This window comes from Rhodospirillales bacterium (assembly GCA_023898805.1).
Taxonomy (GTDB): domain Bacteria; phylum Pseudomonadota; class Alphaproteobacteria; order Micavibrionales; family UBA1664; genus UBA6145.
Genome location: CP060260.1, coordinates 1,875,645 through 1,930,425, shown reverse-complemented (window position 1 = coordinate 1,930,425; position 54,781 = coordinate 1,875,645). Strand labels below are relative to the sequence as shown.

The 54,781-nt window shown below is 61.0% G+C and carries 63 protein-coding genes, 4 tRNA genes and 1 other RNA gene (2 of these 68 only partly in view); 33 read left to right on the top strand and 35 right to left on the bottom strand.

Annotated features, from left to right (window positions below; all coding sequences use genetic code 11):
- The 3 genes from H6866_09635 to H6866_09625 form a co-directional block, all read right to left on the bottom strand.
- Window positions 1-611 carry the 5' portion of an inositol monophosphatase gene (locus tag H6866_09635; GenBank protein ID USO07649.1) on the bottom strand. The gene continues 175 nt to the left of window position 1, outside the view, so the window shows 611 of its 786 coding nt (coding positions 1-611); its start codon is at window positions 609-611; its stop codon lies off the left edge, out of view.
- Window positions 612-615: 4 nt separating this feature from the next.
- Window positions 616-1,185: an elongation factor P gene (gene efp / locus H6866_09630; protein ID USO07648.1), complete on the bottom strand. Its 570-nt coding sequence runs from the start codon at window positions 1,183-1,185 to the stop codon at window positions 616-618.
- A gap of 65 nt (window positions 1,186-1,250) precedes the next feature.
- Window positions 1,251-1,757, bottom strand: a complete 507-nt coding sequence (locus tag H6866_09625; protein ID USO07647.1) for a DUF721 domain-containing protein — start codon at window positions 1,755-1,757, stop codon at window positions 1,251-1,253.
- A gap of 24 nt (window positions 1,758-1,781) precedes the next feature.
- On the opposite strand from H6866_09625, the gene mutY reads away from it, so the two are divergent.
- Window positions 1,782-2,807 carry an A/G-specific adenine glycosylase gene (gene mutY, locus H6866_09620; protein USO07646.1) on the top strand — a complete coding sequence of 342 codons (1,026 nt, stop codon included), beginning with the start codon at window positions 1,782-1,784 and terminating at the stop codon, window positions 2,805-2,807.
- Here mutY and H6866_09615 read toward each other — a convergent pair.
- Window positions 2,801-4,600, bottom strand: a complete 1,800-nt coding sequence (locus tag H6866_09615) for an ATP-binding cassette domain-containing protein (GenBank protein USO07645.1) — start codon at window positions 4,598-4,600, stop codon at window positions 2,801-2,803. The genes mutY and H6866_09615 overlap by 7 nt on opposite strands.
- A 162-nt stretch (window positions 4,601-4,762) precedes the next feature.
- On the opposite strand from H6866_09615, the gene H6866_09610 reads away from it, so the two are divergent.
- A complete protein-coding gene (locus H6866_09610; GenBank protein USO07644.1) occupies window positions 4,763-5,638 on the top strand; it encodes a DsbA family protein in 876 nt (291 codons plus the stop codon).
- Between the two features lie 48 nt (window positions 5,639-5,686).
- Complete coding sequence (locus H6866_09605) at window positions 5,687-9,166, top strand: AAA family ATPase (protein ID USO07643.1); 3,480 nt, start codon at window positions 5,687-5,689, stop codon at window positions 9,164-9,166.
- Between the two features lie 10 nt (window positions 9,167-9,176).
- On the opposite strand, the gene H6866_09600 is transcribed toward H6866_09605, so the two are convergent.
- Window positions 9,177-10,250, bottom strand: coding sequence for a hypothetical protein (locus tag H6866_09600; GenBank protein USO07642.1), 1,074 nt, complete (start codon window positions 10,248-10,250; stop codon window positions 9,177-9,179).
- Between the two features lie 240 nt (window positions 10,251-10,490).
- Here H6866_09600 and H6866_09595 point away from each other — a divergent pair, with 240 nt between their 5' ends.
- From H6866_09595 to H6866_09575, 5 genes are all read left to right on the top strand, one after another.
- Window positions 10,491-10,814, top strand: a complete 324-nt coding sequence (locus H6866_09595) for an AtpZ/AtpI family protein (protein ID USO07641.1) — start codon at window positions 10,491-10,493, stop codon at window positions 10,812-10,814.
- Window positions 10,815-10,893: 79 nt separating this feature from the next.
- Complete coding sequence (locus H6866_09590; GenBank protein USO07640.1) at window positions 10,894-11,628, top strand: F0F1 ATP synthase subunit A; 735 nt, start codon at window positions 10,894-10,896, stop codon at window positions 11,626-11,628.
- Between the two features lie 49 nt (window positions 11,629-11,677).
- Complete coding sequence (locus H6866_09585; GenBank protein USO07639.1) at window positions 11,678-11,902, top strand: F0F1 ATP synthase subunit C; 225 nt, start codon at window positions 11,678-11,680, stop codon at window positions 11,900-11,902.
- Window positions 11,903-11,904: 2 nt separating this feature from the next.
- Entirely contained in the window at window positions 11,905-12,672 is a 768-nt protein-coding gene (locus H6866_09580) for a hypothetical protein (GenBank protein USO07638.1), read from the top strand.
- A 17-nt stretch (window positions 12,673-12,689) separates the two neighbouring features.
- Entirely contained in the window at window positions 12,690-13,181 is a 492-nt protein-coding gene (locus H6866_09575) for a F0F1 ATP synthase subunit B (protein ID USO07637.1), read from the top strand.
- A 150-nt stretch (window positions 13,182-13,331) separates the two neighbouring features.
- On the opposite strand, the gene H6866_09570 is transcribed toward H6866_09575, so the two are convergent.
- A complete protein-coding gene (locus tag H6866_09570) occupies window positions 13,332-13,886 on the bottom strand; it encodes a hypothetical protein (protein ID USO07636.1) in 555 nt (184 codons plus the stop codon).
- A 117-nt stretch (window positions 13,887-14,003) separates the two neighbouring features.
- On the opposite strand from H6866_09570, the gene H6866_09565 reads away from it, so the two are divergent.
- The 7 genes from H6866_09565 (at window position 14,004) to H6866_09535 (ending at window position 19,747) form a co-directional block, all read left to right on the top strand.
- Window positions 14,004-14,666: a nicotinate-nicotinamide nucleotide adenylyltransferase gene (locus H6866_09565; protein ID USO07635.1), complete on the top strand. Its 663-nt coding sequence runs from the start codon at window positions 14,004-14,006 to the stop codon at window positions 14,664-14,666.
- A 226-nt stretch (window positions 14,667-14,892) separates the two neighbouring features.
- Window positions 14,893-15,219, top strand: coding sequence for a ribosome silencing factor (rsfS, locus tag H6866_09560; protein USO08653.1), 327 nt, complete (start codon window positions 14,893-14,895; stop codon window positions 15,217-15,219).
- A 52-nt stretch (window positions 15,220-15,271) separates the two neighbouring features.
- Window positions 15,272-15,694 (top strand): 23S rRNA (pseudouridine(1915)-N(3))-methyltransferase RlmH, encoded by a 423-nt coding sequence (locus H6866_09555; protein ID USO07634.1) that lies wholly within the window; start codon window positions 15,272-15,274, stop codon window positions 15,692-15,694.
- Entirely contained in the window at window positions 15,691-16,725 is a 1,035-nt protein-coding gene (locus H6866_09550; protein USO07633.1) for a peptidoglycan DD-metalloendopeptidase family protein, read from the top strand. The genes H6866_09555 and H6866_09550 overlap by 4 nt, the downstream gene beginning before the upstream one ends.
- 13 nt (window positions 16,726-16,738) lie before the next feature.
- Window positions 16,739-18,241 carry a S41 family peptidase gene (locus H6866_09545; GenBank protein ID USO07632.1) on the top strand — a complete coding sequence of 501 codons (1,503 nt, stop codon included), beginning with the start codon at window positions 16,739-16,741 and terminating at the stop codon, window positions 18,239-18,241.
- Window positions 18,242-18,247: 6 nt separating this feature from the next.
- Entirely contained in the window at window positions 18,248-19,222 is a 975-nt protein-coding gene (locus tag H6866_09540) for a divergent polysaccharide deacetylase family protein (GenBank protein USO07631.1), read from the top strand.
- A gap of 33 nt (window positions 19,223-19,255) precedes the next feature.
- A complete protein-coding gene (locus H6866_09535; protein ID USO07630.1) occupies window positions 19,256-19,747 on the top strand; it encodes an RNA pyrophosphohydrolase in 492 nt (163 codons plus the stop codon).
- Between the two features lie 126 nt (window positions 19,748-19,873).
- Here H6866_09535 and H6866_09530 read toward each other — a convergent pair whose 3' ends face one another.
- The 6 genes from H6866_09530 to ybgC form a co-directional block, all read right to left on the bottom strand.
- Window positions 19,874-20,467, bottom strand: coding sequence for a hypothetical protein (locus H6866_09530; protein ID USO07629.1), 594 nt, complete (start codon window positions 20,465-20,467; stop codon window positions 19,874-19,876).
- Between the two features lie 67 nt (window positions 20,468-20,534).
- On the bottom strand, window positions 20,535-21,875 hold the full coding sequence (gene tolB / locus H6866_09525; protein ID USO07628.1) for a Tol-Pal system protein TolB: 1,341 nt from the start codon (window positions 21,873-21,875) through the stop codon (window positions 20,535-20,537).
- Between the two features lie 267 nt (window positions 21,876-22,142).
- Window positions 22,143-23,102, bottom strand: a complete 960-nt coding sequence (locus tag H6866_09520; protein USO07627.1) for a hypothetical protein — start codon at window positions 23,100-23,102, stop codon at window positions 22,143-22,145.
- Window positions 23,103-23,163: 61 nt separating this feature from the next.
- Window positions 23,164-23,610: a biopolymer transporter ExbD gene (locus tag H6866_09515; GenBank protein USO07626.1), complete on the bottom strand. Its 447-nt coding sequence runs from the start codon at window positions 23,608-23,610 to the stop codon at window positions 23,164-23,166.
- Complete coding sequence (gene tolQ / locus H6866_09510) at window positions 23,611-24,363, bottom strand: protein TolQ (protein USO07625.1); 753 nt, start codon at window positions 24,361-24,363, stop codon at window positions 23,611-23,613.
- 6 nt (window positions 24,364-24,369) lie between these two features.
- Window positions 24,370-24,792 (bottom strand): tol-pal system-associated acyl-CoA thioesterase, encoded by a 423-nt coding sequence (gene ybgC / locus H6866_09505; GenBank protein USO07624.1) that lies wholly within the window; start codon window positions 24,790-24,792, stop codon window positions 24,370-24,372.
- 29 nt (window positions 24,793-24,821) lie between these two features.
- Between ybgC and H6866_09500 the strand changes: the two genes are divergently transcribed.
- Window positions 24,822-25,463, top strand: coding sequence for a hypothetical protein (locus H6866_09500; GenBank protein USO07623.1), 642 nt, complete (start codon window positions 24,822-24,824; stop codon window positions 25,461-25,463).
- Between the two features lie 106 nt (window positions 25,464-25,569).
- On the opposite strand, the gene H6866_09495 is transcribed toward H6866_09500, so the two are convergent.
- The 6 genes from H6866_09495 to H6866_09470 all read right to left on the bottom strand — a co-directional run bounded on the left by H6866_09495 (window position 25,570) and on the right by H6866_09470 (window position 30,031).
- Complete coding sequence (locus H6866_09495; GenBank protein ID USO07622.1) at window positions 25,570-26,265, bottom strand: hypothetical protein; 696 nt, start codon at window positions 26,263-26,265, stop codon at window positions 25,570-25,572.
- 37 nt (window positions 26,266-26,302) lie between these two features.
- Complete coding sequence (gene ruvB, locus H6866_09490; protein USO07621.1) at window positions 26,303-27,328, bottom strand: Holliday junction branch migration DNA helicase RuvB; 1,026 nt, start codon at window positions 27,326-27,328, stop codon at window positions 26,303-26,305.
- Window positions 27,325-27,951, bottom strand: coding sequence for a Holliday junction branch migration protein RuvA (ruvA, locus tag H6866_09485; GenBank protein USO07620.1), 627 nt, complete (start codon window positions 27,949-27,951; stop codon window positions 27,325-27,327). Before ruvA ends, ruvB begins: the two co-directional genes overlap by 4 nt.
- A 180-nt stretch (window positions 27,952-28,131) precedes the next feature.
- Complete coding sequence (locus tag H6866_09480) at window positions 28,132-28,575, bottom strand: hypothetical protein (protein ID USO07619.1); 444 nt, start codon at window positions 28,573-28,575, stop codon at window positions 28,132-28,134.
- Between the two features lie 27 nt (window positions 28,576-28,602).
- On the bottom strand, window positions 28,603-29,094 hold the full coding sequence (ruvC, locus tag H6866_09475) for a crossover junction endodeoxyribonuclease RuvC (GenBank protein USO07618.1): 492 nt from the start codon (window positions 29,092-29,094) through the stop codon (window positions 28,603-28,605).
- Between the two features lie 184 nt (window positions 29,095-29,278).
- Window positions 29,279-30,031, bottom strand: coding sequence for a YebC/PmpR family DNA-binding transcriptional regulator (locus tag H6866_09470; protein USO07617.1), 753 nt, complete (start codon window positions 30,029-30,031; stop codon window positions 29,279-29,281).
- A 65-nt stretch (window positions 30,032-30,096) separates the two neighbouring features.
- Here H6866_09470 and H6866_09465 point away from each other — a divergent pair, with 65 nt between their 5' ends.
- Together H6866_09465 and H6866_09460 are read left to right on the top strand one after the other, a co-directional pair.
- On the top strand, window positions 30,097-30,612 hold the full coding sequence (locus H6866_09465) for a response regulator (protein USO07616.1): 516 nt from the start codon (window positions 30,097-30,099) through the stop codon (window positions 30,610-30,612).
- 3 nt (window positions 30,613-30,615) lie between these two features.
- Window positions 30,616-31,137: a hypothetical protein gene (locus H6866_09460; protein USO07615.1), complete on the top strand. Its 522-nt coding sequence runs from the start codon at window positions 30,616-30,618 to the stop codon at window positions 31,135-31,137.
- Window positions 31,138-31,145: 8 nt separating this feature from the next.
- On the opposite strand, the gene H6866_09455 is transcribed toward H6866_09460, so the two are convergent.
- From H6866_09455 to H6866_09435, 5 genes are all read right to left on the bottom strand, one after another.
- Entirely contained in the window at window positions 31,146-32,363 is a 1,218-nt protein-coding gene (locus H6866_09455) for a hypothetical protein (protein ID USO07614.1), read from the bottom strand.
- A 71-nt stretch (window positions 32,364-32,434) separates the two neighbouring features.
- A complete protein-coding gene (locus H6866_09450; protein USO07613.1) occupies window positions 32,435-33,016 on the bottom strand; it encodes a 5-formyltetrahydrofolate cyclo-ligase in 582 nt (193 codons plus the stop codon).
- 36 nt (window positions 33,017-33,052) lie between these two features.
- Window positions 33,053-33,217: non-coding RNA, 6S RNA (ssrS, locus tag H6866_09445), on the bottom strand.
- Between the two features lie 91 nt (window positions 33,218-33,308).
- Window positions 33,309-33,833, bottom strand: coding sequence for a cell division protein ZapA (locus tag H6866_09440; GenBank protein USO07612.1), 525 nt, complete (start codon window positions 33,831-33,833; stop codon window positions 33,309-33,311).
- 3 nt (window positions 33,834-33,836) lie between these two features.
- Window positions 33,837-34,049: a hypothetical protein gene (locus tag H6866_09435; GenBank protein ID USO07611.1), complete on the bottom strand. Its 213-nt coding sequence runs from the start codon at window positions 34,047-34,049 to the stop codon at window positions 33,837-33,839.
- Window positions 34,050-34,267: 218 nt separating this feature from the next.
- Here H6866_09435 and tkt point away from each other — a divergent pair, with 218 nt between their 5' ends.
- Together tkt and gap are read left to right on the top strand one after the other, a co-directional pair.
- Window positions 34,268-36,328: a transketolase gene (gene tkt / locus H6866_09430; GenBank protein ID USO07610.1), complete on the top strand. Its 2,061-nt coding sequence runs from the start codon at window positions 34,268-34,270 to the stop codon at window positions 36,326-36,328.
- Between the two features lie 133 nt (window positions 36,329-36,461).
- Window positions 36,462-37,466: a type I glyceraldehyde-3-phosphate dehydrogenase gene (gene gap / locus H6866_09425; GenBank protein USO07609.1), complete on the top strand. Its 1,005-nt coding sequence runs from the start codon at window positions 36,462-36,464 to the stop codon at window positions 37,464-37,466.
- 167 nt (window positions 37,467-37,633) lie between these two features.
- On the opposite strand, the gene H6866_09420 is transcribed toward gap, so the two are convergent.
- On the bottom strand, window positions 37,634-37,867 hold the full coding sequence (locus H6866_09420) for a hypothetical protein (GenBank protein ID USO07608.1): 234 nt from the start codon (window positions 37,865-37,867) through the stop codon (window positions 37,634-37,636).
- Window positions 37,868-37,986: 119 nt separating this feature from the next.
- Between H6866_09420 and H6866_09415 the strand changes: the two genes are divergently transcribed.
- From H6866_09415 to H6866_09395, 5 genes are all read left to right on the top strand, one after another.
- Window positions 37,987-38,613, top strand: coding sequence for a MarR family transcriptional regulator (locus tag H6866_09415; GenBank protein USO07607.1), 627 nt, complete (start codon window positions 37,987-37,989; stop codon window positions 38,611-38,613).
- A gap of 233 nt (window positions 38,614-38,846) precedes the next feature.
- Window positions 38,847-39,908: a class II fructose-bisphosphate aldolase gene (gene fbaA / locus H6866_09410; GenBank protein USO07606.1), complete on the top strand. Its 1,062-nt coding sequence runs from the start codon at window positions 38,847-38,849 to the stop codon at window positions 39,906-39,908.
- Between the two features lie 105 nt (window positions 39,909-40,013).
- The gene (gene rpmE / locus H6866_09405; protein USO07605.1) at window positions 40,014-40,268 is read left to right on the top strand and encodes a 50S ribosomal protein L31; all 255 of its coding nucleotides are present in this window, start codon (window positions 40,014-40,016) and stop codon (window positions 40,266-40,268) included.
- 5 nt (window positions 40,269-40,273) lie between these two features.
- Window positions 40,274-40,531: a hypothetical protein gene (locus H6866_09400; GenBank protein USO07604.1), complete on the top strand. Its 258-nt coding sequence runs from the start codon at window positions 40,274-40,276 to the stop codon at window positions 40,529-40,531.
- 181 nt (window positions 40,532-40,712) lie between these two features.
- Window positions 40,713-41,207, top strand: coding sequence for an Hsp20 family protein (locus H6866_09395; protein ID USO07603.1), 495 nt, complete (start codon window positions 40,713-40,715; stop codon window positions 41,205-41,207).
- Between the two features lie 75 nt (window positions 41,208-41,282).
- Here the strand turns inward: H6866_09395 and H6866_09390 are convergent, their stop codons facing one another.
- From H6866_09390 to H6866_09370, 5 genes are all read right to left on the bottom strand, one after another.
- Window positions 41,283-43,928: a valine--tRNA ligase gene (locus H6866_09390; GenBank protein USO07602.1), complete on the bottom strand. Its 2,646-nt coding sequence runs from the start codon at window positions 43,926-43,928 to the stop codon at window positions 41,283-41,285.
- A gap of 31 nt (window positions 43,929-43,959) precedes the next feature.
- Entirely contained in the window at window positions 43,960-44,469 is a 510-nt protein-coding gene (locus tag H6866_09385; protein ID USO07601.1) for a hypothetical protein, read from the bottom strand.
- A gap of 117 nt (window positions 44,470-44,586) precedes the next feature.
- The gene (locus tag H6866_09380) at window positions 44,587-45,315 is read right to left on the bottom strand and encodes a DUF2497 domain-containing protein (protein ID USO07600.1); all 729 of its coding nucleotides are present in this window, start codon (window positions 45,313-45,315) and stop codon (window positions 44,587-44,589) included.
- Window positions 45,316-45,482: 167 nt separating this feature from the next.
- The gene (locus H6866_09375; protein ID USO07599.1) at window positions 45,483-47,087 is read right to left on the bottom strand and encodes a TolC family outer membrane protein; all 1,605 of its coding nucleotides are present in this window, start codon (window positions 47,085-47,087) and stop codon (window positions 45,483-45,485) included.
- Window positions 47,087-47,752 carry a hypothetical protein gene (locus H6866_09370; protein USO07598.1) on the bottom strand — a complete coding sequence of 222 codons (666 nt, stop codon included), beginning with the start codon at window positions 47,750-47,752 and terminating at the stop codon, window positions 47,087-47,089. Before H6866_09370 ends, H6866_09375 begins: the two co-directional genes overlap by 1 nt.
- A 139-nt stretch (window positions 47,753-47,891) precedes the next feature.
- Here H6866_09370 and H6866_09365 point away from each other — a divergent pair.
- From H6866_09365 to H6866_09345, 5 genes are all read left to right on the top strand, one after another.
- Window positions 47,892-47,965: transfer RNA gene (locus H6866_09365), tRNA-Cys, on the top strand.
- Window positions 47,966-48,163: 198 nt separating this feature from the next.
- Entirely contained in the window at window positions 48,164-48,700 is a 537-nt protein-coding gene (locus tag H6866_09360) for a hypothetical protein (protein USO07597.1), read from the top strand.
- On the top strand, window positions 48,654-49,568 hold the full coding sequence (locus H6866_09355; GenBank protein ID USO07596.1) for a homoserine O-succinyltransferase: 915 nt from the start codon (window positions 48,654-48,656) through the stop codon (window positions 49,566-49,568). The genes H6866_09360 and H6866_09355 overlap by 47 nt, the downstream gene beginning before the upstream one ends.
- A gap of 36 nt (window positions 49,569-49,604) precedes the next feature.
- Window positions 49,605-49,679 (top strand) — tRNA-Asn (locus H6866_09350).
- 217 nt (window positions 49,680-49,896) lie between these two features.
- Window positions 49,897-50,562 (top strand): IS1595 family transposase, encoded by a 666-nt coding sequence (locus tag H6866_09345; protein ID USO07595.1) that lies wholly within the window; start codon window positions 49,897-49,899, stop codon window positions 50,560-50,562.
- Window positions 50,563-50,580: 18 nt separating this feature from the next.
- On the opposite strand, the gene H6866_09340 is transcribed toward H6866_09345, so the two are convergent.
- Window positions 50,581-50,757, bottom strand: coding sequence for a hypothetical protein (locus H6866_09340; GenBank protein USO07594.1), 177 nt, complete (start codon window positions 50,755-50,757; stop codon window positions 50,581-50,583).
- 145 nt (window positions 50,758-50,902) lie between these two features.
- On the opposite strand from H6866_09340, the gene H6866_09335 reads away from it, so the two are divergent.
- From H6866_09335 to H6866_09325, 3 genes are all read left to right on the top strand, one after another.
- Window positions 50,903-51,379 (top strand): DUF4345 domain-containing protein, encoded by a 477-nt coding sequence (locus H6866_09335; protein USO07593.1) that lies wholly within the window; start codon window positions 50,903-50,905, stop codon window positions 51,377-51,379.
- Entirely contained in the window at window positions 51,360-52,193 is an 834-nt protein-coding gene (locus tag H6866_09330) for a sulfurtransferase (GenBank protein ID USO07592.1), read from the top strand. The genes H6866_09335 and H6866_09330 overlap by 20 nt, the downstream gene beginning before the upstream one ends.
- 464 nt (window positions 52,194-52,657) lie before the next feature.
- On the top strand, window positions 52,658-53,587 hold the full coding sequence (locus H6866_09325; protein ID USO07591.1) for a hypothetical protein: 930 nt from the start codon (window positions 52,658-52,660) through the stop codon (window positions 53,585-53,587).
- Between the two features lies 1 nt (window position 53,588).
- Here the strand turns inward: H6866_09325 and H6866_09320 are convergent.
- The 5 genes from H6866_09320 to H6866_09300 all read right to left on the bottom strand — a co-directional run.
- Window positions 53,589-53,665 (bottom strand) — tRNA-Arg (locus H6866_09320).
- A gap of 19 nt (window positions 53,666-53,684) precedes the next feature.
- Window positions 53,685-53,990, bottom strand: coding sequence for an ETC complex I subunit (locus H6866_09315; GenBank protein USO07590.1), 306 nt, complete (start codon window positions 53,988-53,990; stop codon window positions 53,685-53,687).
- An 83-nt stretch (window positions 53,991-54,073) separates the two neighbouring features.
- Window positions 54,074-54,150, bottom strand: a tRNA-Pro gene (locus H6866_09310).
- Between the two features lie 46 nt (window positions 54,151-54,196).
- Entirely contained in the window at window positions 54,197-54,661 is a 465-nt protein-coding gene (locus H6866_09305; protein USO07589.1) for a DUF192 domain-containing protein, read from the bottom strand.
- Between the two features lie 32 nt (window positions 54,662-54,693).
- Window positions 54,694-54,781: the final stretch of an ABC transporter ATP-binding protein gene (locus H6866_09300; protein ID USO07588.1), read on the bottom strand. It continues 1,679 nt past the right edge of the window; only the last 88 of its 1,767 coding nucleotides appear in the window; the start codon falls outside the window, past its right edge; its stop codon occupies window positions 54,694-54,696.

Below are 54,781 nucleotides of genomic sequence, written 5' to 3'. Positions count from 1 at the left end.
TCGGCCCTGCCGGCCGCGACATAGGCCAGATCGAGCGCCGAAGAACCGCTGATGCGCGTTGCCGAAACTTCGGCGGTTACACGCTCCATATCCTTCGCATAGCGTGTGAAATCGCCACGGCCCTTCGACGGCGCGTTGTGCAACACAAGCGCCATTTCCAGATTATCGCGGGAGGATACGCGCAGCCGCCGATTGCCCAGAAAAGCCCCAACGCCCTTGGCCGCCCAGAAGATTTCATGACGCACGACGTCATAGGTGACACCGGCCATCACCTCGCCGTTCTCCACCGCCGCGATATTGATCGCCCAGTGCGGCACGCCGTGCAGGAAATTATTGGTGCCGTCCAGCGGGTCGACGATGAACATCCGCGACGGGTCCTTGCCTTCGATCTTGCCGCTTTCCTCCATCAAAAAGGAATAATCCGGGCGCGCCTTGCCAAGGGCGTAGTGCAGCGTTTTTTCCGCCTTTTGATCGGCGGCGGTGACGAAGTCGCTTGGCCCCTTTTTGCTGACCTGAAGCTGCTCGGCCTCGCCGAAATCGCGGGCAAGCGATCTTGACGCGGCTTCGGCCGCCTTGATCATAACGGTGACAAGCGGCGGCATCAGAGCCATTGGATCAATCCTTCGCGCGTTCGACGTACGAGCCGTCTTCGGTTTTAACGACGATGCGGGTGCCCGTTTCGATATGCGGGGGCACCATCACGCGCACGCCGATATCCAGCATCGCGGGCTTGTACGAGCTGGCCGCGGTCTGGCCCTTCACCACCGGCTCGGTTTCCGAAATGGTGGCGGTGACGGTTTGCGGCAATTCAACGGAAAGCGGGTCGCCTTCGTAGGATTCAATCTGGACGGCCATGCCTTCTTGCAGGAAGGCGCCCTTGTCGCCCAGCAATTCCCTGCTGATCGGCGTCTGTTCATAGGTCTGGGTATCCATGAAGATGTAATTGTCGCCGTCCTCGAACAGATACGTCGCCTCGTTCTGGTCGAGGCGCAGGCGGTCCACCATCTCGCCGGTTTTGAAGCGGATCGAGTCCTTGTTGCCGGTGCGCACGTCGCGCAGGTCGAGCTGGATCGTGCCCGAACGCTGCTGCATTTGCATGATTTCGTGTTTGAGCACGACCATGATCTTGCCGTTGTATTCGATGACCATGCCGGCGCGCAGCGTGATCGAATTTACCTTTGCCATGAAACACCTGAAAATCTGTTGCTTACCGGCGGGATGGATAGCAGGTTCGCGCGCCTGCCGCAAGTTCAGCGCGGTTTTTCGCCCGCGGCGGCCCCAGCCATCGCGCGGGCCAGCTTTTCAAGCCGCGCGCGCAGGACCGGGTCGGCCACGCCATCAAGCGTGGCGCTGGTGGCGGCATCCACCACGCCGCCCGTACGCGGGGCGCGTTTAAAGGGCGCGGCGATGCGGTCATGCGCCAGTGAAATGCGGGCGATGCGGCAATGATCGGGCATACCGAACAGGCGGTTGACGCGGGCGACGATCACCGCCTGCTGATACGTCAGCCGGGCGGCAAGCGCCGAGGGCGCGGCGATATACAGCGTGCCTTCGGAACATTTTTTACCGTCCATTTCGGGCAGTTTGCGCCAACCCACGCGCACGGGACGGGCGACCAGCGGGTCCTCGGGCGCGATGATTTCCGGCCATTGGTCGATCAGCCGCGCCATAGACAGGCGCGCGCGGGATTTGTCGCGCCCGATAATGGATTTCGAGGCCTTGCCAAGCAGCGACGCGATCAGGGTTGGTCCGGACATCAAGTCACGGTACATGATTGAGGTATGAAACCCCAAAGCATTATTGCCCCCCTGCTGGCATGGTACGACCGGCATGGCCGCGACCTGCCGTGGCGGCACAAGGGTGCGAAGCATCCCGATCCTTATGCCGTGTGGCTTTCGGAAATCATGCTGCAACAGACGACTGTGCCTGCGGTCATGCCCTATTTCCTAAAATTCATGGAAAAATACCCGGATATCCGCGCGTTGGCCGAAGCGCCGGACGCGGACGTCATGCAGGCGTGGGCAGGGCTTGGGTATTATGCCCGTGCGCGTAACATGCTGGCCTGCGCCCGTGCGGTGGTGCGCGAACATGGCGGCGAATTCCCGCGTGATATTTCGGGGCTTACGGCCCTGCCCGGCATCGGAGCGTATACGGCCGGGGCCATCGCGGCCATCGCCTTCGGGCAGCGTGCGCCGGTCATCGACGGGAATATCGAGCGGGTGGCGGCGCGACTGTTCGCCATTGAAGCCCCCCTGCCACAGGGCAAGAAGGCGATACAGGCGGCGGCGCGACCGTTATTTGAAAGCCGCGCGAATACGCGGCCCCACGATCTGCCGCAGGCACTGATGGACCTTGCCGCCACGATCTGCACCCCGCGCGCGCCGAAATGCGGCGCCTGTCCCATCCGGACCGCATGCGCCGCACACAAGGCGAGGCTGGCAGGTGAATTGCCACGCCGCACAGCCAAACAGTCACGACCAAAGCGGCGCGGATTCGCCTATTGGATCGTGGACGATGCCGGGCGGGTATTGATGGAAACGCGCCCCGCCAAAGGGCTTTTGGGCGGGATGCGCGGCCTGCCGACATCGGTGTGGGACGAGGACCCGGCGCACCCGGCATGGCTGCGCATCGGCAAAAACGCGAAACCAAGGCATGTGCGGCATGTGTTCACGCATTTCGAGCTGGACCTTGCTGTGCTGCCCGCAACCATTTCCACCGTGCCAGCAGGTTATTTCTTCACCGCGCCGGAAGCCGATGGCTTGCCCAGCGTGTTCGCCAAAGCGGTAAAAATGATGAAAGGTCAGTGAAAAACGCCGGAAACGTTCGGATGGGCGGCGCGCGCCTGTGTTTCGGCCATCGAAAACTGCTGTTCCCACATGCGCGCGTACAAGCCGCCCTTGCGGACCAGTTCGGCGTGAGTCCCCTCCTCCGCCACGCGGCCGTCGTTCAGGACGAAGATGCGGTCGGCCTCCAGCACCGTGGAGAGGCGGTGCGCGATGATCAGCACCGTGCGCCGCCCATGCAAGGCGCGGACCGCCTGCTGGATCGCCTTTTCATTTTCGCTGTCCAACGCGGCCGTCGCCTCGTCCAGCAGCAGCACCGGCGCGGGTTTGAGCAGCGCGCGGGCCAGCGCGATGCGCTGCCGCTGGCCGCCGGACAGGCGCGTCCCGCGCTCGCCCAATTCGGTGTCATAGCCATGCGGCATCGCCATGATGAAATCGTGCGCCTGGGCGTCGCGCGCCGCGGCCTCGACCCTGTCTTGCGTGGCATCGGGGTCGCCCAGCCGAATGTTATCACGCACCGAGGTTGAAAAAAGCGCGCCGTCCTGCGGCACATAGGCGATCGCGCCGCGCAGATCCTCCAGCTTCAGGTCCGATATATCCTGCCCGTCCAGCAGGACGCGGCCGCGCTGCGGATCGGCAAAGCGCATCAGCATCTGGAAAAGCGTCGTTTTGCCCGCGCCGCTGGCACCCACCACGGCCACGGTTTCTCCCGCACGCACTTGCAGCGTCAATCCATCAAGGATCGGCGCGTCGCCATAGGCAAACGACAGGTTTTCGACCGCGATGTCGCCGCGCGCGGGCACGGCCAGCGGCTTTGCATCCGCGGCGGACGTGATCGCGGGTTCGAGCGCCAGCATTTCGCGCACGCGCTCCAGCGCGGCGGCGGCACGGAACACCGCCGCGCCGACATCGCCCAGAATGCCGAAGGCGGAGGCGACGATCGCCGCGTAAAAGACAAACCCGGTCAGCGCCCCGGCGCTAAGGCGGCCTGCCATCACGTCGTGCGCGCCCAGCCACATCACCCCGCAAAGCGAGGAAAAGAGAATAAAGATGATCGACGCCACCATCGCCGCGCGGGAAAGGATCTGGCGCATGTCGGCGCGCAGCACGTCTTCGGCATCGCGCCTGTAGCGTTCACTTAGGCGGGTTTCGGCGGTGAAGCTTTGCACCGTCTGGATCGCGGCCAAGGTTTCGCCCATCAGGCCACCCAGCGCGCCCGTGCGTTCCTGCGCATGGCGGGCATTGCCGCGCACCACGCGCCCGATCACAATCACCGGCAGCGCCACCAGCGGCATCACCAGCAGGACCAGCAGCGTCAGACGCGGCGCAGTCGTCAGCAGCATGGCCATGCCGCCCAGCACAAGCAGGATATTGCGCAAAACCAGCGGCAGCGAGGTCGCCATGGTGGTGCCGATCAACGCGGTGTCGGCGGACAAGGCGGTCGCGATTTCGTGCGACAGGCGCTTGTGGTAATAGCCGGGATCAAGCATCAACAGCCGGGCGAAGGCGCGGGTGCGCAAATCGGCGACCAGTCGTTCGGACAGCCAGCCCGCGAGGCTCAACCGCGAAAAACTGGACAGGGCCAGCCCCGCCACCAGTGCGACCATCAGCATCAGCGTGCGATCAAGATGCGCCGCACCGGCGCCAGTAAACCCCTGATCGACGAGATTCTTGATGACATGGCCGAAAGCCAGCGTGATGCCCGCGGCCCCGCCGACCGCGATCAGAAGACCCAGAAAGGCGGGAAGCTGTCCGCGCCCGATCAGCCCCAGCAGATTGAGAAGCGGTTTTACAAAATTACGTCTTTGTTTTTCCATGGCGCGCATACTGCCTTCATGAAACCTTGGGGACAACCCGAAAAATGTGCATAAGTCGCGGGCCTCCGGCCGGGTCAAATTGACTTGGGCCTGCCCGATTGTGAGGATGCCCCGTCACCCGAAACCGGTTTACGCAGGAAAGTTATCCACAGGCTGTTGAAGATGCGGAAGAAAATCCTTCTATTTACTATTCCCCTGATCCTTTTGATCGCCGCAGGCGGCGCCTATTCTCTGCATTCCAAGCCGAACCCGGCATCGGAAACCGCGGGCGACTTCGCCGAACAGGGCATTGCGGACAACGCAGTTGATAACGCCATCGCCCCGGCAACCGGCGATGTCCAGAAAGCCGACACGCCGACGCCGGAAGGCACGAGCGCAACCACGACACTGCCTCCCGCGGCTGACAGCGCCGAGGTCACCGACGCGGACATTCATATCACCGCCGACGGCATGGACCCGAAAGCGCCGAAATCGATCGGGCGCAGCGATGCCCCTGTGACGATGACCGAGTATTCATCCCTGACCTGCCCGCATTGCGGGCACGCGCACGAAACCATCCTGCCGCGCCTGATCAAGGAATACGTCGAAACCGGCAAGCTGCGCATCGTGTTCAACGATTTTCCGCTGAACCAGCAAGCGATGGACGCATCCAAGGTGTCACGCTGCGTTGCCGGCGACCAGTATTTCGGCTTCCTGACCATGCTGTTCGGTTCGATCGAACAATGGGCCTATTCCAACAACCATCCGCAGGCCCTGCTTCAGGACGCGGTGCTAGCGGGCCTGCCCGAAGACCGCGCCAAGGCGTGTCTGGCGGATACGGAAATCGAAAAGGCAATCATCGCAGGCGTGCAGCAGGCGATTTCCAAATACAACATTCAGGCAACGCCGACCTTCGTGTTCAACGACGGCAAGAAAATCATTTCGGGGGCGCAACCCTATACCGTGTTCCAATCGACCATTGACGGGCTTCTGGCCGGAGGCGGCGACGATGCCGCGCCCGCGCCGGAAAAGGCGCCGGACACCACGCCGGTCGAATAACACACGACATAGACACGATTAAAGAAACAAGGCACGGGCGAAAAATTCATGGTTCAGATCAACCGGTTGCGTTTGAGCGGCTTTAAATCCTTCGTAGACAAGACCGAGCTGGATATCGGTCAGGGGCTGAACGGCATCGTCGGTCCCAACGGCTGCGGCAAGTCGAACCTGGTCGAAGCGCTGCGCTGGGTGATGGGTGAAAACCGCGCCAAGCACATGCGTTCGGGCGATATGGAGGACGTGATCTTCGCCGGAACCACCGCGCGCCCTGCGCGTTCGATTGCCGAGGTCACGGTGCTTTTGGACAACAGCGACGGGCGTGCGCCCGCGCCGTTCGGCGCCTCGGCCCAGATCGAGGTGACGCGCAGGATCGAGCGCGACAAGGGTTCGCAGTATCTGGTCAACGGCAAGCAGGTGCGCGCGCGCGACGTGCAGATGCTGTTCGCCGACGCGCTGACGGGCGCGCATTCGCCCGCGCTGGTCAGTCAGGGCCGCGTGGCGCAGATTATTTCCGCCAAACCGACCGAACGCCGCCAGATGCTGGAGGAAAGCGCCGGGGTCGCCTCGTTGTACACGCGGCGGCACGAGGCAGAATTGCGCCTTAAGGCCGCGGATGAAAACCTCGCGCGGCTCGACCTTGTGATCGGCGAGATGGGCGGGCGCGCCAACAGTCTGCGCGCGCAGGCAAAACAGGCCGAACGTTACCGCGACCTTTCCGAACATATCCGCCGCCTTGAAAGCCTTGTCGCATGGCAGGACTGGGCCGCGACGCGCGACAAGCTGCGCAAGGAAGAAGTGCGTTTCGGCGAAACCGACATCGCGGTGCGCGATGCGCTGAGCAAATCCAGCACCCTGAACGTGCAGGTCGAAGAGGCGTTCGGCGCGCTTGATACGCTGCGCCGCACGGATACCGAGGAACGCGCCGCGCTTCAACTGCTGCGCCAGACGGCGGAGCAAATGGCGCGCGAAGCGGCGCACCGCAAACACGAATTCACCGATATCACCCACCAGATCGAACAGGCGACGGGCGACCTGACCCTTGCGCGCGAGCAGCACGAGGCACTGGGCGAACGCGCGGCGATCATCGCCGCCGATCTTGTGCGCCTTGCGGCGGAGGATGCGGGCGCGCCGGACGAGCTGGCACAACTGGAAGCCGCGTACGCGCAGGCGAAAGAGGACACCGCTTCGGGCGAAAACGCCGTTTTGACGTTGCAGGATACGATCCGCCGCGCGCAGGCCGAACGGGACGCCGCCGCCGCGGCGCTGGCCCGCGCTCAGGCCGATGAGGCACGTGTACGCGCCGCGCTTGAGGCCGTCGAGGAAAAACACCGGGCCGTGCTGGCCGAGGAACCGCAGGACGCGGCGCTTGCCGCGCTTCTGGCGCAGGTCGCGGATTTGAAATCCGGGCGGGAAGCCGCCGAGACCGCCCTGCCCGCCGCGCAGGAAGCGCTGGATGCCGCGCGCGGGGCATTGAACGCCGCGCGCGAGGCGCTGGCCGCACATACGCAGGCACGCGACATGAAATCGCGCGAGGTCAAAGGTTTGGGCGAAATGCTGGCCCGGCTGGGCAAGGGGTTCGAGGATTCCCTGATCCTGTCTTTGGATATTCCCGCCGATCTGGCCCGTGCGGTCGCGGCAGCGGCAAGCGAGGACGGAATGCGCGCCCGGCGCGACGCGTGGGCGGGACATGGCGACATGTTCGGCGACGCCGAATGGCCCGCCGGGATCACACCCCTGAATACGCTGATCGACGTGCCCGCGCCGCTTGCGGCCTTTGCATCGTCCGTCGGCATCGCGCCGGACGATGCGACGGCGCAACGTGTCGCGCCGCAGCTTTTGCGCGGACAGGTTCTGGCGACGCGCGCGGGCGCGATCTGGCGCTGGGACGGATTGCAGGTCACGGCGGACGCGGGTGAAAGCGCGGAAACGCGCATCGTCGCCCTGAAGGCCCAGATTCGCGACGCGGAAAAAGCCATCACCGATCTGTCCCCCGCCATCACGTCGGCTGAATCCACTTTGGCCGAGGCCGAAGCCGCGCGCAATGCCGCGCAGGACGGTTTGAATGTCGCGCAGGCGGCGGCCAAGGACGTCACCCACCGCCTGTGGGCCGCCGAGGAGCAAGCCGGCAAGCTTCAAAAAACCGTGAACGACCAAGCCATGCGCCGCGAACTGGCCGAAGCGCAACTGGCACAGGCGCGCACGCAGGTCGAAGGCGCGGGCGAATTGCGCGCGCAGGCACAGGCGGCATCCGAAGCGCTGGCATCCGGCGCGCACGACGACGCGCTGCACGCCGATCTGAGCGCCGCCGAAGGCGACCTGCAAGCCAAACGCCAAAGCCGCGACGAGGCGTCGGCGCGGATCGAACAACTCAAGGCCGCCGCCGCGCAAGCACGGCATCTGCGCGAAAGCCTTGAGGCCGAAGACAAGCGCACGCGCGAGCAACTGGCGCGCGGGCAGGCCCATGCGGCGCAGCTTGAGGCACGGATCGCGACGCTGGATTCGCGCAAGGCCACGCTGGCCCCGCAGGTAGAGGCCGACCATCAGGGCAGCGCGCAGCAAGAGATCATGGATAAGATCGCGGCGGCTGAGGAATGCGTGCGCAACGCGTCCGACGCTTTCAGCGCCGCCGACAACAAGGCGCGGGCGTTGCAATCCGAACTGAAAAAAGTCGAGGAGGACGGCGCGACCCTGCGCGAGCGGCGCGCGGTCATTCAGGCCACGGTCGCGGCGCTGCAATCCGAACAGACGCGCATCGCGGCGGAGATCGAGGACCGGTTCTCCACCTCGCCTTCCGCGCTGGAAAACGCGGTGATCACGGAATGGCCGGAAGGCTTGCCGGGCACCGCCAAGGCACGGGCCGAGCGCGACTCCCTCAACCGCGAGCGCGAGGCGATGGGGCCCGTCAACCTGCGGGCCGAGGTCGAACTGAACGAAACGGAAACCGAACAGGCGCGGCTGGAAAGCGAAAAGGCGGACCTGACGGCGGCCATCGAACGTCTGCGCGAAGGGATCGGGATGCTCAACGGCGAGGCGCGTGAACGCATCGTCGCCACGTTCACCAGCGTCAACCAGCACTTCCAGTCGCTGTTCAAACGGCTCTTCGGCGGCGGCGAGGCCTACCTGAAACTAATCGATTCCGACGATCCGCTGGACGCCGGGCTTGAAATCTTCGCCCAGCCGCCGGGCAAATCGCTGCAATCCTTGAGCCTGCTTTCGGGCGGAGAGCAGACGCTGACCGCGCTTGCGATGATCTTCGCGATGTTCATGTCGAACCCGGCGCCGGTCTGCGTGCTGGACGAAGTGGACGCGCCGCTGGACGATGCCAACGTCGACCGGGTTTGCGGGTTGCTTGAGGAAATGTCGCAATCCTGCGCGACGCGGTTCCTTATCATTACCCACCACCGCATGACGATGGCACGCATGGACCGGCTATACGGCGTAACGATGGCCGAACGCGGGGTCAGCCAGCTTGTGTCGGTCAACCTTGCGGCACAGGGCGAGTTGTTGGAACAGGCGCACGTGGCTTAGGCCGCAGGGCCTAGCCGGGGTTGCACATACCCGCCTTCATGCGTTTTACGGCCTGTGCGCCCCATGCCTTGTATGCGCGGCGGAATTCGTTGAAAAACGGGTGACTGGCCGTTGCGGCCGCGTTGTAACAATCCTTGAACCCGCCGCTGTCGCGGCAGATTTTGCGGATGTATTCCCCTTCCTTTGCGGGACTGTCCTTGCCATAGGTAAAGCCCGTTTCCGCCAGCCCTTCGATGACCAGACCGCTTTGCGCCAATGCCTGAGAGGCCTGATCGGAGAGTACGATATCCTTGCGTTCGTTCGGGCTGGCCAGCAAAACCGGCAAGACATCCGCGCCCAACGCGCGCAGGTTGTGGTACAGGCTTGTGTCATACGCAAGATCCTGGGCCGCGTTGCCCAGAACATGTTCGCCCCCCGTACCCAGAATGTAAACGGATGCGCCCGTATCGGCGACGTGACGCAGCGCATTGCGCGCCATGACAAGATTGCGCAATGCAAAACCCTGAGCGGAATTGGAATTGATCGCTTCCGCGGGATCCAGCTTCATCGTCTGCGCCGCATTGCGTGTCGTCGTATCGCTCGTGTCGATTTGCCCGCGCGCATCCGGTCCCAGCGCCGCGTCGTCCATACGCACGGGAATGCCGGATTTGAGCAAATACATCATCAGGTTTTTGAAGGCGACGGGGGCATCTTCAAAGTTGTGCACGGCCAGCAGGCTTTTGATCGCGCGGGTGCCTTTGGTGTCGTCGATGTTGAAGCATTGCTGAAGGTCCGACGACACATCCCCATAGGTGGCGTTGGACACCGCACGGGAAAGCCAGTTGTGGTCCCATTCATAGCCAAAGGCGAGTTTTTTTCCCGCGCCTTTTACCAACGGTGCCAACCGATCGAGGATCAATTCATGCAAGACCAGGTGGCTGGATATGTCATGAGTTTCCCCCAATACGATGATCAAGGGGCGTTTGGGCGTTGCTTTTGCCAGACGCTCTATCGCTGTATCCAGTATCGCATCGGCCTGCGGTCGCAGGTCGGTCGCGGGCGTGCCTGCGGGGGGCGTGAACGTGACGGGCCGCTTTGCAGTCACTGAGCCAGCCTTGAAAAATCTGTCAAACAGGTTGAATTCGGCGCGGGCGGGCTGCGTCCCCGCACCGACGGCTACAAATCCAGCCAGCGCCACGCCGTGCCAATTGCGCCAACCGCTTGATTTTCTTGCGCTGTTTGGGTGTTTTTTGATCATGACGGGGCCGACAATATCAATATTATGACAATATGTCAAGCCGGTTTGGGTTTGCGCAAAACGCGAGATTTGGGCAATGTGGCCGCCATGGACCCGGATGACAGCAAACTGAAAGACATGCAGGCACAGATCGACGCGCTGCGCGCCAAAACCGCGCCAAAGCCGGCACGCGCGACCAAGGACGCCGAAAACATGTCGCAAGGCCTGCGGGCGGGCACCGAATTGCTGGGCGCGATCGGCGGGGCGGGACTGATCGGCTATGCCCTTGACCGATGGTTGGGCACCACACCATGGCTGTTAATTATTTTGTTGATTCTGGGGGTTGGCACCGGGTTTTTAAACGTCTGGAAAACCACGCAGAATATCGGGACAACGGTGGGGTATAAAAAATCCGGACCGGGACAAAAGTAATCCTTGGCAAAACGGCTTTCGCCCCTTAAACAGAAGCGCGAAAAAGAACCATAACTCCCGACCCTTCGCGAAAAGAGCCGTGGCAGACCCGCTTCACCAGTTTCAGATACACGACCTTGTCCCCCTGCATTTGGGCGGCGTCGATATTTCCTTTACCAACTCCGCGTTGTGGATGTTGATCGCTGCGGGCGTTTCTGTCGCCGGCCTGACGCTGGCCATGGCCAATGCGAAGCTGGTGCCCGGGCGCTTTCAAGTCTTCGCCGAGGATATCTATTCCTTCGTCGCCAACATGGCGCGCGAAAACATCGGCCATGAATGGCACAAATACTTTCCATTCGTTTTCACGCTGTTCATCGTCGTGCTGATGGGGAACATGCTGGGCCTTGTGCCTTATTCCTTCACCTATACCAGCCATATCGCGGTGACGGCGGGGCTGGCCGTGTTCGTGTTCGCGTGGGTCACTCTGCTCGGCTTTCTCAAGCATGGGACGCATTTCCTGCATTTCTTCTGCCCCGCGGGCGTGCCGGTCGCGCTTATGCCGCTGATCATTCCTTTGGAAATCGTATCCTATGTCACCCGCCCGTTGACCCTGTCGATGCGTCTTTTCGCCAATATGATGGCGGGGCACCTTGTGCTTAAGGTGTTCGCGGGCTTCTGCGTTTCGTTGATGTCGCTTTCGATCCTCGCCTCGGTGGTGCCGATGGCGTTCAACGTGCTGATGATCGGCTTTGAATTTCTGATCGCGTTCCTGCAGGCCTATGTGTTCTCGGTGCTGACCTGCATTTATTTCCGCGACGCGATCGAGATGCACTGAAAACCCATTTCAACCCAAAAGAAAACGTAACGTAAAAAGGAAAAGTAAGATGGAACTCGATGCCGCAAAACTGATCGCCGCCGCCCTGGCCCTTTTGCCCCTCGCGGGCGTGGGGATCGGCCTTGGCCAGATCTTTTCGTCCTACAACAACGCTGTGGGCCGCAACCCGGGCGCGGTCGACCTGCTGGACAAAAAATTCTTCCTGAGCTTCGCGCTGACCGAGGCTCTGGCGATTTTCGCGCTGGTCGTTTCGCTGATCATCCTGTTCGGCTAAGCATGACTTGCAAGGCCGCCCTGATTACCGCTTTCGTCCTGGCCTTTTGGGCCGGGGCGCCCGCGCTTGCACAGGACGGCGCCGCCGCGCCTGCGCCCGGGGCGACCACGGGGCTGCCTTTCGTCAACAACGCCAACCAGCCGGTGTTGCAACCGCTGACCCCCGGCGCGGCGCCGATAACGCCCGCGCAGGACAGCGGCGAAGCCGTGGAAGCGGGGCATAACGCCGAACACGGCGCGGACGCACACGGCAAACAATCCGGTTTGCCGCAATTCGACACCGCGACCTTCCCGCGCCAGTGGTTCTGGCTGTTTTTGACTTTCGCGCTTTTGTACGTGGTGTTTGCCAACCGCACGCTGCCGCGCATCGGCCAGGCGCTGGAAGCGCGGGGCGATCGCATCGCGGCGGACCTTAAACAGGCGGAAATCCTGAAGGCCGAAGTCGCTAGCGTGAAGGCCGAGTACGAGGCCGCCATCGCCACGGCGCGCGCCGATGCACAAAAAAGCATCGCAAACCTGCAAATCGAAATGAAGCGCACGGCGGAAGCCGAGGATGCGGCCTATAAATCCAAGACCGAAGCGGCGGTATCGGCGCTGGAGTCGAAGATCGCGGCCAACCGCGAGCGCGTGGTCAGCGAGCTGAACGCCATGGCGGCGGGCGTCGCGCAGGACATCACCGCGCGCATCGCGGGCGTAAAGACCGACGACGCGGCGGCACGCACGGCGATCGACAATGCACACGGCATGACAGCCGGGGCAAAAGCGGCATAGGGATGGAGACGACATAGATGGGCGGTTTTCTTCAGGATCCGGCAAACTGGGTTGCGCTGTCATTTACGATTTTCGCGCTGGCGTTCCTGCGTTACGGATGGGGCAAGGTTACCACCGGGCTCGATTCCCGTATCGGAGAAATCCGTGACGAGCTTGCGCAGGCGGAAACCCTGAAGACCGAGGCGCAGGCCATGCTGGTTGAATATCAGCGCAAGCACGCCGAGGCGATGCGCGAGGCCGAAACCATCGCGGCGCATGCGCGCGAACAGGCGCAGGCCCTGCGCGCACGCGCGGAAGCCGAGATGAAGGAAACCCTTGCCCGCCGCGAAAAGCAGTTGCAGGACCGGCTGGCCCGGATCGAGGCGCAGGCCGAGGCCGATCTGCGCCGCGCCACCGCCGCGCTGGCGCTGCGCGCTTCCGAGGCGTTGATCCGCAAGGGGCTGGATGCCAAGGCGCAAGGCGCGCTGGTGGACAAGGCGATCACCGCCCTGCCCGGTCATTTGAATTAGGCCGGACCGCCTTTCCTAATCCTTCTTTTGTCGTCAATTGCGCGCGCGTAAGCGTGAAGGAATTCATGCGGCGCATGGGATTTGGCGATGTATGGATTGCCGCGTCGGGCCTTTGACCCGCCTCGCAATGATGAAATCAGGCCATATCGTTCAGAGCTTCAACGCCGCGCGGACCTGCGGGTTCTGGCTGATGCGGCGTTCCGGATCATACCCGCCCGCATGATTGAAAAAATCATGGGCGATAAAACTGAAGAACGTGGTCATGAGGAAGGCGAACTGCTCGTCGTTGCGGATTCTCACATCATTGGGTGTCACGTAATCGGGCGAAGCCATGTCACCAAGGCCGGTTTCATCAAGAAACATAGACAAACCTTGGTCGGAGTAGCGCGCATTTTCCAGCCGGGCGTAAAACACCTTGCGCGCATCGTCCAGCGTTTCGGCCCCCTGCATCGCGTCGCCGATCCAGGCGTAACAGGCCTGCATCACGGTGATCAGCGGCCTGTCGTCCTGTGCGTACGTACGCTCCATTTCCACCACACGGCCACGCAGATAGCGCGAATAATCGGCCAACAGAAAATGCATGTCATGCGAAATGGGCAGCGGGTACGCGATCTGGCGTTGCAAGCCGCCAAGGGAAATCGGTTCGTTGGTCTGGCGCGCGTTATGTTCCGCGTAGCGCATGCCGATCTGCGCGTCCTCCAGCATTCTGGACGCGCGGGTAAAAGCCTCGGATGCGGCAGCTGTTTTTATAATCTGTTTTTATTTACCTTCACCGGCTTTTGTCAACTTTTACAGCAAGGGACAGACAAAAAGGCGGCCATCGTGGTAATGCTGGGTGCGATGCCCGCATCCCCCATCACCCCGGCCCCTCACCCATTTTCCGCCGCGCGCTGGCGCGGTTTGCGCGTGGGATTGCTGGGCGGTTCGTTCGACCCGGCCCATGCCGGGCACATGCATATCGCGATTCAGGCCATGATCCGTCTTCATCTGGACGCGGTGTGGTGGCTGGTCAGTCCCGGCAACGTCCTGAAAACCGCAAAACCCAGCACGGATTACGCGCGGCGCATCGCGCGCACGCGGGAATTCGTCCACCATCCGCGCATGGCGGTGACGGATATCGAAGGCCAGTTGGGCACGCGTTATACGCGCGATACGCTGCGCGCGCTCAAACGCCGCTTTCCGGCCACGCATTTCATCTGGATCGCGGGCATGGATAATGCGGCGACATTCGATCGATGGGCGCATTGGCGCGCGCTGCCACGCATCGTGCCGTTTGCGTTTTTCGAGCGCCCGCCCGCATTATCAAAAATCAAAGCCAAACGCGTGCGGCAGGACAGGCGCCTGCGGCAACGCACAAAAAGCGGCTCGCACCGCCTGAAACCAAAGGAAACCGGTGTGTTCTGGATGACCGGCGGACCGGGCGTCGATCTGTCATCGACTTTTTTGCGCAGGAATTTTGCGCAAGGGCACGACTCCGGCGTATAATGGTAGTTAGATGTGGAAAGCGACCCCGCCTGCAGGAAGCAGTGGACTTTTTCCTTCGCCGCAGATTGCAGCGCGGTTTTCCGCATATATCTGTATCGTCGTCCGTAAAGCGTTGCCGCTTCGCGGGCGTTTTCGTTTTTAACCCAGACATGAAGGAGCGTTGACCATAGCCAGAAAAATCCCCGCGTCGCCGCTGCGCGCCGCAGAACAGCTCAAGGACGCACTGGTGCGCGTGCTTGACGAGAATAAAGCCGAGGACATCGTCGTCGTCCCTTTGGAAGGCAAATCCTCGATCGCGGATTTCATGATCATCGCCTCGGGCCGGTCGGCCCGCCACGTCACCGCGCTGGCCGACTTGATCGGCGAACACGTCAAATCCACCGGCGGCAAGCCCCGGTATGAAGGCAAGACGAACGGTGACTGGGTGCTGGCCGATGCCGGCGACGTCATCGTCCACCTGTTCCGTCCGGAAGTGCGGAGTTTTTACAACATCGAAAAGATCTGGTGCGATCCACTGGACGCCATGGGCAGTCCGGCATCCGTCCGCGCCTGAGATTTTCAGATTCCCGTTGGTGGGGCAGGCCCGTGGCGATAAGCTTGCGGCCATGAAAACCCAAATCCTTGCGGTCGGCAAAATGAAGGACAAGGCGCAGCTTGCGCTTTATGCCGATTACGCGCGCCGACTGACCCCCGCCCCCGTCTTGCGCGAAGTTTCAGAAAGCCGGGACCTTGAAGCCATGATCGATCCCGGCGCGTTCGTCGTGGTGCTGGACGAACGGGGCAGGAATTTATCGTCCCATGAATTCGCCGAAACGATGCAAAACGCCATGAACGCTGGAAAATCGACGATTCAGGCCCTGATCGGCGGAGCGGACGGACACAGCGACGCGGTGCGCGCGCGGGCAGATCTGCTTTTATCGTTTGGCAAACTGACATGGCCGCATATGCTGGCGCGGATCATGGTCGCCGAACAAATTTACCGCGCCCACCAGATTCTGGCCGGGCACCCATATCACCGCGAAGGATGAATTACCGCCGTCTTGCCCTGACCTGTCTTTGCCTTGCCGCCGTGCTCTCACCGGCGGGGCGCGTCCGTGCGCAAGACCTTCAAGGTCAGATGGTGCGCGCCGCCGCCGATATCCGCGCGATCGAACGGCAGGTCGAAACGCTGGATGCGCATCTGGAACAGCTTGAGGCGCGGCAAAGCGGGTTGCAGGCGCAATACGATGCGCGGCGCGGCGAAATGGCCGCGACTTTGGCCGCGCTGGCCCGCATGGGGCGCACGCCGCGCGCGGCCGTGCTGATCCGCCCCGGCGGCCCGCTGATGGCGGCGCGCACCAGCATGGTGCTTTCATCCGGGGTGCCGGTGATCGAAAAACAGGCGGCGGCGGCGCGCGCCTTGATCGACGACCTTTCGCGCACGCAGAGCGAACTGGCGCAAAAGGCGGACGAAGCACGTAACGCGCGCGCCGATCTGTCCGCACGGCACGACCGGCTTGCCGCGTTGATGCAAACGCGCGGGGCCAGCGACCCCGATGCGCAGCGTCAGGCGGCGGCGCTGGCACGCGATGCGCGGTCCCTGCGCGATCTTTTACGCGCGCTCGATCACGGCGCGGACGTGCAGGACGCCCTTAAACAGGTAAAAATGCCCCCGCCGGGCGAAGGGCAATTACCGGTTTCCGGGATCATCCGCGTCGCCTATGGCGCGAAGACGCCAGCGGGCCTGACGTCGTCGGGGCTTTCGATCGAAACCCTGCCGGGCGCGGTCGTGGTCGCGCCGATGGGAGGAATCGTCAAATATGCCGGGGCGTTCCGGGGTTACGGCAACATTATCATCATCCAGCACGAAAGCGGGTATCATTCCCTGATCGCGGGTCTGGATAAAATCACGGTTTCCGCAGGACAGGCGATTGTTTCAGGCGAACCGATCGCTATACTGGAGGGCACCGATCGCGCGAGTCGGGACGGCCCAGCCTTGCGCCGCAGCGTCTATTACGAACTGCGGCAGGGCGGCCAGCCCATCAACCCCGCGCGGAAACTGCCGGATCTCGGCTCATAAATCTGGATGTAAGATGAACCGCAAAACGTTTTTCCTTCTGCTGGCCGCACTGTTCTTCGCCTTCGCCGCGCCGCTTTGCGCCACAGCCGCCGAAACCGACGCCCCCGCCGCCGCGCCCGCGGATACGGCGGAAACGTACAAGATGCTCAAGCTGTTCGGCGAGGTGTTCGAACGCGTGCGCGGCCAGTATGTCGACCCCAAGACCGACAAGCAGCTGATCGAATACGCCATTTCGGGGATGCTGTCCTCGCTTGATCCGCACTCGTCGTACCTGAACGACGAAGGGTTCGAGGACATGAAGGTCCAGACGCGCGGCTCGTTCGGCGGGCTGGGCATCGAGGTGACCATGGAAAACGGGCTGGTGAAGGTCGTCAGTCCGATCGACGACACGCCCGCCTTCAAGGCCGGGATCAAGGCCGGCGACCTGGTCACCCATCTGGACGGCAAGCCGGTCATCGGCATGACGCTCAACGATGCGGTCGACACGATGCGCGGCAAGGTCGGCACGCCCATCACTTTGACCGTTCGACGCGAAGGCACGGCGGAGCCTTTGAAATTCAAAATCGTGCGCGACGTCATCAAGATCAAGTCGGTGCGCTGGTCGGTGTACGACAATCTCGGCTATATCCGCATCACCACCTTCAACGCCCAGACCGATACTGGCCTTAAGGCGGCGCTTGAGGACATTCATAAAAAACTGGGCGACAAGCTTCTGGGCTATGTGCTCGACCTGCGCAACAACCCCGGCGGCCTTCTGGATCAGGCCATCGCGGTGGCCGACGACTTCCTTGACCAAGGGGAAATCGTTTCCACCCGCGGCCGGAACGAGGAAGACACCAAACGCGACAACGCCACGCCGGGCGATCTGGCGGACGGGTTGCCGCTGGTGGTTTTGATCAACGGCGGTTCGGCCTCGGCCTCGGAAATCGTCGCGGGGGCGCTGCAAGACCATCGCCGCGCGGTGCTTCTGGGCACCAAGTCGTTCGGCAAGGGGTCGGTGCAGACCATCATCTCCCTGCCCGGCAACACGGCGATCCGCCTGACCACCGCGCGGTACTACACGCCGTCGGGCCGGTCGATCCAGGCCAAGGGCATCGAGCCGGACATTCTGGTGCCGCAAGCCAAGGTCGAAAACATCGACAACGCCGATGTCGGCATCAGCGAGGCGGATTTGAAGGGCGCGCTGGCCAATCCGCAATCCGGGGCGAATACCGATAAATCCGCGCCGGTGATCAAGCCGGAACCCACGCCGGATACAACGCCTTCCGACAAGACGGAGGACGGGAAAGACGGGAAAGACGGCAAGGATTCCAAGGCCAAGATCCCGTCGGTCGACCATCCGGAGCTGTCCGACGATTATCAACTGGCGCGGGCCATCGACCTGCTGCGCGGCATTGCGCTGTATGACAGCCAGCACGCCCCCGAAGGCGCGCCGGATCTGGTGCGCGATTCGCACGCCAGCGCCGACGACGTTAAAGGTGATGCCAAACCCGGCGACAAAGCCAAGGGGGATTGATCGCCGATGCGTGACGCGGGGGACGAAAACGGGGACGATACGGCAGGCGGCGGTTTCGCGGCGCGTGCGTATGGTTTTGTCCGGCGCCCCTTCGTGGCGGGAATACTGGCCGCGTTTTTAAGCGCGATCGTCGCCGCCGCCATTCTGCCCGGCGGCGTATCACCGGCGCCGGAGGCGCTGGTCGCCGTTACCGCGCAGACCGCCACCGATCAGGCCGCACCGGTTGCGGAGGCGCCCGCCCCGGTCAAGGCGCAGCCCTTGAACGAGCCCGCGCCCCCCGCGGACCCACCGATCTCCGCCGAGGCCGCGGTCGTGGTCGCGGATGCGGGGCTGAACCACCGCGTGGCCGAAGCCATCGACAGCGCCCTGCCCCGCGATGCCACGCTGGCTATTTCTGTTTATGCCGCGGACCCGGTCGGCATGGCGTCCGCGTTTCGTGAATCCGGGCGCGACGTATGGTTGCAGATCGCGGTGCAATCATCGCGCGCGCGCGTAGATCCGGGCCCGCTGGCCATATCCTCGACCATGACGGAGCAAGAAAATCAGGACTTGCTCAATCGTCAGATTGCCATGGCGGGCGGCAACGCCGTCGGCCTGTTCGTGCCGGAAGACGCCGAAATCACCGCCAACGACCCCGATATGTGGCGCGATCTGGCGATGGACGTCATCGGCAACAACCTGATGATTTTGGACGCAACCAAGGCCAAGGTCGCGACGTCGCTGTACATGAAGCGGCAGGAAGCGCGAATCAACGCGTATCTCAAGGCCGACCTGACGCTCAACGGCCAGATGGGGCCGGCCGCGCTTAAATCCGCGCTTGCGCAAGCCGAGGCGCTGATCCTCAACCGGCAGCAGGCGATCATCGTGCTGGCCGCGCCCAGCGCGCCCACGGTCGAGACGCTCGGCGCATGGATCGATACCCTTAGGCACAAGGGAATCCGCCTTGTTCCGGCCAGCAAGTTCACCGGGCTGAAGGGTTGATTAAAGGCGCTTGCGGGCCTATCCTTCTGCCCCATGAAAACCATTGAGGAGTTAAGGGCGCTGCCCTATCGCCAATCCGTCGGCATCGTGTTGTTCAATCCGGACGGACTGGTCTTTGTCGGGGAAAGACTGGACCACCCGGGCGCATGGCAAATGCCGCAGGGCGGCATCGACGCAGGCGAAACCATCGAACAGGCCGCGATCCGCGAATTGCGCGAGGAAACGGGCACCGACAAGGCCGAGGTCGTGCATGTGTCCGACACGGTGCTGACCTATGATCTGCCCGACCACCTGCTGGGCAAGCTGTGGAGCGGGCGGTACAAGGGGCAGGAGCAACGCTGGGCCGCACTGCGTTTTTTGGGGCAGGACCACGAAATCACCCTGTACGACAAGGTCCACCCCGAATTTTCCAACTGGAAATGGGTGCCGCTGGCGCAGGTGTGCGAGCTGATCGTGCCGTTCAAGCGCGCGACATACGAGGAAGTCATCCGCGAGTTCACGCCGGTGCTGGAACGCAATCTTTAGGCGTCATCAGGCGCGCATTGTTTGGTATGCGCGAAACGACGGATGCCGGACATCTGGAGCAGTGGATGCCCCGAACAAGTCGGGGCATGACGGGCAAAACCCGCATCATCCTAAAAAGGAAACACACTAAAGTCTGGGAAAATTCCCCGGTACCGAGATGGCCGTGCGATAGCCGCCAAACGCCGGCTTATGCGGCCATTTCGCGTCCAGCAGCAGCCATTGGGCGGGCGCCGGCGCGGCAGGGGCTTTCGCGGCAGGCGCGGTATCGTTCGGTGTAGATTTTAGGGCTTCTCGATCGTCAATTTGACGGCGCAGTGTGTAGGTCGAGAAATCAGCCGCCGGCGCCGGGATGAAGCCCGCAGCAACGCCGAAACAGCCGCGCGGCGTAAGCGTAGCGATTGCCGGTCTGGCCGCTTGCGCTTGCGCTTGCGTTTGCGTTTTCGTTATTTTGGGGGCTGCTTCAGGTGCGGAAACCCGCGCCGGACGCATGAAATAACCGATGCTCAGGCCGGCGGCAAGCGCCAACGCGCCCGCGCTAAACACGGAAGCAATCATTTGGCGCCGGAAATTCGCGCGATGCTCCTGTCCGGCCTGATGATAGCCCGTGAAAATGCCGTCTTTACGGATTTCTTCGATTTGCTTTGCTGTATAACCTTTGAGCGTTTTTTCCGGATCGAATTGCGGATCGGATTCCGCGCCGTCTACTATTCTCGCAATCATGGCCTGCCCTTTTTTTGACAGGCATTTTTATGACATTTTTTTGATTATGTCAAATATAATTGCGCTTTTAGGGGTTGAGCGGCGACCAAGCCGGGTCCGAGGCATCCCCCGGCGTGGGCAGTTGGCGTTCGTTATACCCGGTCAGGTCGATCATATAGGCCTTTGACGTACGTCCGCCGGTCGCGTTGGGCAATTCCTTGAAATAAATCAGGTAGCGGCCGTTGGGTGCCCATGACGGCCCCTCGACGTGATAGGCGGAGGTAATCAGGCGTTCGCCCGTTCCGTCCGGCTTGATCACGCCGATATAGAATTTGCCGCCCTGCATCTTGGTAAAGGCGATCAAATCGCCGCGCGGACTCCAGACCGGGTTGCCATAGCGACCATCGCCGAAGGTGATGCGTTGCTGGTTCGAACCGTCGGCATTCATGGTGTAGATTTGCTGTTTGCCGGAACGGTCGGATTCAAACGCAATGCGCCGACCGTCGGGCGAAAAGCTGGCGGCGGTTTCGATCGACGGGTTGTTGGTGATCTGGCGGAGCTGGCGGGTACGCAGATCCATCAGGTAAATGTCCGTATTGCCGTTGGTGGCGAGCGACATGGCCACCGCGTTGCCGTCGGGCGAGAAGCGCGGCGCGAAGCTCATGCCGGGGAAATCGCCCAGAACCTCCTGCCGCCCGGTGTCGATATTGTACAGGTACACGCGCGGGCGGTTGTTGACATAGGCCAGATAGGTGATTTCCTGCGCGTTGGGTGAAAAGCGCGGGGTCAGGACCATATACGACCCGTCGGTCAGATAACGGTGGTTGGCCCCGTCCTGATCCATGATCGCCAGACGCTTGACGCGGTTATTGTACGGGCCGCTTTCCGCGATATAGACGATGCGGGTGTCGAAATACCCTTCCTCGCCCGTCAGACGCTTGAAGATATTGTCGGCGATGATATGCGCGATGCGCCGCCAGTTCTGGGGCGTCGTGGTATAGGCCATGCCGTCGACCTGATTTTCGGCATAGACGTCCCACAGGCGGAATTCGACGCGCAGGCGGCCATCCGGCGCGGCAGTAACGGCGCCGGTCACCAGCGCCTGCGTATTCAATGGTTTCCAGTCGGCAAAGCGCGGACCGTCCAGCGCGGCGGAACGCGCGTCCTGAATGAAGGAAGCCGGGTTGACCGGACGGAACAGGGCCGAGGATTCAAGATCGTGCGAAACAACGTCGGAAATCTGCTTGCCCAGCGCGGCGTTGGGCCCGTCGCCGATAAAGGGCGAAATGGCGATCGGCATCGGCTCGACCCGGCCTTGTGTAACGCTGACCTTCAGCTCGGCACGGGCGGCAAGCGGCATCAGGGCCAACAGGAAAACGAACAGGGCGGCGAATCTACGCATCGGGCGAATCCTCATAGGTTTTGTCATCCTAGCGATATCGGGGAAGTATGACCAGAATATGAAACGCCGTGGGCGTTTTGTCCTCAAGATCACGTTCCCGTGATTCCCCGTGCCCGTCATTTCCCGCGAAGGCGGGGAGTTCATCGTGTGGCGTCGGCGCCTGACTTGGCTTGCGTCTGACGTGGTGTCGCGATGGATACCCCGGACAAGCCGGGGTATGACGGACGAAGCCGATAACAAATCATTTTAAGCGGGTGTGTTATTCAGCCGCCTTGCGGCGCGCGCCAACCAACGTCAAAACATGTTTTTGGGGTCGAAAGAAATAGTCATCGATTTCCACTGGTCGTATTTGCCGGGGGGCAGGTCAAGCGGCGTGCAACCCGGCGCGCGCAGGGCGCGCAGCGCGGAATCCGCCGCGGCACGGAACAGCGGGTCGGCATTATAACGCAGCTGGTCCGACACCTTGGCGTCGATCAGGGTGCGGTCGGCGGCCACGGTGACGTCAACGTCGACCACCAGATTCTGGGCGTCGCGCGCACCGGCAATGACGTTCCAGCATTGGGCAAGCTGGCTGCGCAGCGCGTCCATCTCGGACATCGTAAGCTGCTGGCCCAGCGGCGCGGGCGCGGTCAGTTGCGGCGCCTGACGCGGGGTGTCGCGCGGAACGCTGTCGGGTTGCGGGGGCGCATCCTCGGACCCGACAAGGTTTTTCAGGACGGAGGAAAACTGCTCGGCGTCCTCCTCCTTGGGTTGGTCTTTCTTGACCTCATCCTTTTTCGCCTCGGCCGGTTTTTTGACTTCCGGCTGTTTGACCGGCTTGGGCGGCGGTGCCTTTTTCTCGGCGATTTCGGCCTTTTTCACCGGTTTGGGCGCGTCCTTGGGGCGAATTTCCTCGAACTTGTCGGATTCCACCTTGGGCGTGGGCTTGGGCTTTTCCGCTTTGGGGGTGATTTTTTGCTCAGTCGCCTTGGGCATCGGCGGGGGTTCGTCCTTGACCTCCTTCGGTTCGACCTTCGGCATTTCGCGGGCGACGGGCGCGGCCACGTTGCTTTGCGCCGTGTCAGCCACGGGCAGGATTTCGACGGCCATCGGTTCGTCCGGCACGACCGTGGGTTTGGAGAAAAAGAAGAACGCCCCCGAAAACAGCAAAATCAGAAACAGGTGAAAAACCAGCGACGCCATCAGCGGCGAGCGCATGGAGCGCGCCTGCGCGTTTCTTTCTGGTCCTGACATGGCCGTGGCGGTGATGTTCATGCGTGGTATAGCCTAAACGCCGATTATGGCCTGATTTGGGTCGTTTTGGGTCAAAAATCCATTATTTGCGGGGGGCGGTCACGCCTTGCTGGGTGATCAGGGCGATTTTGCCGAAGCCCGCCGCATTCATCGCACCCAGCGTGCGCATCACGTCGCCGTAATTCAGTTCCTTGTCCGCGCGCAGGAAAATGCGGCGGTCCGGGTTGTCCTTGGTCATCGCTTCCAGAAGCTCGATCAGCCGGTCCTGCGTCACCGGGGTTTCGCCCACGTAAATCTGGCCGGTGGCGGTCAACGCCACCTCGATCGGGCCTTGATCGTCCTCGTGAATCGCGCCGGCCTGCGATTCCGGAATGTCCACCGGCACGCCCGCCGAAAGCATCGGCGCGGTGGCCATGAAAATCACCAGCAGCACCAGCATCACGTCGACCAGCGGCGTGACGTTGATTTCAGCGGACACGCTGCGGCGGTGACGCCCGCCCCTGCTTTTCTGCGCGACCTTGAACGCCATTTATTTCGTCCTTGAAGTCAAATGGCGGCCAAGAATGGCCGAGAATTCGGTCGCGAAATTTTCCAACCGGTCGTTATAACGGTTGAGGTCGGAGGAAAATTTGTTGTACGCGATCACCGCCGGAATGGCCGCGACAAGGCCGATGGCGGTGGCAAACAGCGCCTCGGCGATACCGGGCGCGACGACCGCGAGCGAGGCGTTCTTGGACCCCGCGATGGCGGTGAAGGAGCGCATGATGCCCCACACCGTGCCGAACAGGCCGATGAACGGCGCGGCGGAGCCGACATTGGCCAGAAAGGTCATCGAGCGTTCGAGTTTTTCCATCTCGCGCCCGATCATCACCGACATCGCGCGTTCGATACGTTGTTGCAGGTTGGTGCCCAGCGCCTCGGACCCCGCACCCTTGTTATCGGACATGCCAAGGCGCCATTCCTCCATCCCCGCGAGGAAGGTTTTCAAAATCGGGTCCGGGCGCGACTGGCGCACGCGTTCGTACAGCTTGTCCAGCGGTTCGCCGGACCAGAACGCCTCTTCGAACTTGTCGGCGCGGCGGCGCGTGGCCTTGAGCGTGCGCAGCTTGTCGAAAATGATCGCCCAGCACCAGATCGAGGCCGTGATCAGCATCAGGATCACGCATTTGCCGATGATGTCCGCGTTCCAGAACAGGCCGAAGGGTGAAAGATTGTGCGAAACGGAACCGGCCAGTACGGCAGCGTCGACGGCGCGGTCGGGGATGGTGGCGGCGGCGGTCATGGGTGTTTATCCTTTGGCTTCCAGTATGGTGCGCAGCATTTCGGGGACGCGCACCGCCTTGCCGGCGGCGTTGACGCAGACCAGCACCACCTTCATGTCGGCGATGGCCTGCCCGTCCCGTGTGATCGTTTGTTGCATGGTAAATGAGGCATTTCCAAGGTCAACAACACTTGTTTCCACGACCAGTTCGTCGTCCAGCCGCCCCGGCGCCAGATAATCGATCGCGATATGCCGCACCACGAAGTGAAAGCCATGGCCGGGCAAAAGGTCGGAATTGTTGATACCGTGGGCACGCAGGAATTCGGAGCGCCCACGTTCGGTAAAGCGCAGGAAACTGGCGTGATAGACGATTCCGCCTGCGTCCGTGTCCTCGTAATAGATGCGCACGGGGTGGGTGAAAATTTGTTGCGCCCGATTATCTTTTTTCATAATGTTCCAGCAAACGATTGAACCAGGCCATGCAAAAACAAATCCTGACCCGCCGCACCATACTGACGCTACTGGACGACCTTGCGCAAGGGATTGCCCCAATGATTCCGGGACCTGTGGACATGCATGTTTTCGGCGGGGCCGGTTTTTGTCTGTCTGAAACCTTCACCCGCGTCGCGCGCGACATCGACGCCTATGTCGCGGATGGAGAAACGCGCATAGAAATGGGCTGGGCCGCCCGTGACATTGGCGTGATGCGGCGCCTGAAGCCCATAAATCCGGGCGAATGGCTGCATCTCAACCCGGTGTCCCTTGAGCCGTTTGTCGCCGAACGGGACCGCTATTTCGCGCCCCTGCCCGCCCGCTTTTTGCGTCAGCCGAATTTGCGCGTCCATCTGCTTAAACCTGAACCGCAGCTCGCACTCAAGCTTTTGCGCGAGTTTCCCTGGGTCGAGCCAAAGGATATCCGCGACATGGCCCGGCTTTGCGCCATTCTTGGGATATCGGACAGGGCGAAGCTGGCCGATGTGTGGGCGCGTCACGCCGATTTGCTGCCCGGTTATGTGGGAACCAAGACACGGCATCGCGTTGCGGCGCACTGGGACAGAATAGAAGCGCATAACAGGGTCCGGGCAAAGCTGTCGGCAGGAACCGCGCCCGCCATGGTCTGATCCGAAAAACTTTTTGCGCATGCCATCATTGCTTCGCCCTCCTCGCAGTGATGAAAGGGAATGGGGGCTTCGACCCCTCCTCGCCATGACAGGAAGATGGGTGCCCTTAAAGCTTCAGGGCCGCGGGGCGCGCGGCGGGGCCCAGGACTGGAAACAGCACCTGATTGCCGGCGGAAATATAGGGGCGGCCATGGCGGCCCACCGCGCGGGTCAGGTCGACGGCAAGATAGTCTCTGCGCGTGGCGCCTTCCGGCGTGACGTCCCACGCGACCGGCATTAGGCCCGCCACGGATTGCGGCAAAGGGAAGCTGAAGACATTTTCAAAATATTCGGCACCCAGTATGGGCTTCGAGGTTCTGGCAGCACCATAACCCCATTTTTGCAGCGAGCGCAGACATACCCGCGCTGACTGATACAAACCGAAATACAGATCGCGCGGGTCGGCTTGGTCATAAAAGCAGACAAAGACACGACGCCCCGGAAACTGCGCCGCCAGCGCGGGGGCGACCTTGGCCGCACGCTCATCCTGCGGTTCCAGATTTGCGAATTCTTCCGCGCCTGCGCCCTTCGCGGCCAGCATGTCGCGCATCGACGCGTCGGAATTGACCGCGATCAACAACCCCGCGCCGTCGTTTAAAAACCGATCGTCGATAAACTTAAAACCCGCCAGCATCGTCGGCAGGATCTGTTCGCGGGCATAGGCATAGGTGCCGTTGGTGACGTGCAGGGCATTCACGCCCATATGCGCGATTATGCCCGCGATGGCTTCGGGGCGCGGATCAGTAAGCGTGATGACAGACATGCCAAGCAGCTTGCACAAGTTTTTTTGCTTATGCAAATTATTCCGTAAACAGGTCGGACGCGGCGGGGCGCGCGGGTGCCTCGCGGCCCAGCGCGCGGTAACCGCCCGCCGCGACGCAGCGGCCGCGCGGGGTGCGCTGGATCAGGCCCTGCTGGATCAGATAGGGTTCGATCACGTCCTCGATCACGTCGCGTTCCTCGGACAAGGTCGCGGCCATCGTTTCGATGCCCACCGGCCCGCCGTCGTAATGATCGACAATGGTGGCCAGATAACGCCGGTCCATCGCGTCCAATCCGCCCGCGTCGATATCAAGGCGGCGCAGCGCGTCATCGGCCACGGACGCGGTGATCAGCGCATGGCCGCCGACCTGCGCGAAGTCGCGCACGCGGCGCACCAGCCTTCCGGCAATGCGCGGGGTGCCACGCGCGCGGCGGGCGATTTCGCGCGCGCCGGTGGTATCGAGCGGTGCGCCCAGAATGTTCGCGGCGCGGGCGACGATGCCCGTCAGTTCGTCGTGGGTATAAAATTCCAGACGCAGCGGAATGCCGAAGCGTTCGCGCAATGGCGTGGTCAGCAGGCCCGAACGCGTCGTCGCCGCCACCAGCGTAAAGGGCGGCAGGTCGATCTGGACGCTGCGGGCGGACGGCCCCTCGCCGATCATGATGTCGAGTTTGCGGTCCTCCATCGCGGGGTACAGGATTTCCTCGACCACCGGGTTGAGGCGGTGAATCTCGTCGATGAACAACACGTCCATCGGTTGCAGATTGGTCAGGATCGCGGCCAGATCGCCCGCCCGCGCAATGACGGGGCCTGAGGTTGCCTTGAACCCGACGCCCAGTTCGCGCGCGACGATCTGGGCCAAAGTCGTCTTGCCCAACCCCGGCGGGCCGTGCAGCAGGACGTGGTCCAGCGCCTCGCCCCTTTTTTTCGCGGCGGCGATGAACACGGCCAGATTCTCGCGCGCCTGTTTCTGGCCGGTGAATTCGGCCAGCGCGCGCGGACGCAGGGCCACGTCCTCGGCATCGCCATTCTGTTTTTCGACGTTCAGCGCCTCGGCCCTCATGCCGCGATCTCCTTCAGTGAAAGAGAGATGATGGCGGAAAGATCGCTTGCCTCGCCGCGCTGCATGACGGCGTTCACCGCCTGATACGCGTCCGAGCGCCCATAGCCAAGATTGACCAGCGCGGAAACCGCATCCTCGGCATGGTTCGCGGCATCGTTGGCGGGTTTGGCGCGTTTTTGCCGCGATTCAGGCGACGCGGGCAGCGCGATCGCGGGCAGCGCCGCAACCGCCTTGTCCTTCAGTTCCATGACGATGCGCTGGGCCAGTTTCGGGCCCACGCCCTCGGCCCGCGTCAGCGGCGCGTGGTCGCGCGCGCCGATCGCCAGTTGCAGTTGATCCGGCGTGCAGGCGGAAAGGATGGACAGGGCCACTTTCGGCCCCACGCCCTGTACCGTCGTCAGGGTCTTGAACCAGAAGCGTTCGGCCGCGTCGGCAAAGCCGTAAAGGGTGATCGCGTCCTCGCGCACCACGGTTTCGATCAGCAGGGTCGCGCCCTCGCCCGCGCCGCCGACGGCGCCCAACGTGCGCGCGCCCGCCTGAACGACATATCCCACCCCGCCCACGTCGAGGATGATCTGGTTTCCCGAAATCTGGTCGATAATGCCGCGCAATTTGCCAATCATGGCACCAGCGTACCCGGTTTGTTCGCAAATGACAGCCTCAATCCACGTGCATCCGCAAAAATTTGCTATTTCCGGCCATGGCGTACATGCAAGGCTGCAAGGCCAACCGCGACACGGGGTTTATTCAGTTTTTTTCGGTGGATTCCGGCTTTTGCCCGCAGACGGCTTTTTTGTAAGCCGTCAGATGAATGCGAGCTTGCGTTGCGAAACGCAGGGACCATCTTCCTTGAAACGCGGATTCACCAGTTCGATCTTCACACGCTTGCCGGTGCGTTTTTCGACTGCCTTGGCGAGGGTGGCGAAATACCTGTTCAGCGGATTTCTGGCGGTCTTTTCATCGCCGGAGAGGTAGGCGAAATCGCTCTCGATCGCGAGATCCATGACATTTTTTGATTTGTTCAGTTCGTCGCGCAGAATGCTTCCGGCCTTTAGCGGCAGCGGACCGGACACAACGATACCGCTGGCGAGGATGCCTTTCTTGCCGTCACAAAACCGGTGTTCGATCAGTCGCATCACCGGCTGTACCGGCTCCATCTGTTCCATTTGGGCCAGTTTGCCCGCGTTTACGGGCGTGATTTGCGCGGCAGCAAGGGCAAGCGCGAGGGCGGCGGATTTGCGTGTCATGGCGCAGATCATGCCCGGTTTTTATTATTATGTCAAATTATTGGATGTCCTGTGATGCGCATGGCAGATGGCCACCGCCAGCGCATCGGCGGTATCGGCGATTTCAAAGCTGGCCTTGGGCAGCAGGATCTTGACCATGGCCTGCACCTGTTCCTTGCCCGCGTGCCCGGCGCCGACCACCGCCTTTTTGACCGTGTTGGCCGCATATTCGCCCACCACAAGCCCCGCACGCGCCGGTGCGACAAAGGCCACGCCGCGCGCCATGCCCAGTTTGAGGGTGGAGGCCGCGTTGGTGTTGGAGAAGGTTTCCTCGATCGCCGCCTCATCCGGTGTCCATTCGGCAATCACTGCCGCAAGGCCGCGGTCGATTTCGCCCAGCCGCATGGCCATCGGCGCCCTCGCGTCGGGATGGATGCAACCGCCGGCCACGAAGCTTAACCGGTTGTCGGTATAATCGATCACGCCCCAACCGGTGCGGTTGAGGCCTGGATCGATACCAAGAATGCGGACGGACGTCATCCCGCCCATTCAACCATCGTTCGGCACAACAGGCGATAGATTCATTGCCGATAGAAAAAGACCGTTACCGCGTCATTGCGAGCAACCAACGGGAGCGAAGCAATCCATGGGTCGTATGGATTGCCATGTCGGGCCTTGCCATCCTCGCCATGACTGCGGGAAAATTCACCCGCATCCTCAACGATCAGCCCAGTTGCGCAGCCAGATCGTCGGGCAGGTCCATGTTGGTGAAAACGTCCTGCACGTCGTCGTTGTCTTCCAGCGCGTCGATCAGTTTCATCAGGTTTTGCGCGGCTTCAAGCGCGGTCACGGGGTGCGGGTTCAACGGCTTCCAGATCAGTCCCGATTCGGCGGCGGGCCCGAATTTGCCTTCCAGCGCCTCGCTTACCGCGGCCAGATCGGTGATCGCGGTGTGGATGCTGTGGTATTCGTCGTCGCTTTCGACGTTCTGGGCCCCTGCCTCGACTCCTGCCTCGAACATCGCATCGGCCCCGGCTGCGGCAGCGGGATAAGCGATTTCGCCCAGTTTCTCGAACATGAAGGACACCGAGCCCGCCGTGCCCAGCGTGCCGCCGAATTTGGTGAAGGCCAGACGCACGTCGCCCACGGTGCGCGCGACGTTGTCAGTCAGGCATTCGACGACCACGGCGACACCGCCGGGGCCGTATCCTTCGTAGCGCGCTTCCTGATAATCCTTGCCATCGGCGGCGCCGGGCAGGCCCTGTTCAATCGCCCGCTTGATGCGGTCGTTGGGCATGCTGACCTCTTTCGCCTTGGCGATGGCGATGCGCAGACGCGGATTCATGTCCGGGTCCGGGCCGCCGCCCTTGGCCGCGACCGTGATGCCGCGCGCGATCTTGCCAAAGAGGCTTGCTTTTTTCTTGCCCTGGGCTTCCTTGCGCCGGGCGACGTTCTTTGCGTGGGAATGGCCTGCCATTGTCCTTACCTTCGGCCTTCGGTTATAATTTCTAGGAATGCTCTTTTCAATGCTCAGGATGCACAATGCCCTATCAGTTCCAGAATATTTCCGTGCTGGTGGTCGAAGACAACCAGCCCATGGCGCTTTTAACCAAGTCGATCCTTGAGACATTTGGCGTATCCTCGGTCATTCTGGCCCGCAACGGGGAGGAAGGGTTTACCCTGTTCTGCCGCCATAACCCGGATATCGTCATCGCCGACTGGATGATGAAGCCGATGGACGGAATCGAGCTTACGCACCTGATCCGGACCGAACCACGGTCGCCCTCGCCTTTCGTGCCGATCATCCTGATGACCGGATTTTCCGCGAAAAAGCGCGTCGAGGAGGCGCGCGATGCCGGGGTGAGCGAGTTTCTGGTCAAACCCTTTCAGGCGCGCGACCTGTATAAACGCATCGCGCAGGTCATCGAGCGCCCGCGCCAGTTCGTGCGCGCGCCGGGATTTTTCGGGCCAGATCGGCGCCGCGTGCGCGAATTCGACGATTTCGCCGGCCCGTGGCGGCGGACCAGCGATCACAGCCTGACCGGAAAGGACGACTAGGCCATGGCCGGACCCGACATGAACCGCGAACCGTTGCGCCGCGCCGAATTCATCACCCCGCCCAATACGCTTAAGGTCAAGGCCGGGGCTGGCGGGCTGGACGAACGCATCCTTGAAAAGGCGCAAAAGCTGATCGAAACCTCGAATGTAGATTTCCTGCCGATCGGGCAGCGGTTTTTGACCGCGCTACAGGAAGGTTTGCGCATGACGCAGTTACAGCGCGGCGCGATCGAGGACGAAACCCTGATCGTCACCATGCTGTACCCCGCCATGCAACTGAAGGCCAATGGCGGCATGTTCGGATACCCGCTGATCACCGCGGTTGCCGGGCGGCTGGTGCGGTTTCTGGAATTCCTGCACGAACCGAACCACGACGCGCTGGACGTCATCAACGGTTTCATCAACGCGCTGCAGGCGATCATGCTGATGGGCGAAGGCGCCGAGGAAATCAGCGAACATGGGTCCGAGCTGTACAGCGCGCTGGACGAGGCATGCAAACGCTTTTACGAGAAATACGCGCCGTAGGACGGTATTTACATCCTGTGGCGATGCTGGCTCCAGCCCTTATTCTGATCGCGGAGCTTGCTGAGCGCATCCCAAAGAATCGTCACCGCCTGTTCCCGCCCGGACCGATCCGGTCGAGAACGCCAGCGCCACCCATGCACGTCAATCGTGTTATCCACCGCGCATTCGATATCCGCCAGCGTCGCGTCTTTGAGCATCGTGCGATCGTTTCCTAAGAACGCTTTCAACAGCGCCTCCACACCTTTTTGCAGCGTGGGACGGCGCGTGTTTTCATACGCGCGCCGCGATTCATCGATTTCCGCCTGTACGGCCGCTCTGAATTGCATCACCAGACTCGGCCCTCGTTGTTGGCGGCGGTCCGATCCCAGAACCTGATTTGCAAAATGTGACACACTTTCGGCCGGCGCACTAAACCTCCACTGCTCGGCAATCACATTCCGTATACGTTGCCTGTCTAAGTGATCGGCATCCGGGTTTTTAAAATCTCCCGAAACTGTCTCGACGGCCCGATTAAATACAGTGTCCGTGAAGTCCCCTTGGACTGCCTTGTTCAAAAAACCAAGCAATTTGTATATACCGTCATGCGTTAATAGATTTTGGCTGAAACATGCACTGGCCAGCCCCCGGAAATAGACTGCCCGGCGTTTTGCCGCCAGATTGATCGCGACAAAAAAGCCGCGGTCCCCGCCCTGATCGACCACGCTGGTGCCCGGTGTTTTCTGCCGCACCTGATCGGTGATGGTATTGAGGATATTAAAATGCTGGGCACTGGCGTCACCGAATGCATCATCCCTCCAGAAAACCGCGTGCTGCTGGAGCTTGCCCCAGATGTCATAGCGACGATCGCTGTCAGTGTGGCGTATGCCCGGTTCTTCTACGCGCGTGTAAAAAATGTTCTCGAACAGATGGCGGCGGTCAAGCTGCAACACCCGGATCGCCTCGTCCGCCTTGCGTCTGGCCACCGTGCGCACAAGATCACCCCAATGCGCCAAAAACTTTGCCGTTTCCGAGTCTTTGGCCCATGAATCCCCGCCTTCCGTGAAACCCGCGGCCACGGCGCGTTCGATGATGGCTTCGTGGTCGGTGGTTTCGGTCACGAATTCCGGGTCGGCGGCGATGCGGGCAAGCGCGGCCAGACGCCGGTCATACGCCTCAATAGTCAGCGACATAGTGACCACACGTTCTGTGGCGGTTTCCAAAAACTCACGCGCGATTTCAGCCAGCATTTTTGCCCTCGTCCCGATTGGAAAGAACCATGGCTAGCGCAGACTTTTATTTATGTCAATTATTTGCGATTTTACGGGAACAGGATCACCCGCGTCGGGGTGACAAGCCCGTCGAGGCGGGCATCGTGCGCCTCGCTCGGCAGCGATTCCTCGGACACCTGCCAGTCATAGGCGACGCCGATCGCCATGATGTCGCGGCGCGCACGCAGTTCCATGATCGTCGCATCGTAATGCCCCGCCCCGCGCCCAAGGCGGTTGCCCTGCATGTCCACCATCACCAGCGGGACCAGCAGGATGTTCGGTTCAAGCCGTTCGGCCTGCGGCAGAGGTTCCATCGTGCCGAAGCGCGATTTGCGCATCGGCGCGCCGCGTTGCCAAAGCCGAAAAACCAGACCATGCGTCCCGTCCTGCCGGATCACCGGCAGGGTACAGCGCATGCCGGAATCGTGGCAGGCCTCGGCGATCGGGCGGGTGTCGCATTCGCGCGCCATGGGCCAGAAAAAAGACAGGATTTTGGACGGATCCGGCGGAAAGGCGGCCAGAAAGCGGTCGGCCAGTTCGCGGTCGAGGCGGTGGCGCTCGACCCCGCTATCGGCGGCCTTTGCGTGCGCGCCGCGGCGCAAACGCTGTTTTTCGGAAGGGTGGTCGTCCATCAGTTTTCAGGATGGCGAAACGCCGGTAAAAAAACAAGTGAAGCCACGAAAGCCGTGGGTATGCATCAAATCCACTACTAGCCCGGTTGACCAGGTGGGCGCCGTATCACGCAGGCCAAGGCCCGCGCAAGGGACAGCTCCCAAAAGTAGCAATTATCGGCCCGAGGGATGTTGGTACCTGCACCTGCCCCGCAGCTTCGGGAACAGATATACCGCGCGGCAGCGGTTTTTCCAATTTGTTTCGTGGAATACCAACTTCCCATGGCTGGGAGGCTTCTGCCCGGCGGAGGGTTCAGGCCCGTTTGAGTTTTTTGACCACGGTTTCGAGGCGGTCGGTCAGGTTGTCGACCGCCTTGGCGATTTCCGCCTCGCGCGCCTGCATCTTCGCCTCGGCTTCCTCGCGCGCGCGATTTATGTCCGTGACGTTGGAGGAATTGCGTGCCGATTCACGGCGCAGGCGGTCGATTTCCGCCGACATTTCGGCGATGCGGCGTTCATAGCCCTGGGCCATTTCCTGCGTCACCTGCGCGATATGCGCGTCGATCTGTTCCTGCGTGGGCCCAGCCGGGGCGGCCTGCGCGTTTTGGGCCTGCATCGCCGCCTTTTGTGCGGCATCGCGGCTTTCAAACATATCGTCGGCAATCACCAGCGCGGTCAGGACCAGCCCATAGGTTTCGTTCGGGGCGGCGCCGGCCTGCTGCAATTCCTTGAAGCGTTCGTCGACATAGGCGCCAAGCTGCTGCACCCGCGATTCCTGCCCGTCGTCGCAGGCGATGGTGAACGGGCGGTTGTTGACGGTGATCGTGGTCTTGGACATCGGTTAACGGCTCCCTGCCTTTAAAAGGTTTTCCACGCGCTCGATGGTGCGGTCGAGCGTTTTGGCGACCAGCGTGTTGTCGGCCGCAAGTTTGCGCGGCGCACCGCCGAACAGGTCGATCTGCCGGGCGCGGACGTCGTTGTCCGCGTGCGCCGCGATTTTCTCCAATTCGCCTACCGCCGCCGTCAGGCGATCAAGACAATCTTGCAGGTCCATGACCCCACCAATTTTTTGCATTTTCGTTTTGCTGATAAGAAACACGAATAACGGCGGCTAAACCGCTTGTCCAGAAAAGAAAGCATTCATCCACGGATACTGCGTGACGCCCCCTTACCACGCCGGTGGAATGGTGGCGGAAGCGTATGGACAGGCCACGGCGCGGGCATTATGTTTCAGGCCATCATTCACCGACAAAAGCACGTTAGGTTAGACCCATGGCCTCCACCAACCTTGCCCAAGCCCACGCCCCTGCCCGCGCCGTTGACGCGCATCCGATGCGCAAATACGCGAACGCCATCCGCGCGCTTTCGATGGACGCGGTGGAAAAGGCAAATTCCGGCCACCCCGGCATGCCGATGGGTATGGCGGACGTGGCCACCGTGCTGTTCACCAAATTCATGCATTTCGACCCGGCGGCGCCGACATGGCCCGACCGCGACCGCTTTATCCTGTCGGCGGGACATGGCTCGATGCTTTTGTACTCCCTCGCCTATCTGTTGGGTTACGAGAAAATGACGCTGGCGCAGATCCAGCAATTCCGGCAGCTCCATTCCATAACCCCCGGCCACCCCGAACACGACCCCGCGATCGGCGTCGAGACCACAACAGGGCCGCTGGGACAGGGCATCGCCAACGCGGTCGGTTTCGCGCTGGCCGAGCGGATCACCAATGCCCGTTTCGGCGACGAGCTGGTCAACCATTTTACCTATGTCGTCGCATCGGACGGCGACATGATGGAAGGCATCAGCCACGAGGCCTGTTCGCTGGCCGGGCATATGAAGCTTTCGCGCCTGATCGTGCTTTACGACGATAACGGCATTTCGATCGACGGGCCGACCAGCCTGTCCTATACCGAGGACCCGACCGGGCGCTTCACCGCCTATGGCTGGGACGTGCAAACCATCGACGGGCACGATTTCGACGCGATCGAGGCCGCGATCGCCAAGGCGCAAAAATCCGACAGGCCGTCCCTTATCCGCTGCCAGACCACCATCGGTTACGGCGCGCCGCACAAGGCCAACACGTCGGGCGCGCATGGCAGCCCGCTGGGCGAGGACGAGATCAAGGGCGCGCGCGCCGCGCTGGATTGGCCGTACGCGCCGTTCGAGGTGCCGGCCGAGATTTTGACCTGGTGGCGCGAAGCCGGCGCACGCAATGCCCAGATGCGCAAGGCGTGGCAGGTGCGGCACGAGAAATCGGGTCAGCGCGATGCCTTTGACGCGGCGTTCAACCCCGATGTTTCGGGCCGCGTACGCCTGGTTGTGGACAAACTTGTGCAAGAACTGTTGGACAAGCCTGTGAAAAACGCCACGCGGCAGGCCAGCGGCGAGACGCTGAACGCGCTGATCGCGGCGGTTCCGGAACTGGTCGGCGGGTCGGCCGACCTGACACCGTCCAACAACACATACAAGAAGGGTACGGAGGTCGTAAAACCCGGCGCCTATGGCGGGCAATACATCCATTACGGCGTGCGCGAGCACGGCATGGCCGCGACGATGAACGGCATGGCGCTGCATGGCGGAGTCATTCCGTATGCCGGGACGTTCCTGACCTTTTCCGATTACTGCCGTCCGGCCATCCGCATGGCCGCGCTGATGAAGACGCGTGTCATCCATGTCATGACCCACGATTCCATCGGTCTGGGCGAGGACGGACCGACGCACCAGCCGGTCGAGCATCTGGCCGCCCTGCGCGCCATCCCCAATTGCTTTGTCATGCGCCCCGGCGATGCGGTGGAAACGGCAGAATGCTGGCAGGTCGCACTGGAGCGCATCGACGGTCCTTCCGTCTTCGCCTTGACCCGGCAGGCGTTGCCGACTTTGCGTAACGCAGAGTCCTGGCAGGTAGCCGCCACACCAACCCTGCCCGCCAAGACCCACGCAAACCTGTGTGGAAAAGGCGGGTATATCCTGCGTAAAAACTTCGATAAAGGCACCCCCGATCTGGTGTTGATGGCCTCGGGCTCGGAGGTATCGATCGCGTATGAGGCGTATGAAAAGCTGCAATCCTCAAGCATAAAAGTTCAATTGGTATCAGTGCCTTGTATTGAACTTCTTGAGAAACAGGATGAAGCGTACAGGCGCGAGGTCATCGGCCCCGAAAGCGCGCGCCGCATCGTCGTCGAGGCCGCGATCCGCCAGCCTTGGGATAAGTACCTCAAACCCTCCGACATCTTCATCGGCATGAAAGGCTTTGGCGAGTCCGCGCCATACCAGAAACTGTACGAACATTTCGGAATTACGGCGGCGGCCATTGCCGGTGCTGCAAAAAGGTAGGCAATGTTTTTACCGCCGAGAGCGCCGAGCTTCGCTTCGCTGCGTTGCGCTAAGAAATGAAAAAACTTAGCGGCGCTTGGCGGGCCTTAGCGTTCTTAGTGGTAAAAAAACAACACAGAAAAAGGAAACAAAAATGACTGTACGCGTAGCGATTAATGGATTTGGACGCATTGGCCGCCTTGTCGCCCGCGCGCTGTATGAAAGCGGGCGCAGCGATATCGAGATCGTGGCCATCAACGATCTGGCCGACGCCGCCACCAACGCGCATTTGCTGAAATACGATTCCGTACATGGGCGCTTCCCCCACCCGGTCGAAGTGGCGGGCAACGATCTGGTCATCAAGGGCAAAACCATCCAGTCCTTCCAGCAGAAAGACCCGGCGCAGCTGCCGTGGGGCGATTTGAAAATCGACGTCGCGCTGGAATGTTCGGGTGTGTTCACCGCGCGCGACAAGGCGTCGGCGCATTTGACCGCCGGTGCGCGCAAGGTGCTGATTTCCGCCCCCGCGACGGACGAGGACATCACCGTCGTCTATGGCGTCAACCATGACAAGCTGACCGCCGAACACAAAATCGTTTCCAACGCGTCGTGCACGACCAACTGTCTTGCGCCTGTCGCCTCGGTCCTGAACAAAGCCGTGGGTATCGAAAAAGGGTACATGACGACCATCCATTCCTATACCGGTGACCAGCGCACGGTGGATACCGCGCACAAGGATCTGCACCGCGCGCGCGCGGCGGCCCTGAACATGATCCCGACCAGCACTGGTGCCGCTAAAGCGGTAGGCAAGGTTTTACCGGAACTGAACGGCAGGCTGGACGGCATGGCAATGCGCGTGCCGACCCCCAACGTTTCGGTGGTCGACCTGAAATTCACGGCCGGCAAAGCCACCACGAAGGACGAGATCAACGCCGCGATCAAGGCGGCGGCAGACGGCCCGCTGAAAGGCATTTTGGGCTATTACGCCGAACCGCTGGTTTCCAGCGATTTCAACCACGACCCCCATTCCTCCATCTTCTCGCTGGAGGGGACCAAGGTCATCGACGGCAATTTCGTGCGCGTGATGAGCTGGTACGACAATGAATGGGGCTTCTCCAACCGGATGCTGGATACCGCGACGGTGCTTGGAAAACTTTGAAAGTCCAACGTGTTGAACCTTTAGAGCAACACGAAACCGTTAGAAAATCCGTCATCGCGAGACGGGCCGAAGGCCAGGCGTAGCAATCCATGCAAAGTGAAATTTCAAGCGCGGTATGGATTGCTTCGCGCTCGCGCGCTCGCAATGGCGGAAAGGCACGCTATTCTTCAGTGATGCGGTTTGTGGCGGTGGACCCGGTATAGCGGCACCGGCTTCACACCCAGTACCGCGACCGCGCCGCTGGCCATGGTCAGGAAGCCCAGCATTTCAAACGCCATATCGATGCCCATGGCCCACACCATCACCGCAAAGGTCGCCGCACCGACAAGCGTCAATACAGCAAGCTGAATGGCCGTTAATTTCTCACGCATGGTGCCGATTTCCACAGGGTTTCTGAACATTTTCATTTGTTATCTTTCAATCTTTACATATTTTCATAAAATCGGCAAATTTTGTGTTATGATATGGAATATGCCTGTTTTGCCTTTAGATTCTCTCATTTAACGGTTAAGAAGTGTTTATGACCGAGGCGCATCGCCCCGCACCACCCTCTCCCCCCGTCAGCGCGGCAGATTCGCTGGCGGAAACGGAAGCAAGCCGGAGCGCAAAAGCCGACATTCCGGCGCGCGAGGATGTATTGACGCTGGCGGAAACGGTCGACCATCTGGTCGATGCGACCGGCGACCCCTCGGTTTCCCTGCGTCGGGCGATGATCCTTCTGGACATCGACCAGCACCCGAACACCACGCAAAACGGCATCGGCGAGCGGCTAAACCTTGAAAAATCGGTCGTTTCACGCAATGTGGACTGGCTGTGGGGGCATGGCTGCATCACCCGCACCGAAGGACGGCTGGACGCGCGCGAACACGCGCTGCATGCCAGCACCTATACCCATAAACACCTGCAACTGGCGCTGCGCCCCTTTGGGCAACAGCATGAGGCCTTGAAAAATATCTTGCACAGGTTTATTGGTTTGTTTCATAAGCATATGCCTTCGTTAAGGGAGCTTAAGGCCCTTTTGGCGGTAGGTTTTAAGGGCGAAGCGTCGCGCAGCGACATCATAAACAATCTTTATGACGGGCCGCCGACGACAGACCAGCGTGCGATACGCAATCTGATTGAAGAAGGAATAGTGGACAACACATGACCTATACGCTCACACCCAAGGCTCTTGAAGCCATCCGCTTTGCCGCAGACAACATGGGCGGGCAGCAGCCGGTCGCCGTGATGACGGTGGCAAAAATCGCGCCGCAACAGCCCAAGCCGGTCGCGCCGTAAGGCTTCGCGCGCCACGCGCATTGACAAGACGGACCGCCAACGCGAAAGTGCTGGCGGTTTTTTATTTCGATCAGCATACGCAACAAAGACAGGGATCCCGTCATGGCCAAACTGCAACCCGGCGTCGTCACCGGTGCCGAATACCGGACGCTTCTTTCCGCCTGCAAACAAGGGCAATACGCCCTGCCCGCGGTCAATGTGGTGGGAACCAACACGGTCAACGCGGTGATGGAGGCAGCGGCGAAAAACAAGGCCGACGTCATCATCCAGCTGTCGAACGGCGGGGCCGAATTCTTTGCCGGCAAGGGTTGCCCGGATTCGCTGCAGGCGAAAATCCTGGGCGCGGTTTCCTGCGCCCGGCATGTCCATCTGATGGCGCAGCAATACGGTATCTGCGTCGTGCTGCACACCGATCACGCCAACAAAAAACTGATCCCGTGGGTGGAAGGGATGCTCGACCACGGCGAGGCGCATTACAAGGCGACCGGGCGGCCTTTGTTTTCCTCGCACATGCTCGACCTTTCAGAGGAGCCTCTGGCCTATAACATCACCGAATCCGCGCGGATTTTAAAGCGCATGGCCGCGATCGACATGAGCCTTGAGATCGAGCTGGGCTGCACCGGCGGCGAGGAAGACGGCGTGGGTTCGGACCATGTCGACAACGCGCGGCTGTACACCCAGCCGGAAGACGTGCTGGCCGCTTACGACGCCCTTGCCTCTATCGGGCATTTCTCGGTCGCGGCGTCGTTCGGCAACGTGCACGGCGTCTATAGCCCCGGCAACGTTCAGTTGCGTCCGGAAATCCTGAAAAACAGCCAGATTCTGGTCGCGGAAAAACGCGGGCTTGGCGCCAACCCGCTTGATCTCGTCTTCCATGGCGGGTCGGGGTCGGAAAAGGGCAAGATCGCGGAATCGCTGGGCTATGGCATCTTCAAGATGAACATCGACACCGACACGCAATTCGCGTTCTCGGAAAAGGTCGGCGCCTATGTCGGCGCGCACGCCAAGGCGTTCCAGCACCAGATCGACCCGGATACGGGCAAGCCGTACAAGAAGGAATATGATCCGCGCGCATGGCTGCGCGAGGGGGAAAAGGGCATCGTCGCACGGCTGGACGAGGCTTTCGCCGACCTGCGCAGCGCGGGCAAGTCGCTGGCGGCCTGATATACCGTTTACGGAAAGACCGGCCTCGCAACGCGGCTTGCAAAAAAACATTGCTTTTGCGCGGCAAACCGCCTAATTAACCGCCAGAGAATTCAGGAGTTACTTATGAAGCAAGACATTCATCCGGATTACCACAAGATCAAGATCGTCATGACCGACGGCAGCGAATACGACACCTATTCCACATGGGGCGCGGAAGGCGAGGTCATGAAGCTGGACATCGACCCGAAATCGCACCCGGCCTGGACGGGCGGCGAGCGCCGGGTCATGGAAAAAGGCCAGCTGTCGAAATTCGAAAAACGCTTTGCCGGCTTCGGCGCCGTGGGCGGCGCCGCCAAGGACGGCACGAAAGGCAAGTAAGCCGAATGAAATGGCCCCTCGCCCTGTTCGCTTCCACACTCGTGACCGCCTGCGCGATCGTGTTTGCGGCGCTTAGCCCGGCGGTCAGCCAATCGCGCGGTGCAGGTTTCATGATGGCCTCGGGTTCCGCCGCCTATGCGTGGCGGGTCAACACCACGACCGGCGCGGTCAGTTACTGCGTGCGCCGTTCGGATTCCAGCGACCCCACCTATATCCTGAACAACCCGCCGGTCTGTTCAGGTTGGACCCCGCCGGTACAGTAATCGTTTTTATTTCGCATTTCTTCGCGCCGCCTTCGGGCGGCGTTTTTGTTTTAAAACATATGGATGTATTAATTCCTATTTATTGTTGACTTTATTCCTATCGGATGTAAGTATGCGTTCATGCAGGTGCCGCTTGAGGGCCTGCCGACAACACAACTCGCTTAAACCAAGGAGATGTAAAATGACACGCAATCAACTTGCGACCTGCGATCTCGATTTTTCGCCGCTGTTCCGTTCGATGATCGGTTTCGACCGTCTGGCCTCGATGCTTGACGCCCAGCCTGCTGCCTATCCACCCTATAACATCGAAAAAACGGGCGAGGATTCGTACCAGATTTCGATGGCCGTGGCCGGGTTCGGGCAGGACGATCTGGATATCAATGTCGAAAACGGCACGCTGATCGTGCGCGGCCAGAAAAAAGAAACGTCGAAGGATGACGGCAAGACTTATCTGCATCGCGGCATCGCCACCCGCGCCTTCGAGCAGCGTTTCCAGTTGGCCGACCATGTGGAGGTCAAGGACGCGCGCATCGAACACGGAATGCTGAACGTCGATCTGGTGCGCGAAATTCCCGAACGCCTGAAGCCGCGCAAAATCGCGGTCAAGCAGGGCTTGCTGGACGCCTTGGTTCAAGGTGGGGCGCGCGAAGCCCTGAACCCGACAAAAGCGGCCTGAAGAAAAACGTCAAACGTTTGAAGCTGCTCTTGGCTCCGTCCCGGCAACCCCCTTGCCGGGGCGGGGTTCTTATCCCTACGCCGCCTCGCCGATGGCCTTGAGCGCCGAGGAAAGCTTGGCGATCACGGCCTGCGCCTCGGCCTTGCGGCCTTGCTGTTCGGTGATGATTTCCTCGGGCGCGTTGGCGACGAATTGTTCGTTGCCAAGTTTGGCGTCGATTTTTTTCAATTCGCTTGTCTGGCGTTCGATTTCCTTCTTCAGGCGCGCGCGTTCCTTGTCGATGTCGATCAACTCGGCCACCGGCAAAACCAATGTCAGCGCGCCGACGATGCTTTGAATCGCGCCCTTGGGCGCCGGGGCGTCGGACATGGTCACGGTTTCAAGACGCGCCAGACGCTTGAGCACCGCATCGTGCCGCGCCAGCATCGCCGTGTCGTCCGGTTTTGCGCCACGCACCTGTAGGTTGAGCATCGCCGCCGCGGGTACGTTCATGTCGGTGCGCACCGAGCGGATGTCGGAGACGATCGCCTGAAGCTGCGCGATTTCCGCTGCCGCGACCTGGTCGGGTGTGAATGCGAATTCTGGCCAGCGCGCGGCGATCAGCCGTTCGCCGCTGCGGTCGGTGATGCCGGCGTACAGTTCTTCGGAAATGAAGGGCATGAAGGGATTGAGCATCATCAGTATGCGGTCGAACACCCAGGCGGCGGTGGCCTTGATCTCGGCCCCCGCCTCGCTATCAAGCAGCGGCTTGGTCAGTTCCAGATACCAGTCGCAGAACGTGCCCCAGACGAAATCGTAGATCGCACCCGCGGCATCGTTGAATTTGTAATCCCCAAGCGCCTTTTCGATCGCGCCCGCGCATTTGACGGTTTCGCCGACGATCCAGCGATTGAGGACATGGGTCGCGGCGGCGGGATCAAAGCCCGTTTCGGGTTTCGCGCCGTGCATTTCAAGATAGCGCGCGGCGTTCCAAAGCTTGGTCGCGAAATTGCGGTAGCCTTCCACGCGCTTGTCCGACATGCGGATGTCGCGCCCCTGCGCCGCCATCGCGCACAGGGTAAAGCGCACGGCGTCTGCGCCGTAGGTTTTGGTCAATTCCAGCGGGTCGATGACGTTGCCCTTGGTCTTGGACATTTTCTGGCCCTTGGCATCGCGGACCAGCGCGTGCATGTAGACCGTCTTGAACGGCACATCGCCCATGAAATGGATGCCCATCATCATCATCCGCGCGACCCAGAAGAAAATGATGTCAAAACCGGTGATCAGCACATCGCCGGGATAGTATTTTTTCAGTTCCGGCGTCTGATCCGGCCAGCCAAGGGTCGAAAACGGCCACAGGGCGGAGGAAAACCACGTATCCAGCACGTCGGGATCGCGGGTGAGCGTGCGCGGTTCGCCGTAATGCGCATCGGCCTCTTTTTGTGCATCGGTTTCGGATTCCGCGACAAAGATTTTTCCATCCGGCCCGTACCATGCCGGGATCTGGTGACCCCACCAGAGCTGGCGCGAGATGCACCACGGCTCGATCGAACGCATCCACGCGAAATAGGTGTTTTCCCATTGTTTGGGGACGAAGACGGTCTTGCCCTGCTCCACCGCCTCGATCGCTGGCTTGGCCAGCGTCGCGGCATCGACATACCACTGGTCGGTCAGCATCGGTTCGATCACCGCGTCGGAACGCTGGCTGTAGGGTAGTTTCGCGACGTGATCCTCGACCTTGACCAGCTCCTCGGCGCCTTCGAGATCGGCAAGGATTTTCTTGCGCGCGGCATAACGGTCGAGGCCTTGATACTCCTCGGGCACGTTTTCGTTCATGCAGGCGTTTTTATCCATCACCGGGATCATCGGCAGGTTGTGTTTTTTGCCCAGCGCGAAGTCGTTGAAGTCATGCGCAGGGGTGACCTTCATCGCGCCGGTGCCGGTTTCGATGTCAACATATTCATCGCCGATGATCGGCACGATGCGCCCGACGATGGGCACGATCGCGGATTTGCCGATCAGATCGCGGTAGCGTTCGTCATTGGGGTTGACGACCACCGCCGTATCGCCCAGCAAGGTTTCCGGGCGGGTGGTGGCGATGGTGATGGTGCGCGCCTTGTCCCCCTCGATATGATAGGCGATGTGCCACATATGGCCTTTAACCTCGCGGCTTTCGACCTCAAGGTCCGAAACGGCGGTCTGAAGTTTCGGGTCCCAGTTGACCAGCCGCTTGTCGCGGTAGATCAGCTTTTCGCGGTAAAGCCGGACAAAGACCTTTAGCACCGCGCGGTTCAGCCCTTCGTCCATCGTGAAGCGTTCGCGCTTCCAGTCAGGCGTGGTGCCAAGTTTGCGCAATTGCGTCGTGATGGTGCCGCCGGATTGCGCCTTCCATTCCCAAACGCGGGCGAGGAATTTTTCGCGCCCCATTTCCCGGCGGCTTTGCCCCTCGGCCTCCAGCTGGCGCTCGACGACCATCTGGGTCGCGATCCCCGCGTGGTCGGTGCCGGGCATCCACAGCGCGTCGTGCCCCTTCATGCGCCAGTAACGCGTCAGGATGTCCTGCAACGTCATGTTGAGCGCGTGGCCCATGTGCAAGGACCCGGTCACGTTGGGCGGCGGCATCATGATGGTGAAGGGATGCGCGTTGCCTTCGGGGTTCGCGGCGAAGATGCCGGAATTTTCCCAATCCTCGTAATGGCGGGATTCGATGGCGGGGGGGTCGAAAGTCTTGTCGAGTGTCATGCCCCGTTTTTCGGGCAGCGGCGGCGAAAAATCAACCTTTTAATGCGAAAGGCCGCCCGGCACGCACGTCATGCACCGAACACCAGTGAAGGGGACGCAGGAAAGGCAGGTCGCCCGGGTCGGAGGTTACCCGGACGGCCTGGCCAAACAGCGCATGGATCTGGGAATAGGTGTTGTTCAGCGCCAGCGCGTCACAGGCGTTCAGGGCCGCTGCAGGGTCAGAAAACCGCTGATGTTCGTAGAGCGTCATGGTTTTCGGCGTTGTGCCGGACAACCCCCTGGGCGTCCATGTTTCATGCAGAAAGCCTACTACATGCTTGCCAGGGTTTTGCGGATCGGCCCAAGCCAGCACGCGCACTGTGTCCAGCGCGTCGGTGCGCAAGACCTTGGGATGGATCGCCGCATACGCCAGCGCACGCCCAGCGAACTGGCAATTGGCGGGCTTTGGGGCGCGCGCGACACGCGCGAAGGACACACGCACAGGGTATATCTGCTCGCCATTCGTGCCCACATAGCGGGCGGCAAAAACCGGATTGGTCATATCGTAATATCCTGTTCAACTCGCACCCGTTGGTCCGGGCATCAATCTTTCAAGCCTACGCTCGTGCGGCGAAAGGCTTCAAGATTTTTTTGATTTCAGGATTGAAAAAGCAGGGGTTTAACGATCCATGGCCTGCTTGACCATGCGTTCCAGCTCGCGCTCGACCATGCGTTCGATCATCGGGGGCAAGTTGCGGTCCAACCACTCGCGCAGCATGGGTTTAAGCATGTCACGGACGATGTCTTCCAAGGTTCCCCCCTTCCCGGCCCGGCTGATGGCAATGTTCTGGGCCAGTCTGGTCAGCGAGTCGAGCGATGCGGATTTCGCGGCGTCGGTCAAAAGCGAGTCATCCGTAGCCATATCCGAAGATTCAAATACGGGTTCGGGCAACGGTTCAAGCTCCGCTTCCATGACCGGTTCGGGCTCCGATTCCGGTTCCGGTTCAGGTTCAGGTTCAGGCTCGGGTTCCGTGAAATCGACGGTCATTTCCTTGGCGATTTCCAGATCAATGCCAGCCAGCGGATCCACCCTGTTTTCCTTGGCGGCTTCCGCTTTCTCGGGCTCGGTGAAGCTACCAAGATCGAGGATGTCGTCCTCGTCCGCCATACCCTCCATCGGGGGCGCAGCGGCGGGTTTTGGGGCTGGATCAGATTTCTTTGTTTCGGCAGCGGGTGCGGCAGGCTTGGCAACCGGTGCAGGTGCAGATGCAGCTTCCGCAGCAGCTGGCGCGGATTCCTGGTCGCCGCCCGCCGATTGCTGGACGGCATCGTCGTCGGAGATGATTTCGCGGATCGAGGCGAGGATTTCCTCGATCGACGGTTCCTGATCGCTGCGGGTTTCGGCCATTCGCGAAAACTTGCCTTTGCTTATCTTTCGTTCGACTTAAAAAGGTTATCAAAGGCTTGTCAAAGGGCGACAAGACCTTTGCCCAAAGTTATTAAGAGATATTATCGCGGCTGTACGGTCGCGGCGTCAATGCGCAGAAGACATAAACATGAAAAAGACCATGCGGACTAGTCGGCACCCTCGATATCGGTGCCCAGCCATTTTTCCTGCGTCGCGTGGACTTTTGCGCGCTCGGCATCGGCACTGAACAGACCCAGCGATTCACCGGTCAGTTGTCCCGTCGCAGCCATAAGTGCGTAGGCGGCGACCACCGCATCGCGGTTCGCCTGAACCTTGCCGACCTGCGCGTCCAGCAATTCCTGATCGGCGTTGAGTTCGTCAAGCACGGTGCGCGTGCCGACTTCCATTTCGCGGTGCACGCCGTCGCGGGCAATCTGCGCGGCGTCGGCCTGTTTCGCGCGCGCACCGATCTGGGCCAGCGCGGCATTGTAATTGTTCCATGCCGATGTCACCTGTTCATCGACCGCGCGTTTCGCATCGGCCACGCGGTCCCCGGCTTCGCGTTTCGCGTGTTTCGCCTGACGGATACGGGCGCGCGAGGCGCCGCCGTCATAAAGAGGCACGCTGGCGTTCAGCCCCAGTGTCGCATTGGCGACGTCGTTGACCACGGTGGTCTGATCCCAGGCCTTGCCGACACCGGCCTGCGCGCTCACGCTGGGCAACAGGCCAGCCTGCGCGGCGCGGATCGCGGCCTCGGCCGCCTGCTCGGCGGCCTTTGCCGCCAAAATCGTCGGGTGGGCGGCATCGGCCTGCGCCAAGGCGGCATCCAGCGATGCAGGGACGGGCAGCGCGTGCGGATCGATTTTCAGCACCAGATCGGCGCCGTCCGCTCCGGCATATTGCCGGAAGCGCGCAAGCGCCGACGAAAAATTGGCGTGCGCGGCCAAAAGCGCGGCATCGGCCCCGGACAGGCGCGCCTGTGCCTGCGCCACGTCGGTGCGGGTCAGTTCACCGACATCGAAACCACGGGTCACACTGGCCAGCTGCCGATCGATCACTGCGCGGTTGGCGTCGGTCAGATCGATGGTGGCGCGCGCGTTTTGAATGTCCATCGCGGCGGTGACCACCGTCAACAACGTGTTCTGGACCGCCGTGTCATAGGCGGCGATCGCGGCGTCGGACAGGCGCAGTTGCCGTTCGACCTCGGCCAGCGTGGCGCCGCCGCGATAAAGATACTGCGTGGCGGTTACGCCGATATTGCGCGGATACAGGGTGGCGCGCCCGCCGGGATTGCTGTCCAATCCTTCCCATGCGATGCCGCCGCCGGCAGTGACCACCGGGCGGCGGTTCGACTGCGCCAGCGCGACGTTTTCGTATTGCTGGCGCAGGGTTTCGCGCTCGGCCCGCAGGGCCGGGCTGTCGGTATAGGCGGCGGCCAAAATGTCGTTCATCGAGGCCGATGATGCGTGATCCTGCGCGACAGGCGGCGGCGCGGCTTCGGAGATTGCGGGCGCGGGGGCGGATTTCGGTTGCTGTTCCACCACCGGTGCGGATTTCGGCGCGGAGGCGATCATTGTTTCGGCTACCGTTACAGCGGGCACAGGCGTTTCCGATACCAAGGGCGCGGAACGGCGGCCGGGTTCGGTCACCGTCGCGGGCGTCGAAAGAATGTCGGCGGTCATGTCGGCCCGTGCGGGCGCGGATGCCGGAAACGCGGCCAGCAAGGAAGCCGCCGCGATGGTGAGTTTAAGTCGGGTGCGTGTGTCGGTCATCAGAATACAAACTCCCGTTCCGGCGCGAAGCCGTGCATGTAGGGCGTTGCCGCGTCATAAAGCGTCACGATTTCCGGTGCGCCGTCCTGGGGCGCGCGGCGGGAGGATACGATGCGCCCCTGTTCGCGCGGGGTTTCGCGCAGTACGCAGACCATCTGTCCGTGCGGAGCCAGTTGTTCAAGCAGCTTCATGGGAATTCCAGAAACCGCGCCGGGGATCAGAATGGCGTCATACGGCCCCGCATCAACCGCACCCTGTTGCAGCGGCGCATCGACCAGAGTCACATGCACACCGTCGCGCGCGCATAAACGGTCCTGCGCGGCGGCGCGCAGATGCCCGTCCGGCTCAACCACCGTGATGCCGGGGACGAAACGGGCCAGAACAGCAACGGCAGACAGGGTTGCCGCCCCGATCACCAGCGCATGGCGCACGGGTTCGCGCAAAACGGCCTGAATCATCCGCGCCTCGACCAACGGCTCCAGCATCCAGCGACCGCCGGGTAGCGGCAGATCCTCGTCACGATAGACATGCGGCGCCTGCGCGGCATCGACCAAGGTTTCACGCGGCAGGTGGCGATACACTTCCACCAGCGCCGGGTCGTGTACCCCATTGGTCAAAAGCTGGGCGTTAACCATATTCAGGCGCGCCTTGGCAAAATCGGTCATTTCGGGAGATTCCACTCGGATATATTCTTGCGTCGACTGTGGATAAGTTAGCGCAAACCTTCCGAAAACACCAGTGCTGCCGCCAATAAAAGTAATGGCATTTCGTCGCGCCGCATGATACCCAAAGCATCCTTGGGATGGCGCGATGGCCGAGTGGTGAGGCAGAGGACTGCAAATCCTTCCACGCCGGTTCGATTCCGGCTCGCGCCTCCATCCTTTTCACCTCCCTGAACCGGCGTACAATAATCGCGGACCTTCGTCCGCGGGTGGTTCGATTCCGGCTCGCGCCTCCATCCTTTTCACCTCCCTGAACCGGCGCACTATACATTGCGGACTTTCGTCCGGTGAAGCGCACGCCTTCGGTTTTTTGCATAACTTGAAAATATCGCGCGCGGGCTTTATAAAAACCGCATGGCTGGACTTATCCATATCTGGTGCGACGGGAGTTATCGCGACCGACACGACACCATGGGCGCGGGCTGGGTGCGCACGAACACGGAAAACGACCCCCATGCGCGGCGCGTGAAAGGCTCGCGTACCGTGCGCGATTACATGCCCAATGTTGGCAATGGCTCGGATACGGCGGAACTGCTTGCCTTTGCGCTGGCGCTCGAAGATGCGCCACGGGGCAGTAGCGTATGCGTCCATATGGATTGCACAAACGTCATGGAATGGCTTCAGGCCGGCACCGTCAGCGGCAGTAACAAGCGCGGGGACGAAGACCTGATGCGCGCATTCAACCGTGCGGCGCGCGCCAAGACCGGAGTTGGTCACGTCACGTATATTTATACCCGCGATAAATCCTCGCCTAACATGGGCCTTGCGCATACACTGGCGCGCGCGGCATCGACACCGCCGAACAAGAAGAAAACCAGAGCAGCCAGCAGCCACGGCGGACGACATGCCCATCAAAATTCCCAACGACCTGCCCGCGCGCGGCATCCTTGAGGCCGAGCGCATCCCGCTGATCCTCGCCGACCGCGCGCTGCATCAGGATATCCGCCCGTTGCGCATTGCGCTGCTCAACCTGATGCCCAACAAAATCCCGACCGAGACGCAGTTCCTGCGCGCGCTGGGCGCGACGCCGCTGCAAGTCGAAATGACACTGTTGCGCACGGCCAGCCATGAATCGAAAAACACGCCGAAGGAGCATCTTCTGGCGTTCTACCAGACATGGGAGGATGTGAAGGACCACCGTTTCGACGCGCTGATCGTCACCGGCGCGCCGATCGAGTACCTGCCTTACGAACAGGTGACCTATTGGGACGAGTTGCAACGGATTTTCGACTGGTCGGCACGCAACGTGTATTCCAGCTTTTTCATCTGCTGGGGGGCGCAGGCCGCGCTCAAACATTTTCACGGGGTCGAAAAACACCCCACGCCGGGCAAGCGTTTCGGGGTGTACAACCACCGCATCCTGATGCCCTTTCACCCGCTGATCGCCGGATTCGACGACGATTTTCCGGTCTGCGTCGCGCGCAACACCGAAGTCCATACCGGCGAGGTGCTGGAAAAGACGCCGGGGCTTGAGGTTTTGGCCGATAATCCGGAAACCGGGCTGTGTCTGGCGTGGCAGCCGGCAGAGCGCCGGGCCTATATGTTCAATCACCTTGAATACGACGCGGATACGCTGGCATTCGAGTATTTTCGCGATCTGGAATCCGGGTTCGGCGACAGTTTCCCGGCCAATTACTTTCCCGGAAACGACCCGAAACAGGCCCCGAAAATCACCTGGCGCGCGCACAGAACCTTGCTGTTTTCCAACTGGATCAACATGGTCTATCAGGGCACGCCATATGATCTTGACCAGTTATAAAAAAATCCGTATCCCATAGGCCTGACTTTTCGGTATTCCCTGATAGCTCAGCGGTAGAGCAATCGACTGTTAATCGATTGGTCGCAGGTTCGAATCCTGCTCAGGGAGCCATTCTTCGTCCGATCGATTCCGAACCTGCGATTTTTTCGTCCGGCGTGCCTGAGCGGCACGCCTTGGTGGTTCGAATCCTGCTCGGGCTATTCTTTACAAGACAACGGAGCATAAAAACAAAAAAGGCCCCATTGCGGGCCGTTTTTGTTTTTCACGGAACGCTAAAAAATTAGGGGCTGATGTAGCTAAGTGGACCTAGAGGGGTTACGTTTAGCGCATGATTTTTCCGAGAAAAAGCCGGATGCCTGTCCGGACGCAGGAGAAGTTGCTGGAACATTTTGTGGCCGGGGCAACGGCGCGAGCTGCGGCTGAACTGGTTGGCGTTCAGGGACGAACGGCTGTCGTGTTTTTCCAGCGTCTCCGGCAACTGGTTGCCAGCAAGCAGGAGAGTTTCGTGCTCTCCGGTGAGATTGAAGCCGATGAGAGTTATTTCGGTGGTGTCCGCAAAGGCAAACGCGGGCGAGGCGCTGCCGGAAAAGTGCCTGTATTCGGCCTGTTGAAGCGCGGTGGTCGGGTTTATACCGCCATCATACCGGATGCAAAAGCGGCAACTATTATTCCCATCATTCGGGATAAGGTCACGCCCGATAGCATCGTCTATACCGACAGTTTTCAGGTGTACGATGTGCTCGACGTGTCAGAGTTCCATCACAAGCGCGTGAACCACTCGCAGACCTTCGTGAACAAGCGGGGGCATCACATCAACGGCATCGAGAATTTTTGGAACCAGTCGAAACGTCATCTGCGACGTTTCAATGGCATCCCCAAGAGCAGTTTTTACTGGTTTTTGAAGGAGTGTGAATGGCGCTTCAACGGCGGTAACCATAACGCCTTGTTAAAACAGCTTAAATCGTGGTACCAATCCGAAATCAACAAGCCTTAGCTACATCAGCCCCAAAAATTAATCCGTCGCGCGGTCGGCGCAGTAAATATCCTTGGGCGAAAAACCCGCCGATACAGACACCGGCGCGGCGATCGCGTTGGCGGCGTGGGTGTGCGACCAGATCGCCTGAATATTGCGGGCGGCGGCGCCCAGTTTGCGGGTCAGGGGATTTTGCGTGGCTGTGTTTGTCTTCATGCGTCCATAGTGCCGACTCGTTCAGCCCGTTCAAGGCGCAGCGCAGCAATCGCGATACGCAAAATACACACGCATGCAGACCCATTAAAATACCTTTCCATCCGTGTGGCTTTTAAAACCTCTGCCCGTGCCGTAAACTGCCCGCATGACACCTTTATCCTCTTTCAAGCTTGAGCGGCGCGGCCTGCAAATCTGCGTGGCGCTGGCCGCCTGTTTCACCGTGTGGGGCGGTCTGCGCGGCGCCCTGTTCGGCATGGCCGGGATCAGCGACCCCGCCTTTGGCATGCGCGGCGCGGTCGATGTTGTGGACAGCCATTTCACCTATCTTTCCGGCATCATGCTGGCCATCGGCATCTGGTTCTGGGCCAGCGTGCCGCATATCGAAAAACATTCGCGGCGTTTCGACGTGCTGGTATCGGCCGTATTCGCGGGCGGGGTGTTCCGCCTGATCCGCGTGGTCGAGGGCGGAATCACCGATCGCGACACGCTGATCAGTCTGGCGCTTGAAGTCGTGGTCGCGCCGCTGTTGCTTCTGTGGCAGCGCCGGATCGCGCATCAGTACAAAACGCTGGCGGCGGCAGCACGCAAGGCACGCGAAGAAAATGCAACAGCAACAGCCTGACGAAGACACCGCCCTGATCGACGCCGCCACGCTGGCGGCGCAGATCGGCCGATACAGGATACTCGACGCCAGCTATGGCGTGCCGGACGCGGCGGGTGCCTTTGCCGCCGGGCATATTCCCGGCGCACGGTTTTTCGATATCGACGCGGTGGCCGCCCCCGATGCGCCCTATCCCCATACCCTGCCCGCGCCTGCGGATTTCGCACGCGATGTCGGCGCGCTGGGCATCGGCAACGACGATGCCGTCGTGGTGTACGACCAGAACGGCGTCAGCTTTGCCGCCGCGCGCGTATGGTGGATGTTCCGCGTCATGGGACATGCGCGCGTGCAGGTGCTGGACGGTGGGTTGCCCGCATGGCGCGCGGGCGGATTTCCGCTTGAAAACGGGCCCGCGCATGCCCCCCTGCCCCGGAATTTCACCGCGCATTACCACCCAGCGTTGTATCGCGATTTCGACGCGATTGAGGCCGCGAGCGAGAACGGGTCGACGCTGATCGTCGATGCGCGCAGCGCCGCGCGGTTCGCCGCCACGGTCCATACCCCGGACGGCGACGCCGTTCCCGCACATATTCCGGGCAGCCGCAGCCTGCCCTATACCGATTTTCTGGACATGGCGGGGCAGCATATGCCGTGCGATGCCGCCACCAGCGCCGCCGTCGCGTTGCGGGCGGACGGTCGCCCGATCGTCGCCAGTTGCGGTTCGGGGGTTACGGCCTGCGTGTTGGCGCTAGGCCTGTATCAGGCCGGCTTGCGCGATGTCGCGGTGTTCGACGGATCATGGACCGAATGGTCGGACCGGCTGGGTCTGAAATAGCCATAACATCAGCGTCTACAAAAAATTTTATTTTTCGAAAATGCCCCGCGAAATTACTTTTTTCAAAACTCCGCAGGAACAGTTGCAGTAATGGATTTCTGTTTTGCGCTAACTCAAGTCAGAACTTAAAAAGTTTCAACACAGTTTTAATAAAATTTTAACCGTTAATATAACTATACATGTGTTGAAATGTACGTTTTTATATTAAAACTATTTTTTGTAGCCCGTATATTAGCTTTTATTATTTTCTATCTTAACGCATATAGGCGCTTTTGCCCCAAATTCCGGCGACATAATTTGCGATGGTTGCTTTTTCGGTTGAAACGGTTGCGGGTTTGGACTATAAAGAAAGTACACACCCTCTATTACCGCCGTTTGTCCGGAGACTCTTGCAAAAGATCTCCGGATCTTTTTTATACCCCTGTATTTTGACATAATAATAAAAATGCAATAGACAGGGGTCCATGGCTTTCGCGCCCCATGCCTACACCCTGCCGATCACACCCGCGTCCGTTGCCATTCAAGGCCAAGCGGGGTCTTTTTCACATTCGACCTGTCGGGCGGTGTTCAACGAACTGAACGATGACGCCATCCAGTTTTACGACACGTTCGACGAGCCGTTCGAGGCCGTCGTATCAGGCCGCGCGGCCCTTGCCGTCATTCCTGTTTTCAACACCATCGCGGGGCCGGTGCCCTATGTTCACAGGCTGATACGGAATAAAAAACTTTTTGCCGTCGGCGAGTATTTTCATCCAATCGAAATGTGCCTGATGGGTTTGCCGGGCGCGAACGTCATGCATATCACCAAGGTTTCCTCGCATATCCATGCGCTCAACCAATGTCGCCTCTATCTGGACCGACACCCGTACATGGAGCGGATCGTCCACGCCGATACCGGCGGATCCGCGCGGGACGTGGCGAAAGGCGGCGACGCGGCCCATGCCTCAATCGCCTCGGCCTTTGCGGCGCAGCTCTATGGCCTGAAAATCCTTGAGCGCGGGGTTCAGGACAAGAAGAAAAACGTAACGCATTTCCTGATCCTGTCGGGCAAGCCGCTGGCGCATGATCACGAACCGGCGCGCGAATACGTGACGACGTTTCTTATCAAGCCTTATCGCCGCATCGACCGTCCGCTTAAAGCGATTATCGACGTCCTGAGCGAAAAAGGCCTTTATTACCGTACACCCATGGAGTTCAGCGATGCCGACATGCGGCCGGAAGAATTCCTGGTGGAGGTGTTCGAGCACAGGGCTCACCCCGCCATGGCGGCGGCGCTCAAGGCCCTGGGCCCTTCAAGAAACGGCGGCGGTATTTCCAGCCGGCTGGATATCACGGGCTGTTACCCCGCGCATCATTACACCCGGTTCGGAAGACGCAGACATGCACCGGGGTAGATGGCGACCCCGGCAGGAATCGAACCTGCAACCGTCCGCTTAGAAGGCGGGTGCTCTATCCAGTTGAGCTACGGGGTCGTGTGGCCAGAAGACGCGGTCAGGATTCGCTTTTGCCCGCGGGCCGATATTTGAAATTATCGACGTAGTTGCGCGGCGTGACAATACGCGGGTGCGGCTGGCCCGCCGTGTATTCCCAGCCCTTGCGTTCGGCATAGGCGACCGCTTCCTCCCGCGTTGGAAACTCCAACGTAACCTGATTGAGCGTGTCGCCCGACGCGGTCCAGCCCATCAAAGGCTCGGGCCCGCGTTTCGTTTCACGTTCGTATTCCAGCACCCACAGGCCAAGACGGGCACGGCCCGACTGCGTGGCGGATCTGGCAGGTTGATAGATGCGGACTTTCATGACGTACAGCACTCCTGATGAAAAGACCTTGCCGCTAATCGCTTTTGCGGCGTAAACCCCCCGAAACCCATAAGGGCGAAGGGTGGTCGGGGTGACAGGATTTGAACCTGCGACATCCTGCTCCCAAAGCAGGCGCGCTACCGGGCTGCGCTACACCCCGCCGCCGGACCCTTGCTTTCTACGCGAAGGGCTGACGAACGGCAAGATTACTTCGCGTTTTTGCAGGCGCTGGCGCCGCCTTTGAGGACCAAACGGTCGCCGACACGGATGCGGCGGCGCGCCGCCTCGCCCCCTGTGATTTCAAGCACCGCGCAGATATCGTCACGATGCGGGTCGACGGGGTCCAGCACGCGCGGGGCGGCGTTCGGATGGATATAGACCAGTTCGCCGTTCTTCTTGAAAAACAGCATATCCAGCGGAATGTAGGTGTCCTTCATCCAGAAGGCGCGGCGGCCCGGTTCGTCATACACGAACAACATGCCGTTTTCGCGCGCAAGCTTGCGTCGGAACATCAGGCCGCGTTCACGAGATTCGGGGTCGGTCGCCAGTTCGACGGAAAAGGACGTCTTGCTGCCGTCGGCGCGCATGATCGCAATATCGGTCATGCCCTCGGAACGGGCTTCGGCAGTCATCAGCAGGGCGGCCAGCGCGGCGGTCATCGCAGCGATCATCACAGCAAATCCTAACCCCCACGCCAAGTTTTTCATGCGGCGGCCGATTCCGTTAATTGATTACGGGAATAAAGCGCCGCATACTGCCCGCCTTTGGCCAAAAGCGTTTCGTGCGTCCCC

What these genes read in the sequence shown, in the direction of transcription:
- efp (USO07648.1), bottom strand. Translation starts at nt 1,185, where the DNA reads ATGGCAAAGGTAAATTCGATCACGCTGCGCGCCGGCATGGTCATCGAA.
- H6866_09625 (USO07647.1), bottom strand. Translation starts at nt 1,757, where the DNA reads ATGTCCGGACCAACCCTGATCGCGTCGCTGCTTGGCAAGGCCTCGAAA.
- mutY (USO07646.1), top strand. Translation starts at nt 1,782, where the DNA reads ATGAAACCCCAAAGCATTATTGCCCCCCTGCTGGCATGGTACGACCGG.
- H6866_09615 (USO07645.1), bottom strand. Translation starts at nt 4,600, where the DNA reads ATGGAAAAACAAAGACGTAATTTTGTAAAACCGCTTCTCAATCTGCTG.
- H6866_09610 (USO07644.1), top strand. Translation starts at nt 4,763, where the DNA reads ATGCGGAAGAAAATCCTTCTATTTACTATTCCCCTGATCCTTTTGATC.
- H6866_09605 (USO07643.1), top strand. Translation starts at nt 5,687, where the DNA reads ATGGTTCAGATCAACCGGTTGCGTTTGAGCGGCTTTAAATCCTTCGTA.
- H6866_09595 (USO07641.1), top strand. Translation starts at nt 10,491, where the DNA reads ATGGACCCGGATGACAGCAAACTGAAAGACATGCAGGCACAGATCGAC.
- H6866_09585 (USO07639.1), top strand. Translation starts at nt 11,678, where the DNA reads ATGGAACTCGATGCCGCAAAACTGATCGCCGCCGCCCTGGCCCTTTTG.
- H6866_09580 (USO07638.1), top strand. Translation starts at nt 11,905, where the DNA reads ATGACTTGCAAGGCCGCCCTGATTACCGCTTTCGTCCTGGCCTTTTGG.
- H6866_09575 (USO07637.1), top strand. Translation starts at nt 12,690, where the DNA reads ATGGGCGGTTTTCTTCAGGATCCGGCAAACTGGGTTGCGCTGTCATTT.
- H6866_09570 (USO07636.1), bottom strand. Translation starts at nt 13,886, where the DNA reads ATGCTGGAGGACGCGCAGATCGGCATGCGCTACGCGGAACATAACGCG.
- H6866_09555 (USO07634.1), top strand. Translation starts at nt 15,272, where the DNA reads ATGAAAACCCAAATCCTTGCGGTCGGCAAAATGAAGGACAAGGCGCAG.
- H6866_09550 (USO07633.1), top strand. Translation starts at nt 15,691, where the DNA reads ATGAATTACCGCCGTCTTGCCCTGACCTGTCTTTGCCTTGCCGCCGTG.
- H6866_09545 (USO07632.1), top strand. Translation starts at nt 16,739, where the DNA reads ATGAACCGCAAAACGTTTTTCCTTCTGCTGGCCGCACTGTTCTTCGCC.
- H6866_09540 (USO07631.1), top strand. Translation starts at nt 18,248, where the DNA reads ATGCGTGACGCGGGGGACGAAAACGGGGACGATACGGCAGGCGGCGGT.
- H6866_09535 (USO07630.1), top strand. Translation starts at nt 19,256, where the DNA reads ATGAAAACCATTGAGGAGTTAAGGGCGCTGCCCTATCGCCAATCCGTC.
- H6866_09530 (USO07629.1), bottom strand. Translation starts at nt 20,467, where the DNA reads ATGATTGCGAGAATAGTAGACGGCGCGGAATCCGATCCGCAATTCGAT.
- tolB (USO07628.1), bottom strand. Translation starts at nt 21,875, where the DNA reads ATGACAAAACCTATGAGGATTCGCCCGATGCGTAGATTCGCCGCCCTG.
- H6866_09520 (USO07627.1), bottom strand. Translation starts at nt 23,102, where the DNA reads ATGAACATCACCGCCACGGCCATGTCAGGACCAGAAAGAAACGCGCAG.
- H6866_09515 (USO07626.1), bottom strand. Translation starts at nt 23,610, where the DNA reads ATGGCGTTCAAGGTCGCGCAGAAAAGCAGGGGCGGGCGTCACCGCCGC.
- tolQ (USO07625.1), bottom strand. Translation starts at nt 24,363, where the DNA reads ATGACCGCCGCCGCCACCATCCCCGACCGCGCCGTCGACGCTGCCGTA.
- ybgC (USO07624.1), bottom strand. Translation starts at nt 24,792, where the DNA reads ATGAAAAAAGATAATCGGGCGCAACAAATTTTCACCCACCCCGTGCGC.
- H6866_09500 (USO07623.1), top strand. Translation starts at nt 24,822, where the DNA reads ATGCAAAAACAAATCCTGACCCGCCGCACCATACTGACGCTACTGGAC.
- H6866_09495 (USO07622.1), bottom strand. Translation starts at nt 26,265, where the DNA reads ATGTCTGTCATCACGCTTACTGATCCGCGCCCCGAAGCCATCGCGGGC.
- ruvB (USO07621.1), bottom strand. Translation starts at nt 27,328, where the DNA reads ATGAGGGCCGAGGCGCTGAACGTCGAAAAACAGAATGGCGATGCCGAG.
- ruvA (USO07620.1), bottom strand. Translation starts at nt 27,951, where the DNA reads ATGATTGGCAAATTGCGCGGCATTATCGACCAGATTTCGGGAAACCAG.
- H6866_09480 (USO07619.1), bottom strand. Translation starts at nt 28,575, where the DNA reads ATGACACGCAAATCCGCCGCCCTCGCGCTTGCCCTTGCTGCCGCGCAA.
- ruvC (USO07618.1), bottom strand. Translation starts at nt 29,094, where the DNA reads ATGACGTCCGTCCGCATTCTTGGTATCGATCCAGGCCTCAACCGCACC.
- H6866_09470 (USO07617.1), bottom strand. Translation starts at nt 30,031, where the DNA reads ATGGCAGGCCATTCCCACGCAAAGAACGTCGCCCGGCGCAAGGAAGCC.
- H6866_09465 (USO07616.1), top strand. Translation starts at nt 30,097, where the DNA reads ATGCCCTATCAGTTCCAGAATATTTCCGTGCTGGTGGTCGAAGACAAC.
- H6866_09460 (USO07615.1), top strand. Translation starts at nt 30,616, where the DNA reads ATGGCCGGACCCGACATGAACCGCGAACCGTTGCGCCGCGCCGAATTC.
- H6866_09455 (USO07614.1), bottom strand. Translation starts at nt 32,363, where the DNA reads ATGCTGGCTGAAATCGCGCGTGAGTTTTTGGAAACCGCCACAGAACGT.
- H6866_09450 (USO07613.1), bottom strand. Translation starts at nt 33,016, where the DNA reads ATGGACGACCACCCTTCCGAAAAACAGCGTTTGCGCCGCGGCGCGCAC.
- H6866_09440 (USO07612.1), bottom strand. Translation starts at nt 33,833, where the DNA reads ATGTCCAAGACCACGATCACCGTCAACAACCGCCCGTTCACCATCGCC.
- H6866_09435 (USO07611.1), bottom strand. Translation starts at nt 34,049, where the DNA reads ATGGACCTGCAAGATTGTCTTGATCGCCTGACGGCGGCGGTAGGCGAA.
- tkt (USO07610.1), top strand. Translation starts at nt 34,268, where the DNA reads ATGGCCTCCACCAACCTTGCCCAAGCCCACGCCCCTGCCCGCGCCGTT.
- gap (USO07609.1), top strand. Translation starts at nt 36,462, where the DNA reads ATGACTGTACGCGTAGCGATTAATGGATTTGGACGCATTGGCCGCCTT.
- H6866_09420 (USO07608.1), bottom strand. Translation starts at nt 37,867, where the DNA reads ATGTTCAGAAACCCTGTGGAAATCGGCACCATGCGTGAGAAATTAACG.
- H6866_09415 (USO07607.1), top strand. Translation starts at nt 37,987, where the DNA reads ATGACCGAGGCGCATCGCCCCGCACCACCCTCTCCCCCCGTCAGCGCG.
- fbaA (USO07606.1), top strand. Translation starts at nt 38,847, where the DNA reads ATGGCCAAACTGCAACCCGGCGTCGTCACCGGTGCCGAATACCGGACG.
- rpmE (USO07605.1), top strand. Translation starts at nt 40,014, where the DNA reads ATGAAGCAAGACATTCATCCGGATTACCACAAGATCAAGATCGTCATG.
- H6866_09400 (USO07604.1), top strand. Translation starts at nt 40,274, where the DNA reads ATGAAATGGCCCCTCGCCCTGTTCGCTTCCACACTCGTGACCGCCTGC.
- H6866_09395 (USO07603.1), top strand. Translation starts at nt 40,713, where the DNA reads ATGACACGCAATCAACTTGCGACCTGCGATCTCGATTTTTCGCCGCTG.
- H6866_09390 (USO07602.1), bottom strand. Translation starts at nt 43,928, where the DNA reads ATGACACTCGACAAGACTTTCGACCCCCCCGCCATCGAATCCCGCCAT.
- H6866_09385 (USO07601.1), bottom strand. Translation starts at nt 44,469, where the DNA reads ATGACCAATCCGGTTTTTGCCGCCCGCTATGTGGGCACGAATGGCGAG.
- H6866_09380 (USO07600.1), bottom strand. Translation starts at nt 45,315, where the DNA reads ATGGCCGAAACCCGCAGCGATCAGGAACCGTCGATCGAGGAAATCCTC.
- H6866_09375 (USO07599.1), bottom strand. Translation starts at nt 47,087, where the DNA reads ATGACCGACACACGCACCCGACTTAAACTCACCATCGCGGCGGCTTCC.
- H6866_09370 (USO07598.1), bottom strand. Translation starts at nt 47,752, where the DNA reads ATGACCGATTTTGCCAAGGCGCGCCTGAATATGGTTAACGCCCAGCTT.
- H6866_09360 (USO07597.1), top strand. Translation starts at nt 48,164, where the DNA reads ATGGCTGGACTTATCCATATCTGGTGCGACGGGAGTTATCGCGACCGA.
- H6866_09355 (USO07596.1), top strand. Translation starts at nt 48,654, where the DNA reads ATGCCCATCAAAATTCCCAACGACCTGCCCGCGCGCGGCATCCTTGAG.
- H6866_09345 (USO07595.1), top strand. Translation starts at nt 49,897, where the DNA reads ATGATTTTTCCGAGAAAAAGCCGGATGCCTGTCCGGACGCAGGAGAAG.
- H6866_09340 (USO07594.1), bottom strand. Translation starts at nt 50,757, where the DNA reads ATGAAGACAAACACAGCCACGCAAAATCCCCTGACCCGCAAACTGGGC.
- H6866_09335 (USO07593.1), top strand. Translation starts at nt 50,903, where the DNA reads ATGACACCTTTATCCTCTTTCAAGCTTGAGCGGCGCGGCCTGCAAATC.
- H6866_09330 (USO07592.1), top strand. Translation starts at nt 51,360, where the DNA reads ATGCAACAGCAACAGCCTGACGAAGACACCGCCCTGATCGACGCCGCC.
- H6866_09325 (USO07591.1), top strand. Translation starts at nt 52,658, where the DNA reads ATGGCTTTCGCGCCCCATGCCTACACCCTGCCGATCACACCCGCGTCC.
- H6866_09315 (USO07590.1), bottom strand. Translation starts at nt 53,990, where the DNA reads ATGAAAGTCCGCATCTATCAACCTGCCAGATCCGCCACGCAGTCGGGC.
- H6866_09305 (USO07589.1), bottom strand. Translation starts at nt 54,661, where the DNA reads ATGATCGCTGCGATGACCGCCGCGCTGGCCGCCCTGCTGATGACTGCC.